Below are 54919 nucleotides of genomic sequence, written 5' to 3' on the forward strand. Positions count from 1 at the left end.
CGGAGCCGGTGTCGTAGGCGTCGAGGGCCGCGGAGGTCCGGTGGTACAGCGTCGGCCCGCGCAAGGCGAAGCCCCAGTCCTTGATGTCCTCGTCCACGGGCAGCTGCACGCTCTTCCCGAACGTGGTCGGCGGATCGTACGCCTTCGCCTTGACCGGCGGCTTCGCCGCCCCCGCTGCCCCGGGAGCCGCCGCGTCCGCATCCGCGTCCTTCCCGGACGACCCGCCGGAACAGCCGGCCAGGCCGAGGCCCGCCAGCGCGATCGCGAGAGTCAGATGGACGGCATGCCGGTGCATCACTCGCACAGTGGTCCTCCCCGTGTGGTCAATTCCGGGGAAGCCTAGTGGGGTTGTGGATGCTCGGTCCTGCGCATAAAACCTCATGACGGCCCGTCGGCATCTGCCGATCGCGCGGAACTCACCGGTTCCTGAGCATCCCCCGCAGTCCGTCCACGAGTGCGTGGACGTCCCGTTCGTCCTCCGCGCCGCTCACCGTTTCGGGCGCCTCCGGCTCCCGGCACGGGCGGCACAGGCCGTCGGGCAGGGCGTCGGCGGGACCCGGGACGCGGCAGGAGGTGCACTCCAGCATGGCGTACTCGGTGGTGGTGGCCGTGGCGACATCGGCGGGGGAGGGCTCCGACGGCGGCGCGGGCGGGATCTTCTTCAGCAGCCGGTCCCGCGTGAAACCTCGCGGCGACCCCACCTTCGCGGGCAGCCCGGCCGTCAGCGCCTGGACGAGGTACTCCGTGCTGACACCCCGCGCCAGCCACTGGGCGGCCAACGGAGCCAGATACGCGCAGTCGTCCGCGCTGAGCGGCAGCCGGGCGTCCAGACGGCCGAGCTGGGTGAGCGCCTGGTACGCGGGGGAGACCGGGGGCTCCGCGGGTGCGGGAGGTGCAGGGGGTGTCAGGGGTGTGGAAGGTGCGGGAGGCGGGGGAGGTGTGCGCTGAGTGGGTACGGCGATGGTCTCCGGGGTGCGAACGGGCTCCGGTACGGGGGCGGCGGCAAGGGCCTCCGGCACCGCCACGGATACCGCCTCGGGCGTTGCCGTCGCCTGCCCCGCCCACCACTCGTTGTCACGGGCCTTGCGGGACCAGTACGTACGGAACACCCACCGCACCTCGCCCCCCGTGCTCACCACACACCGCACGCGACGCAGATGTCCGGCGACGGAGAGGGCCTTCAGGGCGGAGGCGATGGCCTGCTGGCCGTAGAGGGGGAGCTGCTTGGCGAGGCTCTTCACGCTCATCGACGCCCCCTCGGGCAGCCGCTCGATGAACCCGGCGATGTACCGCTCGCGCGCGGGGAGGAGGGCGAAATCGGAGGATGTGGAGGGGGGTTGGCCGGGGGCGTCGCGCTTGCCGTAACCGGGATTGGCCATCGGGTACGGGGCCGGTCCTGCGGGCGCGAGCGGGGCGGGGCTAAGGTCGTGTGCAGCCATGAGATCGGCCTTTCTAGGGTCGGTTGATCTCGGGTCAGGCCCCGGTAGGTGTGACTACACCTGTCGGGGCCGTCTTGGTCTGTGTTCTCGCACCGTAGACAGCCGCCACGTTCCGTCGCAAGCCGTCACCATTAGTCATACTTGCTCGCCGTTACGGGTAGGGGAGGCGGGGAGGGTTTCCCTAACCCCCTGTATTTCCAGCCCAGTTAAAAAGCGGCGCTCGAACCTCGCGGCTCGCGCCTCGGAGCCCGTATCCCTAGATCCGAGCCCCGGGCCGACCTGCGGTCACGATGAGGCCGGACACGTACGGGCGTGTCCCGAAGCTCGACACCCGGGACCCGGGTTTTGGGCGCCGAGCCCCGAGCTTCGGGGCGTCCCCCGGGCCTCCACCCGTACAGATTTCTTGTACGGGTCGGGCAGGCGTGAAGTACGGGTCGGCATGGGCAATGGGGACCGTATGCACCCCAGGAACTGGCAGCGCAAGAACGCGTCGGCCATGAAGCTCGTAGGCAAACTCGTCGCCCGCTTCCGCGTCGAGGCCCGACTGACCCAGGCACAACTGGCCGATCTCGTAGGCGTCCAGCCCGAAACCATCGCCTCGATCGAACAGGGCCGCCGCGCCCTCGTCCCCGACCTCGCGATCCGGCTGGATGAGCTGCTCTCCACCAAGGGCGCCCTCGAAACCGCCGTGAAGCACCTGCCCGAGATCGACCTCATCCCGGCCTGGGCCGAGCAGTACATGGACCTGGAACGAACGGCGCTGTCCCTCTCCTGGTTCGACAACCAGGTGCTGCCGGGGCTGCTTCAGACGGAGGCGTATGCGCGGGCGGTGTTCCGGAACCGGGTTCCGGTGTTCAGTGCGGAGCAGATCGCCGAGCAGACCGCCTCCCGTTTAGAGCGACAGGAGATCTTGCACCGGGCCTCGCCGCCGACCATCAGTTTCGTGATCTGGGAGCCGGTGCTGATGCTCCAGCTCCTTGATGACGAGGGGCACCGGGATCAGCTGCGATTCCTGCGGGCGTGCGCCGAGCTTCCCGGGGTCAGCATTCAGGTGCTGCCCTTGAACTCGCGTGTTCACGCGGGCCTGAACGGGCCGTTCATTCTCCTGGAGACGCCCGACTATCAGCAGCTCGCGTACTCCGAAACCCAGCGCGGCAGCATGCTCGTAGCGGACCCCGACGAGATCAGCATCCTCGCCCAGAAATATGCGATGCTGCGAGCTCAGGCCCTCAGTCCTGAGGAGACCCTGAGGCTGTTGGATCGTTTGCTGGGAGACCAATGAGCACTGCACGTGTGTGGTTCAAGTCCAGTTACAGCGGCGACGAGGGTGGGGCGTGCCTCGAAGTCGCCTACGAGTGGCGGAAGTCGAGCTACAGCGGCGACGAGGGCGGCCAGTGCGTGGAGGTCGCCGCCCACCCCTCCGCCGTCCACGTCCGTGACTCCAAGAACCCCGAGGGCCCCGAGCTGGGCATCGCGCCCGCCGCGTGGGCGGCGTTCACCGCGCACGTCGGGAACTGAGAGGGCGGCGGGCCGGACGTGGGGGACTACTTCCAGACCGTCGTGGACCTCGATGCCACGGAGGACGAAGCCGCCGGTCTCGGCGCCCGCGCGCTCGACTGGCTGGTGGCCGAGGGGATCGTCGCCGCCGAGCGTACGGACTGCGTGCTCGGCGGGGGCGGCTTCGGGCATGCACCCGGCCCGCACTACGCCCGTGCCGTGGACGATCCGGAGCCCGTGAACCTGTGGTCCAACGGGCTCCGCATCCAAACCGGGCGCACCGTCTTCGACAGCGGCCAGGGCGAACCGGAAGCCGCCCGCTGTCCGCTCTGCCGGACCGACGTCCGCTTCGTGGACGACAGCTGGAACGAGATCGACGGAGCCTGGGACCCGTTCAAAGGCACCTTCGAGGAGTGGAGCGAGGGCGGCGGCCCCGGCCTCGTCCACTGCCCCGCCTGCGAACGGCCCTCCGGGGTCGACCGCTGGACCTGGGAGGACGACTACTTCGTCTGCGGCCACCTCGGGCTCACCTTCTGGAACTGGGCCGAGCTGACCTTCGACTTCACCCGGGACCTCGGCCGCGCGCTGGGCGGGCACCGGACGGTCGTCCTGCGGGGGAAGCTGTAGGGCGAGCGTCGTGGTGGGGTCAGGCCGGCATCGGCCCGGCCTCGCGGAGGTCGTCCTGGTGCGGTGCCACCGCCGCGAGGGCTGCCGGGAGCGACGTCACCCCGTCGGACGCGAGGAAGTGACCCGCTCCGGGGACGATCCGGGCCGTCGTGCCTAGGAGGGCCGCGAGGCGGTCGGTGTGGCCCGGTGGGACGTAGGGGTCCGCGTCCGAGCGGAGCACGGTGAGGCGGTCGACGTGGCCGGCTATCGCGCTCGGGTCCAGGGGCCCGCCGATGCGGTCGATGTAGTCGATGTAGGAGTCCAGGGCCGGAAGGGCCGGCAGCGTGTCGGTGAACCCCGCGACGAGCACGAGTGCGCCGATACGCCACCGTCCCGTCAGGGACGAGAGATGGCGGAGGGCCGTCACACAGCCCAGGCTGTGCGCGATCAGGACGGTGTCCTCGTCCGGGGTGCCGACGGCGTCCGCCACGGCTGCCCGCCAGCGGTCGGGGTCGGGCGCTGCGGGGTCCGGGAGGGCGGGGACGGTCGTGGGGATGCCACGGGCGTCCAGCCGTGCGGCCAGCCAGCCGAACCAGTGGTCCTCGGGCGTCGCCCCGTAGCCGTGGATGATCGTGGCCCGCTGCCGGGTTGTCTTCGGTGTCATGGCGCTGGACGGTATGCCTTCACGTCAGCGTGAAGGTCAAGTCACGGGAGGAAAGGGTGCGTATCAGTAGGCTCGCCGTGCTGACAGGCGTGTCAGCACGGGCGCTGCGCCACTATGAGGACTGCGGACTGCTGGTCCCCGAACGTGACCGCAACGGATACCGGGCGTACTCCGAGGCCGATGTCCTACGCGTGGCCCGCATCAGGACGATGATCGCCGCAGGGGTCGGGACGGCGGTCATCCGCCGCTATCTCGACTGCGCGACCTCCGGCGAGCACGGGGTGACCCTGGAGATGTGCCCCGGTCTCCGGGCTGAACTGGATGCCCTGGAACAACGCCTCGACGCCGAGGAGACCCGTATCAGGGAAACGAGGCAGCGCCTCTCGGCGCTCGCCTCCGCCCGTCCCGCCCCCGTCAGCTCTCCGGCCAACCCGGTGACCGTCCGAGAAGCGTGAGGATCCGGCCGAGCAGATCGGTCGCGTCCTCCGCGTCCCGTACCGCCACGGATCTCCGGGAGCCAGAACGAACGCTCCAGCACGCCCTCTTCGGCGAACGCGGCCGTCACCTCCACCGCCGCCGCGAAACCGTAATTCTGGCCCGTCATATGCGCCAGCAACTGCCGCAGCGCCCACTGCCCGCAGGGCGTCGGCCGGTCGAGCATGCCGGGGTTCACCTGGTTGACGAAGGATTCGGTGATCTTCAGCGCACTTGCGTCTCATGCGCGTATGTCCGCCATGTCGTTGATCGTAGCGATCACGGGTGTGCGGTCATTCGCCCTTCCGCCCCCAGGGCCTGCCGCGCGGGCCCCGGCCCACAGAGGCGCGGGCGGCCGCGCACAGACTGCCGGCGTACGGCGCCCAGGTGTGCCGGCAGGAGCCGCCACCCGGGCGCCACGCCGTGATGCGGCGCCGTACGGTCAGGCTGCCTCGTACCTGCCGACTTCCAGGAAGTAGCGCAGCGCCTCGGGTGTGTTGTCGTCGAGAGCGGCACTGGCGCCGCCCGCAGGGCCGGGCTGATGGACGGGTCGGCCAGGAACCGCCCGGCCGGAGTTCGCGGCCGGCCGGGAACCAACCAGGCGGTTCCCGCCGCCAACCGCCCCGCTACTGTTCCCCCATGACCAGCAGCAGCGCCGGCACCCCCGCCTCGCCCCACCCCGCCTTCCCCGAGCACATCCGGCTCATGGGCGAAGGGCTCGTCCTGCGCGACTGGACCGAGGCGGACCTCGGTGCGATGCCGGGCCTCTTCGACCACCCCGACATCGCCCACTGGACGCCGATCGTCTCCCCCTTCGACGCCGAGGCCGCCCGCGCCCGCCTTGCGAAGGCACGGGAACTGCGTTCCGCCGGCATCGCCGTCCTGCTCGCCATCACCCTCGACGGCGAAACACCCCTCGGCGAGGTCATGCTCCGGCGCTCCCCGGAAGGCACCGAGATCGGCTACGCCGTCGGCCCGGCCCACCGGGGCCAGGGGCTCGCCGCACGCGCGGTGCGCGTCATGGCGGCGTACGCGTTCGGCGAACTCGGCGCACACCAGGTGATCCTGGAACTGGAAGCCGAGAACGCCTCAAGCGTCGCCGTCGCCACGAAGACCGGCTTCCGGCTGCTCGACATCCCCCTCATCGAGGGCGAGGAGAAGGGCCGCGCGTACCGCCTCCAGACGTGGGGGCTCGACCGGCCCTGAGGCTCCGGGAGCCCGAGCCCGAGCCCGAGACCGAGCCCGAGCCCGAGCGCGTGTCCGAGCCAAAGCCCGAGCCCGGAGCACGCGTCCGAGCGACGAAGCGGGTCAGCACAGGACCGGCCTGTCGTAGCCACCCAGGCCGTCGTGCGTCCACGAGCACCCCGCCCCCCGTGACAGGACCCGCCGCCGCTGCGGGACGGCAGGCCGAAGCCCCGGGCATTCCGCCTGTGACGGGACGACCGGGGCTTCGCACACCGGAACGGAACTCAGCTGGTCCAGAGGACCGGGCTGTCACGGTAGGTGTCGCCCTCCTCGAACGCCGCCGCCCCGATGGGGTCGGTCTTCGTGGCGCTGAGCGAGCAGGTCTCGTACGACGCGCCCTTGGTGGTGAAGTCGCGCGGGGCGGACTCGCTGTCGCACTTGCCCGCGAGGTCACCGATCAGGATGACGCCCGTGGGGCCGCCGTCCGCCAGCTTGCCGCGCAGCTTCAGCGACGAGTAGGACAGGTCGGTGCCGCCGACGTTCTCGACCTTCATGCGGATGTAGTAGGGCGTCATACCCTTCGCCTTCGCACCGAACGGGGCCATGTCGGCCTCGGCGCCCTTCTCGATCGCCGTGACGGTGACGGCGATCGTTCCCTTCTTCTCGGTTCCGTACGAGAACGGAAGGACCGCCCGCTCGCCGACCTTGAGCTTCGTGCCCGGGGCGGCGACATCGCCGCCGGCCGGAGCGGGGGCGTCCTCGCTCGGAGCCGCGGACGGGCTCTCGCTAGCCGCCTCGGACGGCGCCGGGGCGGAGGCCGACGGCGATTCCGGTGCCGTTGCCGCGTCGTCGCCGTCATTGCACGCCGAGAGCCCGAGTCCCATGGCGGTGACCGCTGCGGCGGCGATGAAGATGCGTCCCTTGTGCGTCATGTTGACCTAACTGGCTGTGGGGCTGTCCTGTGCGACAGCCGGAGCGTTCAACGGCGGGGCCAGGCCCCCTCCCCGGCCGTGCGATCGGGCACGACGAGCGGCACGACGGCGGCACCGTGTCAAAGAGGCGCGCCGCAGTACGCCATTCATGCTCATGCGGGAATGACACAGAGCAGCCACAGGCCCGGCACAGGTGCGCGACGGAAGCGGACCGAATTATTCGCTTTGTTCGCTCGGTCCGATGGGTTCGCCCGCGTTCGACCTGATCACCACGATCGTCGTGATCGCTTCGCCCCGTCTGCTTTCCATCCTTTCGATACTTTCGATCATCGCAAGCACTTCGATCATTCGATCACCGAGACTTTCGGAGCGATCAAACGATCAGCGCGAGCACGGTGAACGCAATGCCCGACGAACGGAAACGCGGCAGCGCGAGCAGCCCGGAGGTCAGACGCTCAGTTGGCCAGATCCGCCAGCTGATCGAAACCGGGGATCTCGCGCGGACTGCGCGTCCCCGGACCCACGTAACGCGCCGACGGCCGCACCAGGCGGCCCGTCCGCTTCTGCTCCAGGATGTGCGCGGACCAGCCCGCCGTACGGGCACAGGTGAACATCGAGGTGAACATGTGCGCCGGGACCTCGGCGAAGTCCAGGACGATCGCGGCCCAGAACTCCACGTTCGTCGCCAGCACCCGGTCGGGCCGGCGGGCGTGCAGCTCCTCCAGGGCGGCCTTCTCCAGGGCGCGTGCCACCTCGAAGCGCGGGGCGGCCAGTTCCTCGGCGGTGCGGCGCAGCACGCGGGCGCGGGGGTCCTCGGCGCGGTAGACACGGTGGCCGAAGCCCATCAGCCGCTCACCGCGGTCCAGGGCCTGCTTCACGTACGCCGTGGCGTCGCCCGTCCGCTCGATCTCCTCGATCATGCCGAGGACGCGGGAGGGGGCGCCGCCGTGCAGCGGGCCGGACATGGCCCCGACCGCGCCGGAGAGCGCGGCGGCGACGTCGGCCCCGGTGGAGGCGATCACGCGGGCGGTGAAGGTGGAGGCGTTCATGCCGTGCTCGGCGGCGGACGTCCAGTACGCGTCCACGGCCTTCACATGACGGGGATCGGGCTCACCGCGCCAGCGGATCATGAACCGCTCGACGACGGACTCCGCCTTGTCGATCTCGCGCTGGGGGACCATCGGCCGCCCCTGCCCGCGCGCCGACTGCGCGACGTACGACAGGGCCATGACGGCCGCGCGTGCCAGATTGTCGCGGGCGCTCCGCGCGTCGATGTCCAGCAGCGGCTTGAGGCCCCAGACCGGGGCGAGCATCGCCAGTGCGGACTGGACGTCGACCCGGACGTCCCCGGAATGCACGGGGATCGGGAACGGTTCGGCGGGCGGCAGCCCCGGGCTGAACGCCCCGTCCACCAGCAGGCCCCAGACATTGCCGAACGAGACATGGCCGACGAGATCCTCGATGTCGACCCCTCGGTAGCGGAGCGCACCGCCTTCCTTGTCGGGTTCGGCGATCTCCGTTTCGAACGCGACGACTCCTTCGAGTCCGGGTACGAAGTCGGACATCAGGCGGCTCCCTCGGTCGACGGCTGCGGGCGGACCACGGGGGCCCACCCAGATACTGGCGGGTAGGGGCGTGACCGGGAAGCGTGATGTCGGGCACAGCCCCGGTTTCCCGCGGTCGGGTCGGCGGACCTCCTCGCCCGGTGGACGTGTCCGCTGCGGCAGGATGACTCCGTGCCCACCGCAGACTCCTCCTTCGATTCCACCACCGATCCGGCCGCGATGCGCGAGCAGTACCGCTCCGAAGCCTTCACCGAGGACTCCCTCGCGGCCGATCCGATGCGGCAGTTCGCCCACTGGTTCCGCCAGGTCGCCGCCGGCGGGGCGCTCCACGAGCCGAACGCGATGGTGGTGTCCACGGCGACCCCGGAGGGCCGCCCCTCCTCCCGTACGGTCCTGCTGAAGATGTACGACGCGCGCGGCTTCGTCTTCTTCACCAACTACGAGTCCCGCAAGGGCCGCGAACTCGCCGCCAACCCCCACGTCTCGCTGCTCTTCCCCTGGCACCCGCTGGCCCGCCAGGTCATCGTCACCGGCACCGCCTCCCGGGTCGCCCGCGAGGAGACGATCGCCTACTTCCGGACCCGCCCCCACGGCTCCCAGCTCGGTGCCTGGGCCAGTGACCAGTCCTCCGTGATCGCCTCCCGCGAGGAGCTGGTCCGCCGCTACGAGGACCTGGAGACCCGCTACCCCGAGGGCGAGAAGGTCCCCGCACCGCCGCACTGGGGAGGCTTCCGGGTCGTCCCCGACACCATCGAGTTCTGGCAGGGCCACGAGAACCGGCTCCACGACCGCCTGCGCTACGTCCGCGACCTCGCCACGGGCCCCGAAGCCCCCTGGCGCGTCGAACGCCTCTGTCCGTAGGCCCGGCGGGGCTCGCGGGGCTCGCGGAACCGCCCCCCGGACATGCAGAAACCCGCAGGCTCTGGTCCCTCCCTGAGGAGGAGCCGGCCGGACTTACCGGCGAGCCTGCGGGTCGGTGACTGCGTGGTTTTCGGCAGACAGCCTGCCGAGGTGCACTGTGTGCGACGGCGGGCTGTCAGCCCGCAGCCACCTCACGAATCCGATAAGACTGCACTTTTCGGATCACCTCCTTTCACCGTGTACCCCCACCCTAGGAACGCGCCCCGGCCCGCACAACCGAATTAATCGCGCGACTGATCGCGCGCCTCCGCGCACCCACGGAACCCGTGATTCCGGGCATGATTCCGGGAATGATTTGAGGGAAGTCGCCCTGTGCCGCGCCGCGTTCGAGTTCAATGGGCCGAGTACGTCCGGCACGCGTCTGACGTGCGGCGACGGCGGACACGTTGGTGCAGGGGGTCCGGGATGGATGCTTCCACGAGCAGCGGGACGACCGACGCGATCGGGCCCGATCCGATCCCCGGGGCGGAGCTGCTGGCGGCGTTGCTGGACGGCATGGACGCCGCGCTCTGCGCGTTCGACGCCGACGGGACGGTCACGCACTGGAACCGGGAGGCCGAGCGCATCCTCGGCTGGTCCGCGGAGGAGGCCGTGGGGCGGCCCGGGTTCGCCGGGTGGGCGGTGCGGCGGGCGGACGCGGGGGAGGTGCAGACGCGCCTGATGGCCGCCATGGGGGCGCCGGGGCGGCAGGTGCACGAGTTCGCGCTGCTGCGCAAGGACGGCGGGCGGGTGCTCGTGCGGACCCAGTCGGCGGGGGTGCGGGGCGCGGACGGGCGGCCGGCGGGGGTGTACTGCGCGTTCAGCGAGGTACACGCGCAGATCGATCTGGAACGGGCCATCGCGCTCAGCGAGGCGCTGTTCGAGGACGCCTCCTGGGGCGTCGTCCTCGTCGACGTGGACCTGCGCCCCACCGTCGTCAACGCGCACGCCGCCCGCGCCCTCGGCGGTGGCCGGACGACCCTGCTGGGGCGGCCCCTCGGCGACATCGTCGTCCAAGGGGTGGAGGATCTGGAGGGCGCCCTCCAGCACGTGCTGGCCGAGGGCGCCCCGCCCGCGCCCGCCGATCTCTGGGTGACCCTGCGCACCGGCGACGGCGACCGGCGGCGCTGCTGGCGCAGCGGCTTCCTGCGGCTGGCCTCGCCGCTCGCCCAGGAGCCCGTGCCGCTCGGCGTGGGCTGGCTGTTCCAGGACGTGACGGCGGCGCGGCTGGCCGTCCAGGAGGCGGACCGGGTCCGCTTCCGCTCCGGGCAGCTGCACCGCGCCTCGCGGTCCGCCGCCGAGTGCGAGGACCCCATGGAGGCGGCCACCTCGTCCCTCGACTACGCGCTCGCCGGCTTCGCCGACCACGCCCTGGTCGACCTGGTGGCCGGTGAGCGGCTGGTCCGGGCCGCCGCGACCCCGTCCGACGCCCCCGGGCCGTGCCTGCCCGTCACCGCGGGCGGCATCCCCCTCCGGTACGCGCCGGGGCACCCCGCCCTCCAGGCGGTCGACCGCACCGGTTCGGTCCGCGCCTCGGCCGGGACGGCGCCCGCCGGGGAATGGGCCGCCGAGCGTCGGTGGCCCGCCGATGCCGTGCACGCCCTGTGCGTCGTGCTGCGCAGCCGCGGACGGACCCTCGGCGTGGTGACCTTCCTGCGCTCTGCCCACCGGGCCGCCTTCGAGCGCCCGGACGCGGTGTACGCGGAGAGCGTGGCGGACCGGGTGGCGGCGTCGGTGGACCTGTACCAGGCGCTGGGCGGGTGAGGCGCCCCGCCCGGCCCCCGCGTCAGTGCCGGTAGAAGATGCGGTCCGCGTACTCGGTCATCACGCGCCCGTTCCACTCGTGGCCGCCGTCCACGTTGCCCGAGCGCAGCAGCGGCGGTTCCACGCCGTGCTCCAGCAGCCGTTCGGCAGCCGCGGCCATCATCGACTGCATGATCGCGCTGGTGACGACCGTGGAGGCGGGAGCGAACGGCGCCTCGATGCCGTCGACCTCCAGCTCGGCGTCTCCGATGGCGATCTTGCTGTCGAGGACGATGTCGCAGTGGTCCCGCAGGAAGCCGCCGGAGGTGTGCCGGGAGCGGGTGCCTTCCGCGTACGCGACCGAGGTGATGCCGACGACCTTCATGCCGAGGGCCCGCGCGTTCATCGCCATCTCCACGGGCAGCGCGTTGCGGCCGGAGAGCGAGATGATCACCAGGAGGTCGCCCGCCGTCGCCGGGCTGGAGTCGAGGACCGCGCCCGCGAGGCCGTCGACGCGCTCCAGGGCGGAGCCGAGCGTGGCCGGCATGACGTCGACGCCGAGGGCGCCGGGGACGGACAGCAGGTTCATCAGGGCGAGCCCGCCCGCGCGGTAGACGACGTCCTGCGCGGCCAGCGAGGAGTGCCCGGCGCCGAAGGCGAAGAGCCGGCCGCCCGCCACGACGGTGTCCGCGATCGCGGCACCCGCCTCGGCGATGGTCGCGGACTCCTCGTCGCGTACGCGCTCCAGCAGGCCGATCGCTGCGTCGAAGAACTGTCCGGCCAGCTTGCTTTCGCTCATCGAGGAGCACCTTTCCGGCGGGAGGGGGCGCCCGGGGGCGTCGATACCGTCGCTCACGGTGCGGTCTGGACCAGTGACATGTCAATACCGTGCCGCCCCTTCCGGCCGACGTTCGGGCCGCTGTACCGGCCGCAGTTCCGGCCGCCGGTCAGGGGCGGGTTCCATCGGTGAGGCACGGTTGTCGGTGCCATGCGTCAGAATTGGGGCAGGGCCAGCGCACGACTGCATCGAGGGGCACGAATGTCCGGACTGATCGACACCACGGAGATGTATCTCCGCACCATCCTCGAACTCGAAGAGGAAGGTGTGGTCCCCATGCGCGCCCGGATCGCGGAACGGCTCGATCAGAGCGGTCCGACGGTCAGCCAGACGGTGGCGCGGATGGAGCGCGACGGCCTGGTGCAGGTCGCGGGCGACCGGCACCTGGAGCTCACGGAGGAGGGCCGCCGGCTGGCGACCCGGGTCATGCGCAAGCACCGGCTCGCCGAATGCCTGCTCGTGGACGTGATCGGCCTGGAGTGGGAGCAGGTCCACGCCGAGGCGTGCCGGTGGGAGCACGTGATGAGCGAGGCCGTGGAGCGGCGGGTGCTGGAGCTGCTGCGCCACCCGACGGAGTCTCCGTACGGCAACCCCATCCCGGGCCTGGAGGAGCTGGGCGAGAAGGCCGAGGCCGACCCGTTCATCGACGAGGGCATGGTCAGCCTGTCGGAGCTGGACCCGGGGGCCGACGGCAAGACGGTGGTCGTCCGGCGGATCGGTGAGCCGATCCAGACGGACGCCCAGCTGATGTACACGCTGCGGCGCGCGGGCGTCCAGCCCGGTTCCGTGGTCAGCGTCAACCAGTCGCCCGGTGGCGTGCTGGTCGGCAGCAGCGGTGAGGCGGCCGAGCTGGACGACGAGGTCGCGTCGCACGTCTTCGTGGCCAAGCGGTAGGCAGCGGCCACCGGAAGGCACGGCAGTACGGACGCCGGACGTACGAGCACGGCAGCACGGACGCGGACGTACGAGCACGGCAGCACGGACGCGGACGTACGAGCACAGCAGTACGGACGCGGACGGACGGGCACGGCAGGACGGACGCGGGAGAGACGGACCGGGCGCGGGGCGCCCGGCCGGTCCCCGCGTCCGTTTTCCGTTTTTCCGTCCCCATTTCCCTACGGAACCGCAGTGCTCCGGCGGATCGCGTGCCAGGCTGTGGCGGAGGCATACCTGGGAGTGCGGGCCGAGGGGGCCGCACGGTCGGGGAGGGAGCAGGGAATGCGCCCGTCGTACCAGCGCGTCCGGTCCGCGCACCGGGGTGGGACCGCCGCGTCCCCCGTACGCACACACGTCCCGGAACAGCGGATGGCCCCGGCGCCGCAAGGCGCCGGGGCCTGTCTCCCCCTGTCCCGACCTGGAGCCCCGAGCTCTCAAGGTCGGTTCCCGCGGACCCTCATCCCCGAGTGGCCCGCCTCCCGCAGAAGATCTCCCCTGCGAGGCCGTCGTCAATCCTGGGATGCGGTCACTCGAACGAGCGGTGTTGAGTCCCGGAACCCGATTTTCGAATAAAGGTTCGATAGCCTGGCTGTCGCGATCGGGGACCAGAAGGGGGTGCCAGAACAGATGGTGCGGCGCATCGAAGTGACCGGAGCCGACGGCGTACGCCTCGCGGCCTGGGAGTACGCCGACCCGCCCAAGGAGCGCGCGGAGACCGCGAGCCCCGGAGGCGTCTTACTGCTCCACGGGCTGATGGGCCGGGCGTCCCACTGGGCGGCCACCACCCGCTGGCTCGCCGAGCGGCACCGTGCGGTCGGCCTCGACCAGCGCGGACACGGCCGCAGCGAGAAGCCGGCCGAGGGCCCGTACACCCGCGAGGCGTACGTGGCCGACGCCGAGGCCGCGGTCGAACAGCTCGGGCTCGCCCCCGTCACCCTCGTCGGGCACGCGATGGGCGCGCTCACCGCCTGGCAGCTCGCCGCCAAACGCCCCGACCTCGTCCGCGCCCTGGTCATCTGCGACATGCGGGCGTCCGCCCTCGGCGCCGCCTCGCAGCGCGAATGGGAGGACTGGTTCGCCTCCTGGCCGGTGCCCTTCGCGACGCTCGCCGACGTACGGAAGTGGTTCGGCGAGGACGATCCCTGGGTGGAGCGGCCCAATCCGGCCCGCGGCGCGTTCTACGCCGAGGTCATGGCCGAGCGCGCCGACGGATGGCGGCCGGTCTTCTCCCGGGCCCAGATGCTCCGCTCCCGCGCCACCTGGGTCTTCGACGCGCACTGGGAGGAGCTGGCGCAGGTCCGCTGCCCCACGCTGGTGCTGCGCGGACTCGACGGCGAGCTGGGGCGGGCGGAGGCCCAGGAAATGGTCCGGGTGCTGCCCCGCGGACAGTACGCGGAGGTTCCCGACGCCGGGCACCTCATCCACTACGACCAGCCCGAGGGCTGGCGCGCCGCCGTCGAGCCCTTCCTGGACCAGCTCACCGAGGACGCCGGCGACGACCGGGAGCCGGTCGCCCCGTAAACCCCCCGAAACCCGTAACCCCGTAAGCCCCCCGAAACCCGTAACCCCGAACTCCGAGCCGGGGCGTGGGGCGTCTCACCCCTTGCTGACCGCCGTCAGGATCTCCGGCAGCCGCTCCGCCGTGCGCGGCGCGGCGATCCGCAGCCCCGCCCAGGCGACCAGCGTTCCGTACACCGCCCCCACCGGCACCACGACCCACAGCAGCTCCTCCGCGCCGGTGACGTGCAGCCAGACCGTCAGGGCGATCACCGGAGCGGAGAGCAGGGCCGCGGAGACCATGCCGCCGAAGACCGAGATCCAGGCGAGGCCGGCCTGGCCGGGGGCCACGTTCTTGAACCCGGCGTCCTGCGGCACCGAGTACGGGAAGTTCGCCGAGGCCACCGCCCCGGTCGCCAGCATCGCCCCCAGCAGGGCGAGCGACAGGCCCATCACGCCCGGCAGCGCCTCCCAGTCCCCGAGCACCGCCGCCGTCACCACCGCGACCAGCACCGTGTACGGGAGGGTGATCAGCAGCAGCGCCAGCGCCCGCGCCCGCAGTTCGAGATAGGCGTCGCGGGTCGACGAGATCGTCAGCGCCACCATCCAGAACGCGGAGGTGTCCTGGCCGAACTGGTTGTACATCTGGATGCCGAGCATCCCCGCGCCGAAGCACGCGAAGTAGACGGACCCGGTGCCCTGCACGGCGTTCAGCACCGGCACGATCAGCCCGATCGCGAGCGCCGTCACCCACGCGGCCTTCGTCTTCGGGTCCCGGGCGACGTAGCGCAGACTGCGTCGCATCACCGTGCCCGTGCGCCCCTCGGGAAACAGGGACCAGAAGCCCGAGCCCTCCGGGGCCGACGCGGCGCGGCCCGGATCGGCGGCGGCCAGCGTGGACCCGTCCGGTGCCGTCATCAGCCGCTCCAGGCTGCGCCGCCACACCACCATCAGCAGGACCAGCGCGGCGACGGACAGGAGCATCTGCACGGCGGCCCGCCCGTACGCGCCCTGCGAGGCGGAGTCCACCGAGCCGATCGCCGAGGCGGGCGGCAGCCAGCGCACCACGTCGGCCACGGGATCGAGCGCGGAGAGTCCGCCGGAGCGGCCGAGCCGCTGGGCGCCGAAGTTGACGACCTGGATGCCGACCGCGATGACCAGTCCGGACAGCACGGCCAGATCGCGCCCCTTGCGGGAGGTCAGCAGGCGGGTGTTGGCCGTGGCGACGGCCCGCGCCAGCGCCACGCAGACCAGCAGCGTCAGCGGGGCCGCCACCACGGCGAACGCCGCCCCGGCCGCGCCCCGGGCCGTCGCGGCCACCGAACCGGCCGCCAGGCACAGCGTGAACAGCGGGCCGATGCCGACGAGCGAGGAGACCAGGAGCGCCGTCACCAGCGGGCGCGGGCGCAGCGGGAGCATCACGAGCCGTCCCGGGTCCAGGGTCTCGTCCCCGGCGGCGAAGAACAGCGGCATCACGGCCCAGCCGACCGCCAGTACCCCGGCCGCCAGCACGGTGACGGAGACGATGTGGTCCTGGCCGCGCATCGCGATCAGTCCGGCGACCTGGCCGAGGGCCAGCAACACGGCGCCCGCGAAGGAGACGAGGTAGACGGCCCGGCGGCCCGCCGACTGGCGCAGCCCGTTGCGCAGCAGGGACAGCTTGAGGCGGACGAGGACCGGGATCAGGTCCGGGGCGGCCTGAGCGCGGTCCGTGCGCGGGCCGGAGCCGGCCGGGGCGTCGAGGACGCTCATCGGGCACCGCCCAGCCAGTCCAGGGCGGCGCCGTTGTCGCGGTCGCCCGCGCCGACGAGTTCCAGGAACGCGTGCTGCAGGGAGGCGGCGTCGCCGCGCACCTGCTCCAGGGTGCCCTGGGCGCGGATGGTGCCCGCGGCCATCACGGCCACCCAGTCGCAGAGCGATTCGACCAGCTCCATCACATGGCTGGAGAAGACGACGGTCGCCCCCGAGCCGGTGTAGCGCTCCAGCACCCCGCGGATGGTCTGCGCCGAGACCGGGTCGACGCCCTCGAACGGCTCGTCGAGGAAGAGCACTTCGGGGTTGTGGAGCAGTGCGGCGGCCAGCCCGATCTTCTTGCGCATGCCCGTCGAGTAGTCGATGACCAGCTTGTGCTGGGCGCCCGCCAGGTCCAGCACGTCGAGCAGTTGGGTGGCCCGGCTGTCGACCTCGGCGCCGGGCAGTCCGCGCAGACGGCCGGTGTAGCCCAGGAGTTCGCGGCCGGAGAGGCGTTCGAAGAGCCGCAGTCCTTCGGGCAGCACCCCGATCCGGGACTTGACCTCGACGGGGTCGCGCCAGACGTCGTGCCCGCCGATCCGGATCCGTCCGAGATCGGGCCGGAGCAGACCGGTGACCATGGAGAGCGTGGTGGTCTTCCCGGCGCCGTTGGGACCGACGAGGCCGATGAACTTGCCCGCGGGCAGTTCCAGATCGATGCCGGCGACGGCGGTGTGCTCACCGAAGCGCTTCCAGAGCCCCTCCACCCGCACCGCGGGTACGGCGGCCCCGTCCGACGCGCCCGTGTCCGTCCTGTCCGTCATGCCGCTCGCCCTCCGAAGCCCCGCGTTCCGGGCCTGTCGTCGGGCCGTCGTCCGCCGGGCGGCGACAGGCCCCCGGGGGACACCCTACGAAACGCGCCCCCGGGCATCGGCGGCTTCGCGCCCGCAGGCGTACGCGAGCGGACTGATCAGCTCCGCCACCTCGGGCAGCCAGCGGTTGGCGGTGGACGGTCCGCGGGCCCACTGCACCGTGCCCGCCCCGCCCACCCGGGTCGGCGGCGCCGGGACGTAACTCCCGTCGCCCCGCGCGCGCAGACCGATGCCCGCCGCGTCCCAGCCGAGCCTGCGGACCAGGGTGTCGACCTTGGCGGCGGCGCCCGGCAGGACGAAGAACTGCATCCGGCGGTCCGGGGTGCGGGTGACGGGGCCGAGGGGCAGGCTCATCCGCTCCATCCGGGCCAGCGCCAGGAAACCGGCCGCCTCCGGCACGTCGACGGCGTCGAAGGAGCGTCCGGTCGGCAGAAGGATGGAGGAGCGGGGCTGCCGGGTCCACATCCGGCGGGCCGCGGCCCCGCTGCCGGTGGAGCGGTCCGCCCAGTCGGTCCGGGTCGGATGGGCCCCCGGGGCCGCGCAGCCCGACTCCCCGCACGAGCACCGCTCCGTGGGCCCGGCCGGCTCCAGCCATGCCCCGGGGCACACGTCCCAGTGCCTCTCCTCCGCGTACCGCACCGCGGCTTCCCGCAGATGCTCGGTCCGCTGCTGGGGGACCGGCGCCGCTTCCCTGACTCCGATGGCTTCTTCCACGCACCGTACAACTGTGGCCAGCGCTCGGGGTTACGGGCGTACCGGAGCGGTTCGGGGGTCCGTGTCCGCACACAGGGCGCACCGATGCACGGGCGGGGGCGCGCGGGAGGGGCGGTGGCGGCGGGCGGGTAGCACCTACCGGAGATCCGGCACAGTGGGCTCAGCATCTTAGGGTGCGTGCCGGGAGAAAGCGCAAGAGATGCGATGAAAGTGACCAACACGATGAATCGGCGCATTTCTCGGACACATGTCGGGCAGTGATCCGCTCACCGATCACTGCGGCCTCAGGGGGAGATACATGGCAGCCAGGCCTCTCGTCGCACGCCAGCCGAACGAACGGCTCCAGGCGCTCATTCAGGAAGCCGGATGCTCCAACGCGGGCCTCGCCCGCCGCGTCAACATGGTCGGGGCCGAACGCGGACTCGACCTGCGCTACGACAAGACCTCCGTGGCCCGCTGGCTGCGCGGACAGCAGCCGCGCGGCCGGGCCCCGGGCATCATCGCCGAGGCGCTCGGCCGCAAGCTCGGCCGTACGGTCACGATCGACGAGATCGGGATGGCCAACGGCAAGAACCTCGCCTCCGGCGTCGGCCTCCAGTTCGCCCCGACGGTGATCGGGGCGATCGAGCAGGTCTGCGAGCTGTGGCGCAGCGACGTCGGCCGCCGCGACTTCCTGTCCGGCTCCGCCGTCGCCTCCTCGGCGCTCGTCGAGCCCAGCCGCGACTGGCTGATCACCGGCGCCGACCCCCAGGTCGCGCGGGCGGCAGGCTCCCGGGTCGGGATGTCGGACGTGGAGGCCGTGCGGGCCACCACGGCCGCCCTGGTCGACCTGGACCACCGCTTCGGCAGCGGCCACGTCCGGCCGGTCCTCGTGCACTACCTGAACAGCGTGGTCTCCGGGCTGCTCTCGGGGGCCTACCGCGAATCGACCGGGCGGGCGCTGTTCGCCGCGGTCGCCCGGCTCACCGAACTCGCCGGGTACATGGCGATCGACACGGGCCAGCCCGGTCTGGCCCAGCGCTACTACATCCAGGCCCTGCGCCTGGCGCAGGCCGCGGACGACCGCGCCTACGGCGGCTATGTGCTGGCCGCCTCGATGAGCCACCTCGCCGCCCAGCTCGGCAACCCCCGGGAGATCTCCCAGCTCGCCAGGGCGGCGCAGGAGGGGGCGCGCGGCCGGGTCACGCCCCGGGCCGAGGCGATGTTCTACGCGGCGGAGGCGCGCGGGCACGCCCTGCTCGGGGACGCCCGCACCACCCAGCTGGTCGCGGGCCGGGCGTTGACGGCGCTGGAGCAGGCGGACCCGGAGAGCGGCGACGATCCCGACTGGATCGGCCACTTCGACCACGCCTACCTGGCGGACGAGCTGGCGCACTGCCACCGCGACCTCGGCCAGGCCGAGGCGGCCGCGCGCCGGGCGAAGGAGGCCCTGGGCGGGCTCCCGGAGTCCCGGACCCGCCGCCGGGGCATCGGACTGGCGCTGCTCGCCGCGGCCCAGGTGCAGTTGCGCGAGGTGGAGCAGGCATGCCACACCGGGACCCGGGCGATGGAGCTGCTGGCCACGGTGCGCTCCAGCCGGGGCGCGGAGTATCTGGACGACCTCCAGCAGCGGCTGGTGCCGTACGGGGACGAGCCCGCGGTACGGGAGTTCGGGGCCCGGCTGGAACTCCTGGCGGCCTGACCGGACGGGGCTCCTCGCGCCGCCGGATCCGTCGGCCCTCCCACCCGCGTCCCGGGGCCGCCGTGCGTGACAGCGCCTGTGAAGGGATGGTGACCCCTCACCCGCGCTTGGCGAACGGCGGCGACCACCCGATAGCGTGAGCCGACGATTCCATAGGTTGACCACGTAGGAGTCCCCGGTGACACAGAGCGGACAGGGTGACGAGCAGCAGCTCCCTGCTGTACGATCCGCGCACGAGGGCGTCGTGCTGCCCGCGGGCGGCGGCGAGCCCTGGGCGCCAGGGGGAGCGGCGGACGGGGCGGCCCCGGCGGGCGGCCAGCCGTGGGGGCAGCCCTGGGGGCCGCGGACACCGCCCCAGGGCGGTCCGGCACAGGGCGCGCCGCAGGGCGCGTACGGACAGCCGCAGCCCCCGCAGTACGGGCAGCAGCCGCCGCAGCACGGCACCTACGGGCAGGGGCAGCCGTCACCGTACGGCCAGACGCCCCCCGCCCCGCAGCACCACCAGCAGCCCGGGTCACCGCAGCATCAGCAGCCCGCGCCGCACCAGCAGCCGCAGAGCTATGCCCAGCCGCTGCCGCCCGAGGCCGGGGCCGGCGGTGACGCCGAGGCGACGCAGTACATCGCGCCGATCCCGGCCGGGCCCGGACCGGGCGGGCTGCCGCCGGAGAGCCCGTCGGAGTCGACCACGATGCTCGGCCGCGTCAGGCCGCAGGACCGGCGGCCCGCCGCGCACCAGGCGCCGCCCGGCGGCCAGGACGCCGACGCGACGCAGTACATACCCCCGGTGCCCGGCGGCGCCCCGTACGGCATCCGGCCGGGCGAGCCCGGTGACCGGCAGCCGCCCGCCGAGTTCGACAACCTCTTCCGCGACGACGAACCGGCCGGCGCCACCCAGCAGATCCCCCGCTTCGACCCGGCGCAGCAGCCGCCGTACCACGGCGGTCCGCCGCAGCAGGGCTACCACCAGGAACCGCCCTACTCCGGCCCCGACTACGGCCAGGGCCGGGACGGCATGGACGACGCCCCGCGCAAGCGCTCCGCGCACGTCCCGTTGATCGCCGCGGTCGTGGTCGGCTGCGCCGTGATCGGGCTCGGCGCCGGCGCGCTGATGAGCGGCGGCGGGGGCGACGAGGACAAGGACGCCAAGCAGCCGGTGGCGGCGGCGAGTTCGCCCGCCGCGAAGACCTCGTCGGAACCGGCGGCCGATCCGGCGAAGCCGCAGGCCGAGGCGCTGGACAAGCTGCTCGCCGACAGCAACAACAGCCGGGCCGCCGTCATCGGCGCCGTGGAGAAGGCCAAGAACTGCACGGACCTCGACAAGGCCGTGGCGGATCTCAAGGGCGCCGCCCAGCAGCGCCGCGATCTGGTCACCCGGCTCCAGGCCCTGACGATCGACAAACTGCCCCAGCACGCCCAGCTGAACGCCGCCCTCACCAAGGCGTGGCAGGCGTCCGCCTCGGCGGACGACCACTACGCGGGCTGGGCGGCGCAGGCCAAGAGCAAGAAGGTCTGCAAGCACGGCAAGGCCCGGCCGACCTCGCACTACCGGCAGGCGAACGCGCAGAGCGGTGAGGCGACCAAGGCCAAGCAGCAGGCGGCCGCCCTGTGGAACGCGATCGCGACCACGTACGGACTGACGAAGCGCGCCGCGACCGCGCTGTGAGCGGGCGCGGCCCGGCTGGGACCCGCCGCGGGTCTCAGCCGGTCGCGCTGGCGTCGGACAGGGTCTCCGCCACGTCCACGAAGCCCTTCTTGTCCGCGACGAGCCGCCCGTCGCGCACCACTTGGAACGTCACCTTGCTGTTGACGATCCTCGGGTACGAGTCCGAGCCGATCATGTCCTCGTAGCGCCAGCGCAGTTCGGGCGTGAGGCCGCCGGTGTCGACGGGGGTGCCCTCGTTGAGCGCCTTGGTGACCTTGCCGGCGGTGATCTCCGAGGTGTGCAGCGACTCGACCAGCGACTTCAGCACGGTGTACGCGATCCAGGTCGTCTGCACCCCGGTGTCGTCCGGGTCGATGCTGTTGTCGCCGAAGGCGTGCTCACCGATCACCGTGCGCATGGTGTTCCAGCGGGCGTCGCCCGGCGCCGGGTACCAGCCGGTGACGTATGCCCCCTCGAACGGGCTGTTCCGGCCACCGGTGCGGTCGATGAGCGGCTGGCCGATGCTGCCGAGGACCGAGGAGACCCGGACCGAACCGTCCGACGGCTCCAGCCGCCGGAACGCGTCGAAGAAGGTCTCCGTGCGCTCCCCGAGCACGGCCGTCACACAGCCGCCGCGCGTGCCCGCCCCGCTCAGCGCCCGGCTGGCCGGCGCGTCGTAGGACGTCGTGTCCTCGGCCGTCCGGACGTCGACGGGGGCGTGCTCGCGGGTCTCGGACAGCCCGGTGTGCAGCAGCCAGGCCAGACCGTCGCCGCCCAGTGTGTCGGGGCGGACCAGGGAGACCCGCTCGCAGGTGCGGGCCAACTGCTTGGCGTTGCCCGCCATGAGCGCCGACTGCCCGCCCGTCACCGGGTAGGACGTATAGCTGCGGAACTCCTCATCGGACGCCCCGTACCCGCCTATGTAGGGGATTCCGGCGACTTCGAGCGGGGCCATGAAGGCGCGGCCGTGGCGGCTGTAGGAGCCGACGACCGCGACGGCCTTCTCCTTGACGGCCCGGCGCGCGCAGGTGCCCGCGCCGACCGAGGTGTCCCGTTCGTCACAGGTGACCACGCGCAGTGTGTGGCCGTCGATGCCGCCCTCGCCGTTGATCCAGCGGGCGTACGTCTGCGCCATCGCCGTCATGCCCGCCATGGTGTCGGCCTCCGGGCCGGAGGCGTCACCGGGCGCCCACGTCATGACGGTGACGGGCTCCCTGGAGCCCCCCGATGCCCCAGGGAGCACACCGCAACCGGTCACCAGCAAGGCCCCCGCCGCCACCGCGCCGGTGAGCAGTCCGAGGGGGCGGGGAAGAAGGGAGCGTCGCCGTCCGGTCATGGACACAGACACTTCCGGCCGCCGGGTAACGCCGGAGTGTGCCGCGTTCAACGCACGGTGACGCCGGGGTGAATTACAGGGGGCCCTCCGGCGGGTGATGAGGGGAACGTACGATCGACAACCGTGCAGCAAGGTTCCGAGAACTCTTCCCGTCGCGGCCGTCGCTCCTCCACCATGGGCGGCATGCCGCTCAACGACCTTCCGTGGTGGCGCTGGCGCAGCAACGTGCGCTCGGCGCTGCACATGCTCTCCGACCCCGTCTTCCACCACGAGTGCTGGCTGGCCGGCCGGGAGGGATACGGCGACGTCACCGACGCCGTGTACCGCCTGGTCGAGGACACCTGGCTCGACAACTGGTCCGCCGAGAAGTACGTCGGAACGATCTTCCGCGACACCGCCGAGGCCGCCCTCGTCGACACCGCCGTGCTCCGGGTGCTGCGCATCATGCACCAGGTCGGCGCGGACGCCCCCGTCTCCGCCTACATGGAGCACCACGGCTGGCCGGAGGCCGTCCGGGCCGCCCGCGACGCCCATGTCCTCCTCGCCACCAACGACGGCGAGGACGCGGACACGCCCCCGCGTTCGCTGGACGTCCTCCGCATCCTGACCAGATCCGCCTGATCCCCGGAGGGTGTGGCACGCTACGGGGATGACCGAGCCGAAGCCCGCCGACACCGTCCCCGAGCAGTACGTCCTCACTCTCTCCTGCCCGGACAAACAGGGCATCGTGCACGCCGTGTCGAGCTACCTCTTCATGACCGGCTGCAACATCGAGGACAGCCAGCAGTTCGGGGACCACGACACGGGTCTCTTCTTCATGCGCGTCCACTTCTCGGCGGTCAGCCCGGTGACGGTGGACAAGCTGCGGGCGAGCTTCGCCGCGATCGGCGACTCCTTCGCCATGGACTGGCAGATCCACCACTCCGCGGAGCGCATGCGGATCGTGCTCATGGTCAGCAAGTTCGGCCACTGCCTCAACGACCTGCTCTTCCGGTCCCGGATCGGCGCCCTGCCGGTCGAGATCGCCGCCGTCGTCTCCAACCACACGGACTTCGCCGAACTCGTCGCCTCGTACGACGTACCGTTCCGGCACATCCCGGTCACCAGGGAGAACAAGCCGCAGGCCGAGGCCGAGCTGCTGGAACTGGTCCGCGAGGAGAACGTGGAACTGGTCGTCCTCGCCCGCTACATGCAGGTCCTCTCCGACGACCTCTGCAAGCAGCTCAGCGGCCGGATCATCAACATCCACCACTCGTTCCTGCCGAGCTTCAAGGGCGCCAAGCCCTACCACCAGGCCCACGCCCGCGGCGTGAAGCTCATCGGCGCGACCGCGCACTACGTCACCGCCGACCTCGACGAGGGCCCGATCATCGAGCAGGAGGTCGAGCGCGTCGGCCACGGCGTCACCCCCGACCAGCTGGTCGCCATCGGCCGCGACGTCGAGTGCCAGGCCCTGGCCCGCGCGGTCAAATGGCACGCCGAGCGCCGCATCCTGCTCAACGGCCGCCGTACGGTGGTCTTCGCGTGAGCGGACTCACAGCCGGCTGAGCGACGCCGCCGCGAAGAGCACGTCCCGGACCGCCTCGCGGTCCCCGCTCTGACCGGCGGCCGCCTCCACGGGCGGTACGTGCCCCGCCACCAGCTGGCAGAACTCCACCCCGTCCAGGGCGACCTGCGCCACGGTGTGCTCGGCGGAGCCGAGGGCGGCGGGGGAGTCCAGCGGGATGTACCAGTTCCCGCCGCCCGACCCCTCCACCTCCAGATGCAGTGAACGCCCCGGCGACCCGGCCGTCACCAGCCGCCGGGCCGGAGCGGCGAGCCCTGCCTGACGGCGCACGGCCAGCGCGGCCGGAAGCAGCCGCGCCGCCAGGTCGATCATCCGGTGGAGATGCGCGGCGGCCGGCGCCTCGTACGGATAGTCCACCGCCTCCGCGATGTCCCCCGCGTGCAGCCAGCACTCGAAGGCCCGGTCCAGCATCGCGTCCTGGAGCGGCAGCGCGAACCCGCCGTACGAGACCGACAGGTCCGAGACGCCGCGCCCCGCGAAGGACACCGTGCGGATCAGCGTGTGACTCTGCACCCGCCACGGCTCGCGCACCGCCCGGGTGAGCGGGCGGCCGGCCGACGACCAGTACGCCTCGGTGCGCCCGGCCGGTGACAGCGGCGGCCCGCCGTCCGGGCCCGGCTCCTCCCCGAGGCCCGCGCCCAGCGGATCGTCCAGGTCCAGCGCCGTGCTGACCAGCCCGTCGACCGCGGTCAGATGGCCGATCACCCCGGCCACCGTCGTCTTGCGGCTGACCCGGCTCTCGCCCTCGAACCACTTCAGCCGCACCGGCGCGTGCCACTCGGAGCCGCCGATGTCGCGCAGCAGCGCGTCGAGCCGGGCCGTCTCCGCGTCGTACGGGGCGGCCCACTCCGGCAGCGGGATCTTGGCGGGCCTGCGGCTCAGGCAGTTCTCCAGCACCCGGGCCCGCAGCGTCGGATCGAGGTCCAGGGAGCGGTCGGTGTGCAGCAGGCCGACCGCGTCGCGCAGCCGCAGCGCCTCGTCCGCGCAGGGCGCGCACTCCGTGAGGTGCGCCTCCACGGCCCCGGTCTCCTCGGCCGAGCAGGCGGCCAGCGCCCAGGCGCCGAGGAGGGCCTTCAGCACGCGGTGCGGCAGGCGAGGCGGGGGCGGCGGTGACCCGTCGCCCCTCGGAGCCCGCTCCGACACATCCACGCCCGTTCCTTCTTCCCCTACCTCCGCGTCCGATTCCTCTTCTTCGTCCTCGTCCCCGTCCTCGTCGTCCCCGCCACCGGCCCCGCCGCCGTCCGGAGGAGGCCCGGCCGGAAGCACCGGCCGCGCGAGCCGGCCCGCGTCGAGATCGTCGGCCGCGGTCCGGGGGCCCGGTATGCGCGGGGCGCCCCGCACCTCGTCGTCGCGCCCCGCCCCCTCCCGGCCGCCGGTGCCGTGCCCGCTGGTCTCGTCGCTCACAGCGCCCTTCCGTATCCCGGGGGCGAGGAGCCCTCCAGCGGCCGGGAACGGGCGGTGGACAGCAACTGGAGCCCCAGCCGGAGCCGGCGGCGCGCCTCGTCCTCGGTGACGCCCAGGTCCGCCGACGTCTGCCGGTAGTCCCGGCGCTGGATGTACGCCAGCTCCAGAGCGGCCCGGAGCGAGGCCGGCATGGACGCGACGATGTAGTCGGCGCGGGCCGCGGCGGTGGCCCGGCGCACCCGCTCCTCCACGTCGACCGCCCCGGCGGAGCCGTAGGGGCCGTCGTCCCCGTCGTCCTCGGGGCCGGCCGCGGCGTCGCGCAGCCGCCGCACGGACTGGCGGTGCGTGAGCCGGGCGACCCAGGCGCGCATCGAGCCCTGCTTGGGGTCGTAGGCGTCGGGGTTCTCCCACACGTACCCGAACACCTCGCGGGTGACGAGGTCCGCGGCGTCCTCGTCGTCCAGCATCCGGCTGGCCTGGCTGTGGACGAGGGCGGCGAACCGGTCGTACAGCTCGCCGAGGGCCGCCGCCTCGCCGCGGGCCAGACGCTGCTGCATCGTGCGGTCCCAGCGGGGTGGTGCGTTTTTGGCCATGCGACCCCCAGCCCTGTTGCCGTCGGGCGCGCCGGCCCGGTACCCCTCGTCCCGTCGAATGTAGTCCGCAACGCTGACCGAGCACGTCCCTTTACGGCAAGTACGTCCCCGCGGGCGCCCCGGATGGTAGGGAATGGGGCCCACCTGGCAACGGAATCAGACGGGAAGTGATCATTTATGCCCGAAACGGTTCTGGGCCCTCGGACAGGGCGCGGTGTTTCATGGAGGGTGAGCCGGGGCAGCCGCGAGGGGGAACGGAAACTTCCGGATCAATGGGATTCCCCGGAACGAGAGGCCCGTCACGTGACACTGAAAGTGGCCGCGACCGAGCAGGGCGGGTGGACCGTGCTGCGCATGCGCGGCGAACTCGACCTGGTGACCTCACCCACGGTCCGGCAGTCCGTGCACGACGCGGTCGCCGTCGGCCGCCACGACGTCGTGCTCGACCTCTCCGAGGTCTTCTTCTGCGACTCCAGCGGCGTCGGCGTCCTCATCGCCTCCCGCCGCCTGATGCGCTCCTGCGGCGGCCGGCTCCGGCTCATCCTGCCCGCCCGGGGCGCCGAGGACGGCTCGCACGTCAACCGGGTGCTCGCGGCGCTCGGCGTCCGCCGCCTGTTCGACGTCTACCCCGACTGCGACGCCGCCGTCGACGGCGGCTCCCAGCCCCTTTCGGCCTGATCGCGCCCCTCGCGGCCCGTACCGGTACCGGGTTGTCACCGCGGTGACGCGCGTAAGTGACACGTGACGCCTGCGGGCGTCGTACGCTCCCCGCATGGACAGCGCAGAGTACGAGCGCAAGATCGCCTTCCGCTTCGCCGCCTTCGACCAGGACGGCAACGGATACATCGATCGCGCGGACTTCAACGCCGCCGCGGCGCGGCTGCTCACCGAATTCGGCACCACGGCCCGCTGCGACAAGGGCCAGGCCCTCTACAGCGGGGCCGAGGCGTTCTGGCAGGGGCTCGCGGGCATCGCCGACGTGGACGGGGACCAGCGGGTCACCCGCGAGGAGTTCGTGGGCGGTGCGGTCAAACGCCTCCGCGACAACCCCGAGCGCTTCGCGGAGATCGCCCGCCCCTTCCTCCGCGCCGCGCTCGCGGTCGCCGACCACGACAACAGCGGCACCGCCTCCGTCGCCTCCGTCGAACGCGCCCTCCGCGTCCTCGGCGCCCCCGTCGACACCGCCGCCGTCGCCGCCGGGGCCCTCGACCCCGACACCGACGGCCGCGTCACCGAGGCCGACGTGGTGACGGCGTTCGCCGCGTACTTCACGGTGATCGCACCGGAGTAGGCGGGCGCCCTCCGGCCCGGGGCGGGTGCCCCTCTGTCCGGTGGGTGGGGGTGGTGCCCCTCCGGGGAGACTCCTCAGAAATGGCGTGTGCACCCGGGTACGCAAGGGACCCGGGTCGTACGCCATTTCCTGCGGGGACTCCCCTGCGCGCCCCCACCCGGCCGTCGGGCGTCTTACCCCCCGGTGGAACCCGAGGCCCACGAACGCGCCCCGCCGGTTACCGCCCCCCGCCGGCGAATCCCGGGCCGCAGACGCAGAACCGGCCGGGTCCGGGGGCGTGCAGGGGAGTCCCCGCAGAACGACGAACACAGACCGGGGTACGTATACGTGGTGCCCGCACGTTCGTCGTTTGAGGAGACGCCCCGGAGGGACCCCGGACCCCCACCCACCGGGCAGGGGCGCACTCCCACGGGAAACCCGCACCCACCCAGCCCGTCCGGCGCTTGAGGACGGAACCCCGCACGCGGGGGCCCCGCGCCCCACGGGCACCCCGTCACCCCCCGAACCGCTCCCGCAACCGATACTTCAGCACCTTGCGGAGCGTCTCGTTGCGCGGCAGGGCGTCCACGACCTCCAACTGCTCGGGGAGCTTGTGGACGGAGAGCCCCTCGCCCCGGAGGTAGGCGGTGAGGCCGGGAAGGGTGAGCGGGGCCGCCCCCGCCGGCTGCTCCACGACCGCGCAGACGCGTTCGCCGCGCGTCTCGTCGGGGAGGCCGATCACCGCCGCGTCGCCGACGGCGGGATGGCGGGCGAGCAGGTCCTCGATCTCCTTCGCGGAGATGTTCTCGCCCTTGCGGATGATGATGTCCTTGAGGCGTCCGGTCAGGACGACGTGCCCGCTGGGGAGCACGTGTCCGACGTCGCCGGTGACGAGGAAGCCGTCCTCGTCGAAGGGGGAGGGCGCCCCCAGATACCCCTGGCAGACCGCCTCGCCCCGCAGCCGGACCTCGCCGTCCGTGCCGTACGGCACCTGCTTGCCGTCCTCGTCCGTGATCCGGACCTCCATGCCGGACGGCGGGCGGCCCTCGGTCTCGGCCAGGTGCTCGGGGGTGTCGTCGGGGGCGCCCATCGTGATCATGGGGACCTCGGTCATTCCGTAGCCGTGGGTGAGCTGGACGCCCATCTCACGGACCACCGCGTGGTAGATCTCCGGCGGCTTCGGCGCCCCGCCGCCGGCCAGCAGCCGGAGGGTGGGGATCAGCGGGGTGCCGGGGTCCTTGCGCTGCTCGGTGAGGAACATGGAGTAGAAGGCCGTGGAGCCGCCGGCGACCGTCACGCCGTGGCGCCGGTACTCCGGCACCGCGTCGGCCATCGTGAAGTGCTCGAACAGGACGGCGGGGAAGCCGTACAGGAGCAGCATCACGGAGTAGTCGGGCCCGGCGACATGGGCGAAGGGGAAGGCCATGGAGCCGACGTCGTCCGGGGACAGGTGCAGCGCGTGGGCCAGGCAGGCGCCTCCGGCGATGAGGCTGCGGTCGGTGTGCAGGACGCCCTTGGGGTCGGACGTGGTGCCGGAGGTCCAGTAGATCCAGCGCACCGCCGTGCCGTCGGAGGGTGCCGGCGGCAGGATCGCGGGGTCGCCGTCCGGAAGGGTGTCGTACGCCTCGAAGACGTGCGGCGGGCGGTCGAGGACCGCGCCGACGCGGGCGGCCATCGCCGTGTGGTCGAAGCCGCGCCAGACCCCCGGCACGGCGAAGAACTCGGCCTTCGACTCGCGGAGCGCGAAGCCGACTTCGCGGTCGCGGTAGAAGGGGATGACGGGCGTCTGCACCGCCCCGATCCGGGCCAGCGCGAAGGAGAGCAGGGCCGTCTCCAGGCGGGTGGGCAACTGCCAGGCGACGACCGTGCCGGGGCGCACGCCCAGGCCGTACAGCCCGGCGGCCACGCGTTCGGCGCGGTCGCGGAGACCGCCGAAGGTGAGCGTGCGGTCGCCCTGGATCAGGAAGGCCCGGTCCGGGCTCAGGGCGGCCCGGCGTTCGATCAGTTCCCAGAAGGTGCCCGATGCACCCAGGGCGTGTGCGGTCTCGTTCACGGCGAACCCCTCACAGCTGACGGGTAGTCAGATCGTGCGCAGAGCGTAGAGCGATGCGCCTTGTCGGTCCAGGGGTGCGGGGCTAGCCTGAGGGCGACGTCAATCTGACGGGTCATCAGAAATGTGCGCCGGAGGGGACACCATGACGGAACTGCCTCGGATCGTCAGCGTCGACGACCATGTGATCGAGCCCCCGCACCTCTTCTCGGCCTGGCTGCCCGCCAAGTACCGCGAGCGCGGCCCGCAGCCCCTGACGGCGGGCATCGGCGAGCTGGAGTACGTGGGCGGCAAGTACGTCATCACGATGGACCCGGACGGGCCTCCGGCCGACTGGTGGATCTACGAGGACCTGAAGTTCCCGTACAAGCGCAACATCGCGGCGGTCGGGTTCGACCGGGACGACATGACGCTGGAGGGGATCACCCGGGCGGAGATGCGGCGGGGCTGCTGGGACCCGGTGGAGCGGCTGAAGGACATGGACCTCAACCACGTCGAGGCGAGCCTCTGCTTCCCCACCTTCCCCCGGTTCTGCGGGCAGACCTTCGCCGAGGCGCACGACAAGGAGGTCGCGCTCGCCTGTGTGCGCGCCTACAACGACTGGATGGTCGAGGAGTGGTGCGGGGACAGCGGCGGCCGGCTGATCCCGCTGTGCATCATCCCGCTCTGGGACATCGACCTGGCCGTCGCGGAGATCCGGCGGAACGCGGCGCGCGGGGTGCGGGCGGTGACGTTCTCGGAGATCCCCACCCACCTGGGCCTGCCGTCGATCCACTCCGGCTACTGGGACCCGTTCTTCGCCGTCTGCCAGGAGACCGGCACGGTCGTGAACATGCACATCGGCTCCAGCTCGCAGATGCCGGCCGCCTCCCCGGACGCCCCGCCCGCCGTCCAGGCATCGCTCTCCTTCAACAACGCGATGGCCTCGATGATGGACTTCCTCTTCAGCGGCGTCCTGGTGAAGTTCCCGCGGCTCACGCTCGCGTACAGCGAGGGCCAGATGGGCTGGATCCCGTACGCCCTGGAGCGCGCGGACGACGTGTGGGAGGAGCACCGGGCCTGGGGCGGGGTGCGCGATCTGATCCCCGAGCCGCCGTCCACGTACTACTACCGGCAGATGTTCTGCTGCTTCTTCCGCGACAAGCACGGCATCGCCTCGCTCGACGTCGTCGGGCGCGACAACGCCACGTTCGAGACGGACTACCCGCACGTGGACTCGACCTTCCCGCACACCAGGGAGGTCGCGCTCGACCACGTCAAGGGGCTGGACGACGAGACCGTCTACAAACTGATGCGCGGGAACGCGATCCGGATGCTCGGCCTGGACCTCGACAAGTAGGCGGTCGTCATGGACCTCGCGTACACCGAGGAGGAGGAAGCGTTCCGGGCGCGGCTGAGGGAGTGGCTGGGCTCGGTGCTCCCCGGACTGCCGCCGCGACCGGACCCCGCCGACTGGCCGGGGCGCCGGGCGTACGACGCCGGCTGGCAGCGGCTGCTGTACGACGCCGGCTACGCGGGCCTGCACTGGCCGAAGGACGCCGGCGGCCGGGGCGCCACCCCCACCCAGCACCTGATCTTCCTGGAGGAGACCGAACGGGCCGGGGCCCCCTACGTCGGCGCGAACTTCGTCGGGCTGCTGCACGCCGGGCCGACCATCGCCGCCGAGGGCACCGCCGAGCAGCGCGCCCGCTGGCTGCCGCCGGTGCTGCGCGGGGACGAGATGTGGTGCCAGGGCTTCAGCGAGCCGGACGCGGGCTCGGACCTGGCCTCGCTGCGGACCCGGGCGGTCCGCGACGGCGACGACTACGTGGTCAGCGGAAGCAAGATCTGGACCTCGCACGCGGAGGTCGCCGACTGGTGCGAACTGCTGGTGCGGACGGACCCCGGCGCCCCCCGGCACCGGGGGATCAGCTGGCTCGCCCTGCGGATGGACAGCCCCGGCATCACCGTGCGGCCGCTGCGCACGCTGGCCGGGACGGCCGAGTTCGCGGAGGTCTTCCTCGACGAGGTGCGGGTGCCGGCCGCGCACCGGGTCGGCGCGGAGAACGACGGCTGGCGGGTCACCATGGTCACGCTCTCCTTCGAACGCGGCACCGCGTTCGTCGGCGAGGTCGTCGCCTGCCGCCGCACCCTGGACGCCCTGGCCGCCGAGGCCCGCCGCACCGGCCGCTGGGACGATCCGGTGCTGCGCCGCAGGCTGGGCAGGCTCAACGCCGAGTTCCGGGCGCTGTGGCGGCTCACGCAGTGGAACGTCAGCGAGGCGCAGGCGAGCGGCGGGGTGCCCGGGACCGGCGGCTCGGTCTTCAAGCTGCGCTACTCGCACGCCCGCCAGGAGCTGTACGAGGCGGCGGCCGAGGTGCTCGGCGCGGGCGACGCCCTCGACCTGGACCGGGAATGGGTGCGGGACCGGCTCTCCTCGCTCTCCTACACGATCGCGGCGGGCACCTCGCAGATCCAGCGGAACATCATCGCCGAGCGGATCCTCGGCCTGCCGAAGGGGCGGTGAGCGGACGGTGGACTTCCAGCTCTCGGAGGACCAGCGGGCCCTGCGGGCGGGGATACGGGACCTGCTCGCCGGGCGGTTCGGCCGCGACCGGATGCGGGAGGCGCACGACGGCGGCGGGGGTGTGGACCGGGCGCTGTGGCGGGAGCTGGGCGAGGCCGGGTTCTTCGCGCTGCGGCTGCCGGAGGCGGCGGGCGGGGTCGGACTCGGCCTCCCAGAATGCGTACTCCTGTTCGAGGAGATCGGGCGGGCGCTGCTGCCGGGACCGCTCGCGGCGACCCTGCTGGCCGCCGGGGCGGTGAAGGGCGCGGCCGAGGGGGAGGCCGTGGTGGCGCTCGCCGAGCCGGGGCGGCCGGTGGCGCATCTGGCGGACGCCGACGCGCTGCTCGTCCTGGACGGGGAGCGGACCCGGCTGGTGACGGGCGCCGGACTGCGGCGGCTGGTGGACGAGGCCCGTCCTGTGCGTTCACTCGATCCGGCGACACCGCTGTGGCGGCTGCCGGAGCTGTCCGGGGTGGCGGGCGAGCCGCTGGAGGGCGGGGAGCGGCTGCGCTACGAGGGGGCGCTGCTGGCGGGGGCCGAACAGGTCGGCAACGCGGAGCGGAGCCTGGAGGAGGCGGTCCGGCACGCCCGGGACCGTGAGCAGTTCGGGGCGCCCATCGGGTCCTTCCAGGCGGTGAAGCACCTCTGCGCCGGGCAGCTCCTGCGCTCCGGTCCGGCTCGCGCGGCGGTCTACGCGGCGGCCGTGACCGGCGATCCGGTGGAGGCGGCCGGGGCCAAGCTGCTGGCCGACGAGGCGGCGGTGGGCAATGCCCGCGACTGCCTCCAGGTGCACGGCGGTATGGGCTTCACCTGGGAGTCCGATGTCCATCTGCGGCTCAAGCGGGCCTGGCTGCGGTCCGGGGAGTGGCTCGACGCGGCCGGGGCGGAGGAACTGCTGGCGGCCGATCTGGCCTGAATCGGTACGGGTGGGTGGCTGGTGAACGTATGTGACGCGATGGACCCATGAGGTTCACTCTGCGCAGTGACTCAGTGCAGTCGGTAAGCGTCGATACCGGCTTGTGTCCTTTGCGTGATTCGTCACGGGCCGCAGTCGCCGTCGGCTCGGGTACGCTCCGATGGATGCGAGTGGTTCTGGAACCTGACGATCCGGTTGTCGCCTGTGCGGTGACTCCGGTTCGCGAGAGGTGCCCTGCTCGTGATCCGCAGGGAGGCGCCGGGCCAGCCGGGGAAGCGATTCCCGGGGCGATGGCGCGCCTTTGTTCGAATCCCCGTGACACGCGTCGCACAGTATGCACTACGCGTACTCCTTCGCGCTGGAATATGCCCGAAGCGCTTGTTGCGGTGACTGTACGTCAACCATGCTGTCTCGTAAGGGAATCACGTTCCGTGATCCTCAGGAGGCGCGAGGCGATGTGTCCGCCGGTTCGGATGGTGTGAGCGGTGCAGGTGCTTCAGGTTCAGTTGGAGGTCGGGCCCGATCCGGCGGAGGTCGGACGGGCTCGCAGATGGGCGCGTTCGAGGCTCGCCGGGTCCGGGATAGGAGCTGACGAGCCACTGGCCGAGACGCTCATCCTGCTGATCTCGGAGCTGGTCACCAACGCGGTCGTGCACACCGGCTGTCCGGCCGTGCTGCGCATGCTGTTCGGTTCGTCGGGGAGCGCGGGCAGCCCCGGGACCGTCCGGGTCGAGGTGGCCGACGCCAGCTGCCGCCCGCCGCTCCAGCGCCATGCCGAGGGCGACGACACCAACGGCCGGGGGCTGGAGCTCGTCGACGGCCTGGCCGACCGCTGGGGCTGGCAGCCGGAGGGGGCGGGCAAGCGCATCTGGTGCGAGGTCGACCGCTCGGCCCCGCTGGTCCAGGTCCAGATGCGGCCCGGCCCGCACGCGGTGGCGACGCAGGGTGCGGGCACCCCCGTGGTGGGCCCGCAGGCCACCGCCGATCAGAGGATCGCGACCGGGGCGACCGGGGTGCCGGTGGCACCGACGAACGGCTCGGGCATGGCGGAGAGCAGGAAGGCGTAGCGCCCCTCCTCCGCGCAGGCGGTGGACAGCGCCTCCAGGTTCCAGTTCTGGCCCTGGAGCATGCCCATCTCCACCAGGTCGAGCGCGTGCACGCCCAGCCACAGGTCGTCGATCTCCGGCGGGAAGATCTCGAAGGTCAGTGTGTCGTTGGCGACCGCCGCCGTGTCCCGTGCCCGGAACCACTCGGGCGTCCGGATCGACAGGCCCGGTGAGGGATAGCCGTACGCGTTCTTGTCCCCCGACAGATAGACCTGCACCTGCCCCGTCCGCACGAGCACGATGTCCCCGGAGCGCACCCGCACCCCGGCCAGTTCCTCGGCGGCCTCCAGGTCCTCGGGGGTGACCGCGTGGTCGCCCGGCAGCCGGTCGGTGCCGTGGGCGCGGGCGACGTCGAGCAGCACGCCGCGCGAGACGATGTGCGATGCCTTGTCGATCCCGCTGAAGCGCGCGCCCTCGTGCGCGGTGATGGTGGCGGCGGGCCGGCCGTTGTAGATCTTCCCCGAGTGCGAGACGTGCGTGAGCGCGTCCCAGTGGGTGGCGGCCTGGAGGCCGAGGACGGCGGTGTCGTCGCTGGTGGCGACCGTGCCGGGGCCGAACAGCTCCTGGTTGATCTGGACCATGGTGTGCAGCGGGTTGACGCGTCCGGGGATCAGGCCGTTCTGTACGCCGTCCTGCTGGAGCGGGAGGGCGAGGGGGACGCGCAGTCCGGAGCGGACGGTGGCGGCGGCCTCGCGGACGACCTCGTCGGTGATGAGGTTCAGCGTGCCGATCTCGTCGTCGGCTCCCCAGCGACCCCAGTTGTTCACGCGCTTGGCGAGGTCGTGGAACTCGGCCGGCAAAGACATGGCGCCTCCTGGGGCTTGTGCCGGTGGACCTGATGACCCATAAAATCTAACGGTCCGTCAGAAACCGCGGGAAGGGGCCGGGCATGGGGAACTTCTTGGCAGGCAAGGTCGTGGCCGTGACCGGGGCCGGGCGCGGCATCGGCCGGGCCGTGGCGCTGGCCGCGGCGGCGGAGGGGGCGAAGGTCGTCGTCAACGACTACGGCGTCTCCGTCGAGGGCGGCGAACCCACCAGCGAGATCGCCGAGTCCGTCGTGAAGGAGATCGAGGCGGCGGGCGGCGAGGCGGTCGCCGTCGCCGACGACATCTCCACGATGGCCGGCGGACAGCGGGTCGTGGACACCGCCCTGACGCACTTCGGCCGGATCGACGGGGTCGTCTGCGTGGCCGGCATCCTGCGCGAGCGGATGCTGTTCAACATGTCCGAGGAGGAGTGGGACCCGGTGGTCGCCACCCACCTCAAGGGCACCTTCACCGTCTTCCGCGCCGCGTCGGCCGTCATGCGCAAACAGGAGGGCGCCGGCACGCTCATCGGTTTCACCAGCGGCAACCACCAGGGCAGCGTCGCCCAGGCGAACTACAGCGCGGCCAAGGGCGGCATCATCTCGCTGGTCCGCAGCGCGGCGCTCGGCCTGCACAAGTACGGCGTCACGGCGAACGCGGTCGCGCCGGTGGCCCGGACCCGGATGTCCGCCAACGTCCCCATGGAGCTCAAGGAGATCGGCGAGCCGGAGGACGTGGCCGCGCTGGTCGTCTACCTCCTCAGCGACCGGGCCCGCGCCGAGAAGATCACCGGCCAGGTGTACACCATCGCCGGGCCGAAGATCGCGGTCTGGGCCCAGCCGAGGGAGCTGCGCGCGGGCTACGCGGAAGGGGAGGCGTGGACCCCCGAGCGCATCGCGGACTTCCTGCCGGGAACGGTGGGCCAGGATCCGATGCCGATGCTGGCGCGGCTGGAGGAGATGGCGGCGGCCGCCAAGGCGGCGGCCCGGCCGAACGCGTAGGCCGTGCTCGTCCGCGTACGTGGAGCGTGCACGTCCGCGTCGGCACGTACACGCGCATGGGCACCTCCGTACGCGTGTCCTGAGGAACACCCCATCGCCGGGCGCGGGCTCGGCCTACCGAGGGAGCCCCCAATGAGAGGCGTCGTCTTCGACGGCAGAAGGACCGAGGTCGTCGACGATCTGGAGATACGGGACCCGGGCCCCGGCGAGGTGCTGGTCGCGATCGCGGCGGCCGGTCTGTGCCACAGCGATCTGTCGGTGATCGACGGAACGATCCCCTTCCCCGTCCCGGCGGTGCTCGGGCACGAGGGCGCGGGCATCGTGGAGGCCGTCGGCGCGGGCGTGCGCCACGTCGCGCCCGGGGACCACGTGTCCCTGTCCACGCTGGCCAGTTGCGGCGCCTGCGCGCAGTGCGACCGGGGGCGGCCGACGATGTGCCGCAAGGCGATCGGGATGCCGGACCGGCCGTTCTCGCGGCGCGGTGCGCCGCTCTACCAGTTCGCGTCCAACTCGGCCTTCGCCGAGCGCACACTGGTCAAGGCCGTCCAGGCCGTGAAGATCCCCGAGGACCTGCCGCTGACCTCGGCCGCGCTGATCGGCTGCGGGGTGCTCACCGGCGTCGGGGCCGTCCTCAACCGGGCCCGGGTGGACCGGGGCGACAGCGTCGTCGTGATCGGCACCGGAGGCATCGGGCTCAATGTGCTCCAGGGCGCCCGGCTGGCCGGAGCCCTGACGATCGTGGCCGTCGACTCCAACCCGGACAAGGAGGCGGTGGCCCGGCAGTTCGGCGCCACGCACTTCCTCACCTCCGCCGACGGGGTCCGCGAGATCCTGCCGCACGGCGCGGACCACGCCTTCGAGTGCGTGGGCCGCACCGAGCTGATCCGTACCGCGATCGACCTGCTCGACCGGCACGGCCAGGCGGTCCTGCTGGGCGTCCCGGCGGCCACGGCCGAGGCGTCCTTCCTCGTCTCCTCGATGTACCTCGACAAGTCGATCCTGGGCTGCCGCTACGGCTCCTCGCGCCCGCAGCGCGACATCGCCCTGTACGCGGACCTCTACCGGGACGGCCGGCTGCTGCTGGACGAACTCGTCACCGAGACCTACCCGGTGGAGGACTTCGCCAAGGCGGCGGATGACGCCCACCACGGCAGGGTGGCCCGGGGCGTCCTCGTCTTCTGAACCGCACGGATCCCGGACGCCCCGTACGCCTCCCCGTGCCCCTATCCCCGTACCGTCGGCCGGTCCGTGGTCCGGAACGTGCGCCGGTAGACGGTCGGGGACACCCCCAGGGCCGCCTGGAGGTGCTGGCGCAGCGAGGTGGCCGTGCCGAAACCGGCGTCCCGGGCGATCCGGTCGATCGACAGGTCGCTGGACTCCAGCAGCCGCCGGGCCAGCTCCACGCGCTGCTGGGTCAGCCACTGGACGGGGCTGACGCCGACCTCCTCGCGGAACCGACGGGTGAACGTGCGGACGCTCATCGACTCCTGCTGCGCCATGTCGCGCAGCAGGATCGGCCGCGCCAGCCGGCCGAGCGCCCAGGCGCGGGCGGTGGTCGTGGTGGCCAGGTCCGGATCGGGGACCGGGCGCTGGATGTACTGCGCCTGGCCGCCGTCGCGGTGCGGCGGGACGACCGTGCGCCGGGCGACGTCGTTGGCGACGGCCGTGCCGTGGTCGCGGCGGACCATGTGCAGGCAGAGGTCGATGCCGGCGGCGACCCCGGCGGAGGTGAGGACGTCCCCGTCGTCGATGAACAGGACGTCCGGGTCGACCCGGACGCGGGGGAAGAGCGACTGGAAGTGGTCGGCGGAGGACCAGTGGGTGGTGGCCGGGCGGCCGTCGAGGTATCCGGCCGCGGCCAGCACGTAGCTGCCGGTGCAGATGGACACCATGCGGGTGCCGGGCCGGATGTGCGCGAAGGCGGCGGCCAGCTCGTCGGTGAGCCGGCCCTCGGTGTAGACCGGGCCGAGTTCGTAGCTGGCCGGGATGACCACCGTGTCGGCGGTGGCCAGGGCCTCGGGCCCGTTCTCGACGGCGATCGAGAAATCGGCGTCGGTACGGACCGGGCCGGGCGGGCGGACGGAACAGGTCACGACTTCATAGAGTTTGCGGCCCCGGTTCAGGGGCTCCGAGCCGAGCGAACGGCCGAAGATCCTTTGAGGAATGCCCAGTTCGAAGGGGAGAAGCCCGTCCAGGGCGAGTACGACGACGCGGTGCGGCACAGCGGACTCCCTTCACCTCTAGCTGGTATAGACCATAAGCTGATACATGTCATCGGTGTGAAGGAAAAGTCAGCAGAGCCCGCGCACATTCCCGCCGCGGACCACGCGAGCGCGGTGCGGGCCACCGCCCCGTCGGCGCCCCCCTCGTCCCCGTCCCCCTCCCTCTCCCCGCCCGGGGGCCTGCCCCCGCTGCCGGTGGAGCCCGACCGCCTCTGGAACCGCAACTTCCGGCTGTTCTTCGTCGCCCGGACGGTGGCGCTCCTCGGGGACGGCATGATCCCGGTGGCGCTCTCCGCCGGGCTGCTGGGCGCGGGCCGTCCGGCCGCGTCCGTGGGCTACGCGTTGGCGGCCTGGATGGGCCCCCTGGCGCTCTTCGTCCTCTTCGGCGGCGTGCTGGCGGATCGTTTCACCCCGCGCCGGATGATGATCATCGCCGATGTGCTGCGGCTCGTCGGCGCCTCGGTGCTCGCGGTCCTCTTCCTCACCGGCAACCCGCCCCTGTGGGCGGTGTACGCGCTGAGCGCGGTGGCCGGTGTGGGTGCGGCCCTCTTCCAGCCGGGCGTCGCGTCCACGACCCCCCGGGTCGCCTCGGACGTGCAGCGCGGCAATGCCGTCCTCCGCGTCTCCGAGGCGCTGATGACCATGGCGGGCCCCGCGCTCGCCGGTCTCCTGGTGGGCCTCGCGAGCGCCGGCGCGGTCTATGTGGCGAACGCCGCGACCTTCCTCGTCTCCGGTGTCTGCCTCTTCCTGCTGCGCCTGGCGCCCGCCCCCTCGGACGAGGCGCCGCGCGGCACGTTCACCGCGGAACTCGTCGACGGCTGGCGCGAGTTCCGGGCCCGCAGCTGGCTGTGGGGGGTGATCGCGATCTGGACGGTGTACGGCTTCACCGTGCTCGGCCCGATGCTCCCGCTGACCGCGGTCGAGGTCACCGAGGCGCACGGCTCCGGGGCGTACGGCGCGCTGATGGCCGTCAACGGCGCGGGCAGCGTCGTCGGCGGCCTCCTCGCGCTCCGACTGCGTCCGCGCCGCCCCCTGACGGCCGGCGCCCTCGCCCTCACCGGTGTCTGCCTCAACCTGGTCGCGCTGGGGCTCGGCCTGCCGGTGGCCGCGCTCGGCGCCGGACAGTTCGTCGCCGGCGCCGCCTTCGCGTTCTGGCTCGTCATGTGGTCCACCACCGTCCAGACCCACGTCCCCCCGGAGGCCCTCAACCGCCTCCACGCCTACGACGTCGCCGGCTCCCTCCTCATGGTCGCCGCCGGCCGCGCCCTGGCCGGCCCCGTCGCCGGCCATCTGGGCACCCCGGAGGTCCTGCTGGCCGGGGCCGTCATCAACATGCTCGCCGTCGGCGTGCTGCTGGCCGCGAGGCCGATCCGGCGGCTGGAACGGATCGGCTGACGGCGGGCGGGTTCACGGGCCGCTGTGGATGAGCGAGGCCCACAGGTCGGGCTCGCCCCGGTAGCGGTCGCGCAGCGCGAGAGCCGTCCGGTGCAGCGCTCCGGGGGCGTCGTCGGCGGTGTCGGACAGTTCGGCGTAGAAGGTGCGCGAGGCCACCGCGCCGAAGGAGTCGACCAACGGCCACAGACTCGCGATGACATGCCGGAAGCCGGCCAGTTGGAACGCGGAGGCGAGGTTCAGCGACTCGTCCACGTGCTCCGGGCTGCGATGGCCGGTCGAGCACGCCGACAGATAGGCGAGCTGGGCGTCGGCCACGGCGAGCCGGCTGATCTCCGGAATGGTGAGCATGCCGTCGTCCAGGCGCAGCCCGCTGCGCGAGGGAGCGGCCTGGTCGGCGAGCGCGTGGCAGGCGAAGTGCACCCAGGTGGAGGTGGACAGCGCGGCGGCGACCCGGCCCGTGGTGGCGTCCTCGTTGAGCAGCGGCGGCTGGTCGGGATGGCGTCGGTGCAGGTCCAGGGCCTCGGCCAGGGCGCCGGGGAGCCCGGGGAGCCCTGACGTGCTCGGCAGGGCGACGGTCAGCTGCCGCCGGGCCGCCGTCGCGGGATGGTCGTGGGCGTGCGCGAGGATCCGCAGCGTCGGGGTGTACGAGGACACGAACGCGTCCAGGGCGCCGGGTTGGCCCGGATGACCGGCGGCGTGCAGCGGGAACACGCCGAGCAGCCCGATCGGCAGCCACCAGACCCGGCGCGGTCCGTCGCCCGGGGGCAGCGCCCGCGCGACCGGCCCGACGACGGTGTCCCACAGCCAGCCGAGCCGGTCCGCCATGGCCCCGTCGCGCCGCCCGGCCTGCGCGGAGCGCGCCAGCGCCTCGGACTGGGCCTCCACGTCCCGGGCGGAGAGATCGGGCAGGGGCACATGGAGCGGATCGCCCCCGGGGCCGACCAGCACGGCGTCGGCCCTGTTCCGCGCGGAGTTGACGACCACCACCGTCCCGCCCTCCGCCGCCCTGCGCAGCTCCTCGACGCGGGGCGTCATCAGGAACCGGGTGAACCGGGGATGCTTGCGGATCTGCGCGACCAGCTGCCCGTACCGGTCCCACAGCACGGCCTCGGCCGCCGACCCCTCGGCCAGCTCCGTGCGCACCCTTCGGAACGGGCGCGCCAGCAAAGGCAGTTCGCGCTCCAGGTCGGCGAGGTCGTCGTGGGCGTCGAGCACGGTCGCCAGTTGGACGCCCCGGCTCAGCTCGGCCTGCTGGACCGCCCGGAGCGGTTCCCCGCGCGCGCAGTGCGCGGCGAACGCCTGGCTCGCCAGCCCCCGGGTCTCCCCGAACCGGCGCTCCTGGTCGGTCCAGTCGGTGCCGCGCAGCGGGACGGCGGGCGTCAGCGCGATGGCGGCGTCGAACACCCGGGCCGCCAGGTCGTACTCGCCCAGGGCGTTGGCGAGCACGCCCAGATTCCGCCCGGCCGCCGCCCGCCTGCTCGGCGTGGCCCCGCGGGCCCGGTCGAGCCGCCCCTCCCACGCCTCCAGCGTCTCCCGGCCGGGCGCCAGGGGCAGCGCGCCGGGGACGAGGTACGCGCGGGCCAGTTCGGCGAGGACGTCGGCCACATACGGCTGGCCGTCGGGCGCGGCGTCCAGTGCCCGGCGCAGATCGTCGAGCGCCCGGGTCAGGGGGCGGTCGGCCCCGCCACCCGCCGGAGTGTCCCGTACGCCCGCCGGATCATCCGCCACATGGAGGTGCAGCCGGGCGCTGCCCCGCGCGGCCAGCCGGATGGGGAAGGCCGGGCTGCTCGCGGGGGTCGCCGCGACCGCCCGCTCGGCCAGCGGCAGGGCCCGTTCCAGATCGGGCAGATGGCGCCGGCGCTCGTAGCGGTGCAGATAGGCCACCGTGAGGTTGGCCGTGCGCCCGGCGTACCGGGGATGGCCGGCCGGGGTGGCACCGACGACGGCGTCCTGGAGCTCGATCGAACGGTCCAGATCGGCCGCGTGGCCGTCCTCCCGGGAGCGCCGCTCGTACAGGAGGGCGGCCCCGGCCATGGCGGCCAGGCGCTCGTCCGGGTCCTCGGTGGGGGCCGCCATCGCCCGCTCCAGGAAGCCGAGGGCCCGCTCCAGGTCGGCGGCGGCCCCGCCGGCCTCGTGGCGGGCCCCGTAGGCGACACCGAGGTTGGCGAGGATACGCATCTGCTCGGGGGCGTCGGCGGCGGCCAGGTCCAGGGCCTGCTCGTGGCAGTCGATCGCGTGGTCGACGTCCGGCATCATCCCGTGCCGGGTGAAGCGCTGGCGGTAGGCGCTGCCGAGTTCGGTGAGACGGTCCGGGCGGTCCTCGGCGGGGGCGGTCGCCGCGGCCAGCTCCAGGTACGCCACGGCGTCGTCGATGTCGCGGGGATCGCCCTCGCGCAGGAACCGCGTGAGGTGGTCGTGGCCGAGGTCGCCCAGGCGCTCGTACGGCAGGGTGAGCCGGGAGCGGGCGTCGTCGGCGCGCAGATGGGGCCACGGCCAGGTGCGCGGGCGCGGTGCGCCGAGGACCCGGGGGGTGCAGGCGCAGCCGTCGGCCCGCACCGCCTCCGGGGCGACCGGGCCGCCGCAGCCCGGGCAGTGCGCCAGGCCCAGCTCCCGGAGCGTCGCGGGCGCCTGCGGCTCGCCGAGACGGGCGGCGTACGCGAGGTGGACGGCACCCTGGTCGGGCTGGCCGAGTTCGCGCAGCGCCAGCCCGAGGGCGAACCGGCCGCCCCGGTGCGCCGGGTCGAGGTACACGCACAGCGCCAGCGGATACAGGGCGCCCGCCGTGTCGCCGCTGTTCCATCTGCTGGCGCCCAGCAGGAACTGGAGGCCCGCCGAGGTCTGCTCCGCGTGGGCCGCCGTACCGAGCAGGCGGGCCGCCTCCTCGAACCGCCCGCGCAGGAAGAGGGCCTTGCCCTGCTCGAACAGCGCCTCCAGGCGGGCCGCTTCGCCGCTCACCGGCCGCCCTGCGCCCGGTGGACCCTGGCCTGGACGCGGCTCGTGCAGATCATGCACGACAGCCAGCCCCCCTGGTCCGGGCGGGGCGGGCTCAGCGGCGGGGACTCCAGGACACCGGCGGCGAGATAGGTCTCCGCCGTTTCGGTCCCGATCCGGCCGAGCAGCTCGCCCCGGTAGATCTTCTTCGCGCAGAAGTCGCAGGTGTCACCGACCGCAGGCTGCTGGACACTGGCCGGCCAGCGGCCCACGACGTGCTCCCACGCGGCGGCGGCGACGGGCGCGAAGCCCTCGGGGCCGACCGCGCCCGAACCCTCCGGGACGGTGCCGCGTTCCGCGTGCGCGCGTGCGGCCGTACGGTCGAAGACGAACGACTCGCTGCAGTCCTCGCAGACCAGCCACGGGGTGTCACTGCTGCCGGACTGGGTGATCAGCTGGTCGAAGATGCCGGTCCGGGTGCGCTCGTCCCGGCCCAACGCCTGCACCATGCCGACCACGGTCCGGAAGGCGCCGCGCCAGTACGCCTCCGAGATCACCACGTGCTTGGTCGGCAGGTGGTAGCCGCGCGAGCGCGGGGTGGCCGCGCCGCAGATGTCGCACACCGGTTGCTCACTCATGGGGTCCTCCGTCGTCGTTGACGTCATGGTCGGAGACGTGGCTGCGCCAGCTGCCAGTTCCGGCGTCCCAGTGCAGTTCGGCCCCGCGCACGCCCTCCGCGCCGAGGTCCAGGTCGATCGCGGCGAGCCGAGCGGCCTCGTCGAAGTCGTCGGGGAGGACCAGCGTCGTCCGCGTACCGGCGGTGAGGACGTCCAGGTCACGGCGTCCACCGCGACGGTCCAGCAGCAGCCGCAGCCGGCCCAGCGCGGTGACCGCCGACTCGCCGAGCTGTTCGCCGAGCTTGCCCGCGAAGCTCTCCGCGAACGTGCCGAGGAACTTCACCGCGACGAATCCGCAGGCGAGTTCGACGAGGGGGAGGCCGGTGAGCCTGACGGCGTCGGCGGAGGGGCCCCCGCCCCTCGCGTACGAGACGTCCGACCGCGCGGCGGCGGGGCTCGCGAAGAAGCCGGTCTCGTCCCCGCCCTCCAGCAGCACGGCGCGCCACCGCTCCCCGAGCGCGTCGAGCTCGGCGAGGCTGTGACCGAGCGCGTTCAGCGCGGCCTCCTCGGCCTGCCGGTCGCCGGCCTCGGCGGCCAGGCCGACGGCGCGGCGGCACAGGTACCGGCCCTCGCCCTCCCGGCCCGCCGCGTTCAGCGCCGTCCCCAGCTCGCACAGCGCCCGTGCCTCCGCCGACCGGTCACCGGCCGCGCGGGCCACGGCCAGGGCGTCGGCGGCGAGTTGGGCGGTGGAGTCGGTCTCGGGTTTCCTACCGGCGTCCGTTTCCGCGTTCGCGTCGGCGTCCAAGTCGGCGTCCGTGGGCGGGAGTGGTGCAGTCATGCGGTCTCTTCTCGCTTCTCTCGCGGGCGGGTCCGCACCCGGCGCGGACGTGCGCCGACGCGGAGTGCGGCAGAGGGGAGCACGGGCTCGTACGGGGTCGCCGCGACGTTCGTGAGAGGTCCGGGCGAGGGGCCCGCGACGGGCGGGCCGCAGACGCCGGCTCAGGCTCCGCGCACGGGAACGGGGAGGCCCAGCGGGCGTCTGCGCCGACGGCAGGTGGACAGGGAAGGGGCGCTGTCCGACCCGTCTGGTTCACCCGGCACGATCCCGCACCCCCAGTGGTACACCGCTGCTTCCTCGGTCGCATTGAACCAAAGAGCAGCCCCGCGCCTCAGGTGAACGGGCGAACCCGCCCCCGTGGCCCGAATCCTGCGAACCGTGTCCCTCGGGCCACTCGTGAGCGAGGTGCGGGGCGCCGGATGCTGTGGGACGTGACCCAGACAATCGAACCCGCCACCCGTGACGAGGGCGCCGAGGCGCCCGGGGCGCGTGCGCCGCGTCCCGCCCGTTTCCGTGTGCACCGCGCCTGGATCGTCGCCGCCGTCGCGTTCGTGACGATCGTCGGCGGCGCGGCGTTCAACGCCCTGCCGGGGCTGCTCATCGACCCGCTCCACGAGGAGTTCGCCTGGTCGCGCGGGCAGATCGGCCTGGCCGTCTCCATCGACATGGCGCTGTACGGGCTCACCGCGCCGTTCGCCGCCGCGCTGATGGACCGTTTCGGCATCCGCCGCGTCGTCGTCGGGGCCCTGGCGGCGGTCGCCACGGGGGCGCTGGCGAGCGTGTGGATGACGGCGGCCTGGCAGCTGATGATCTATTGGGGGCTGCTCGTCGGCCTCGGGACCGGCGCGATGGCCATGTCGTTCTCGGCGACGGTCACCAACCGCTGGTTCGTCGCCCGGCGCGGCCTGGTGACGGGCATCCTCACGGCGGCCGGCGCGTCGGGGCAGTTGGTGTTCCTGCCGCTCTGCGCCTGGATCGTCGACCGGCACGGCTGGCGGCCCGCGTCGGTGACCGTCGCCCTCGCGGCCCTGGTCGTCGTCCCGTTCGTCGGGCTGCTGCTGCGCGACCACCCGGCCGACGTGGGCCTCGCCCCGTACGGCGGCACCTACGCCGAGAAGCCCGCGCCCGGTCGCGGCGCCGCGCGGCGGACCGTACGGGTGCTGTTCGACGCCGCCCGCACCGGACCGTTCTGGCTGCTGGCGGGCTCCTTCGCGATCTGCGGGGCCTCCACCAACGGCCTCATCCGCACCCACTTCGTACCCTCGGCGCACGACCACCACATGCCCATCACCGCCGCCGCCTCGCTCCTCGCGGTGATCGGGATCTTCGACATCATCGGCACGGTCTTCTCCGGCTGGCTCACCGACCGCTTCGACGCCCGGCGGCTGCTGGCGGTCTACTACGCCCTGCGCGGGGTCTCGCTGCTGTTCCTGCCGATGCTGCTCCAGCCCACGGTGGAGCCGCCGATGGTCTTCTTCATCGTCTTCTACGGCCTGGACTGGGTCGCCACCGTGCCCCCGACCCTCGCCCTCTGCCGCGAGCAGTACGGCGAGGACAGCGCCATCGTCTTCGGCTGGGTCCTCGCCTCCCACCAGGTCGGCGCGGCGCTCGTGGCCTTCCTGGGCGGCGTGGCGCGCGACCACTTCGGCTCGTACGACATCGTCTGGTACACCGCCGGCGCGCTGTGCGCGTCGGCCGCGCTCATGGCCCTGCTGATCCGCCGGGGCGGATGCGATGAGCCTGCCCCGGCCGGCGGCGTCCTCACCCGCTGAACCGGCCGAACGCCCCCCGGTGGAACAGCAGCGGCCCCGTCCCGGCCCCCTCGTCCGCCGCCCCCAGCGCCTCCACCCGGCCCACCACGATGAGGTGGTCGCCGCCGGTGTGGACGGCGTGGACGCGGCAGTCGATCCAGGCGGGCACGGAGTCGAGCCGGGGTGATCCCGTCACCGGGGCCGGCGTGTGGGCCACCCCGGCGAACTTGTCGGCCCCGCTCACCGCGAATCCCCGGCAGAGCGCGCCCTGGTCCTCGCCCAGGATGTTCACGCAGAACGCCCCCGCACGGGCGATGCGCGGCCAGGTCGTCGAGGTACGCGCGACCATGAACGCCACCAGCGGCGGATCCAGCGACAGCGACGCGAACGACTGGCAGGCGAACCCGGCGGGCCCCTCCGGGTCGGCCGGATCGTACGCCGTGACGACCGTGACACCGCTGGCGAAATGCCCCAGCACCCGGCGGAATTCGGCCGGATCGAGCGGCAGCCGCTCGTCCTCGCCGACGGCCCGCAGCGACGGACGCGGCATCGCGTCCACCCGCCCGGCCCCGGCGGCTGTCGGAGCGCCGACGGAGCGGAGATAGCGGACGGCGGTCGCGGCCATTCCTGCGTGTCCCATCATCCCGCGTGTCCCCTCGCTCCTGCGTGGCCCGTCGTTCCCCGACGGCCTCCATTCCCCGACGGCCGTCATTTCCGGATGGCCGTCATTTCCGGATGGCCGTCACCCCTCGATTAGAGCTGACGGAGCGTCAGATGGGAAGGGCGGCGGCGCGCTGCTTCCCGACCAGGTGACCTTGTCGTCGAGGTCACCTCGGAGTCCAACGCGGAGACCGACCGGGTCGTGAAGAGAGGCCGCTACGCGGAGTACCGCGCGCCCCTGTATCTCCTGGCCGACCGGATCGAGGGGAGTGTCACCCTCTTCTCGGAGCCGGGCGGCCTCGGCTACACGAAGGTGGACGGACCGCATCCCTTCGGTACGGCCCTGCGGCTGCCCGCGCCCTTCGGCCTCGACCTGGACACCAGTTGGCCGGCGCCCCTCTGACCGCGCGCCGCGACCCCCGGGTACTGCGGCCTACATCCCCCGGTACTTCGGCGTCCGCCGCTCCACGAAGCTCGCAACGCCCTCGGTGGCGTCCTGGGTGGTCATGTTGATCTCCTGGGCCATCGCCTCGGCGGCGAAGGCGGTCGCGCGGTCGGTGTCGAGGGAGGCGTTGACGAGCTGTTTGGTGAGGGCGATCGAGCGGGTCGGGCCCTCGGCGAGGCGCTGGGCCCAGGCGTGGGCGGTGGCGTGCAGGTCCTCGTCGGGGACGGTGCGGTTGACGAGGCCGAGGCGTTCGGCGTCGGCCGCCGGGAGGGCGTCACCGAAGAACATCAGCTCCTTGGCGCGCTGCGGGCCGATCAGGCGGGGCAGCAGATAGGCGCCGCCGCCGTCCGGTACGAGGCCGCGGCGGACGAACACCTCGATGAACCGGGCCGACGCGGCGGCCAGCACCAGATCGCAGGCCAGGGCGAGATGGGCGCCGATGCCGGCCGCGGTGCCGTTCACCGCGGCGATCACCGGCTTCTCGCAGTCCTGGACGGCGGCGATCAGCCGCTGCGCGCCCATCCGGATCGTGCGGGCCACGTCGCCGGGGACCCGGTCGCCCGGGGCGGACCCACCGGCGGCAGAGGTTCCCGTGGCGGATGCGCCGGTGGCGGGGGTGCCGGCGGCGGGGGTTGCGCGCAGGTCCGCCCCGGCGCAGAAACCGCGTCCCGTACCGGTGAGGACGACGGCCCGGACGGCGGGGTCGGCAGACGCCTCGGCCAGCAGCGCGATGATGCGTTCGCGCTGGTCCCAGGTGACGGCGTTCATCGCCTCGGGCCGGTTGAGGGTGATCCAGGAGACCCCGTTGTCAGTGGCGTGGAGTACCAATGATTCAGGCGATCCGGACGGATCGGACCCGTCGGCGCGACCGTTCGCGTCGCGGGGGGTCGTGGTGTCTTCGGGGGAGGACGGCATGAGGCAGCTCCTGGACAGGTGGCGGACGCGTGCGCGCGGTGGAATGCGACGGCGCCGGACGGTGGGGTGGCGCGCGGGCACGGGGGCGGGGGACGGCGCCCCCTCAGCGGCAGACCGCCAGCGCGTCCAGGGCGACCGCGCCCTGCCCGCGCCCGAGCACCATCAGCGGATTGATGTCGAGTTCGCTGAGGTCGTCCCCGAGTTCGAGCGCCATCCGCTGGACGCGCAGGACGACTTCGACGAGCGCGTCCACGTCCACGGGGGCCCCGCCGCGCACCCCTTCCAGCAGGGCCCGGCCGCGCAGTTCGCCGAGCATCGCCCGCGCCTGGTCCTCACCGAAGGGCGGCACCCGCACCGCCGCGTCGTGCAGCACCTCGACGAGCACACCCCCGAGCCCCACCGTCACCGTCGGGCCGAACAGCGGGTCGTGCGTGACCCCGACCATCATCTCGACGCCCCGCTCCACCATCTGGCAGACCAGGATGCCGTCCAGCTCGATGCCCTCGTAGCGGGCGATGTCCGTCAGCTCGCGATAGGCGTCGCGCACCTGGCTGGCCGAGGTGAGCCCGACCTTGACGAGTCCCAGCTCCGTCTTGTGGGCGAGCCGCGCCCCGGACGCCTTCATGACGACCGGGTAGCCGACGAGCCCGGCCGCCCGGACGGCCGCCGCCGCGCTGGTCACCAACTGCTCGCGGGGCACCCGGATTCCGTACGCGCGCAGGAGCTGCTTCGCCGCGTGCTCGCTGAGCTGGTGGCCCGGCCGCATCAGGGCCTGCGCCTTGCGGAAGGAGGGCGACGGGGTGCGCGGGGCCTCGTCGAAGGGCGAGCGGTAGGAGGAGGCGAAGCGGTGGTGGTCCAGATACGCCTTCACGGCGGTGATGCAGTTGCCGAAGGTGCGGAAGGTGGCGACCCGGGAGGAGCCGAGCAGCGTCGTGCGGTACGCCTTCTCGGTGCCCACGGGCGACCCCCACACCACGCACACCAGCTTGTCCGTGGTCTCCGCCGCGTCCACCAGGTCCTGGGCGAGCTTGTCGCTCATGGGAGGGAAGGGACCGGTGATCGGACAGATCAGCACCCCCACCTCCGGGTCGGCGAGGATCGCGTCGATGATCTTCCGGCCGCGCCAGTCCCCGACGGGGTGGCCCCCGTTGTCGACCGGGTTGGCCACGTTCAGGTAGTCGGGGATCCAGGTGTGCAGCTCTGCCTGCTTGGCCTCGGACAGCACCGGCAGCGAGAGTCCGGCGTCCGTCGCCAGGTCCGAGAAGTGCGCGCCGGTGCCGCCCGAGATCGAATAGACGACGACCCCCTCGGCCTGCGGCCTGCGGGCGCGGGCCAGTAGGGCCGCGGTGTCCTGGAGTTCGTCGAGCCCGTCCACCCGGATCACGCCGAACTGCCGCATCGCCGCGTCGACGACCTGGTCGGCCCCGGTCAGCTTGCCCGTGTGTGAGGCGGCCATCCGGGCCCCCGTCTCCGTCCGGCCCACCTTCACCGCCACCACCGGAACCCCCGCCCGCGCCGCCCGGTCCGCCGCGAGCAGGAAGGAGCGCCCGTCCTTGAGCCCCTCCACGTAGCAGGCGATGGCCCCGACCTCGGGCTGCTGCGAGAAGTACGCGATGAAGTCGGCGGTCTCCAGATCGGCCTCGTTGCCCGTGGGCGCCCAGTGCGAGAGCCGCACGCCCAGTTCCTGGAGGGTGTAGACGGGTCGCCCCTGGTGGCCGGACTGGGTGATCAGGGCGATCGCCGGGCCCTCCAGGTCCTCGCGGAACTCCTCGAAGGCGTTCAGATTGGTGTTGGGGCCGAGCAGGCGCAGCCCCGAGCGTTCGACGGCGGCGGCCAGCCGGGCCTGGGCTGCCGCGCCCTCGGCCCCGGTCTCCGCGAAGCCGGAGGCGAAGGCGACGGCGAACCGCACCTTGGCCTGGGCGAGTTCCTCGATGACCGGAAGGGGGTCACCGACCAGCAGGACCGCCAGATCGACCTGTTCCGGCAGGTCCGCGACGGAGGGGGAGCAGGCCCGGCCGAAGACGGTCGTGCGGGTGGGGTGGACGGGGTGGAGGCGGGCGCCGACCCGTTCGGCCCAGGCGATGAGCTGGCGGGTGATGCCGGTGTTGGGCCGCCCCTCGGCGTCCGAGGCGCCGATGACGGCGACCGACCGGGGCCGGAAGAAGCGGTCCAGGTCCGGTACGGGGGCGTGCAGGGGCCGGCCGCTGACGTCGAGGTCGCCTTCCGCGGCGGCGGCCGCCATGCTGTGGACGGCGGCGTGCGGTTCCTCGCCGCAGGCGACCACCCGGGCGCGGAAGTCGGTGGTGAGGGTGCCGTGAGTCGATCCAAGCATCGTTCCGCCCACTCCTGCTCGACAGTGCTTCGGCACACGCGGGTGCCCGGACCATATAACTGACGCTCTGTCAGGTTACTGAACTGACGGCCCGTCAGGAATGGGTGTGCAGGGAAAGACTGAGAGCGGCGGCCCGGAGGGGTCCGGGGCCGCCGCTCTCATGGGGACGGGGGAGAGGGTCGGGGGGAGCGGAGTACGCGGCCGGGCGGGCGGGTGGCGGGGGAGCCGGGCGCGCCGGACGGGTGGTGGTCCTGGCTCGGATCGTCCTGGGTCAGGGCGTGCGGGCCAGGCGGCGGGCTATCTTGCGGGCGTCCAGGGCCATTTCGCGGAACATCCCACTGATGGGGTTGGTGAACCCGGTGAAGTAGAGGCCCGGCGCCTGCTTCGGGGTGCGGGCGCCGTGGACCACCGGGCGGCCCCGGTCGTCCAGGACCCCCAGATGACCGACCAGCGGCTCCAGGGCCCGGAGGTAGCCGGTCGCGGCGATCACCGCGTCCGGGGTGACCCGGGTCCCGTCGGCCAGGACCACCGCGTCCCCGTCGAAGGAGGCGACGGCGGCCACCGGCTGGACCAGGCCGCTCTTCACCGCGTCGATGAGCCCGACGTCCTGGACCGGGATCGCGCCCTCCCTGACCCGGGAGTACAGGCCCGTGTCCGGCCGGGGCAGCCCGTGTCCGGCGAGATCGGGCACCGCGACCCGGGCCATCAGCCCGCCCGCCCGGTCCACGAGCCGAACGGGCAGCCTGCGCACCAGGATGCCCGTCGCCTGGGCGGGCCAGCCCGCCGTCGAGCGGCGCACGATGTGCGGGGCGGTGCGCACCGCGAGCCGTACGCGTCCGGCGCCGCCCTCCACCAGGTCGACCGCGATCTCGGCCCCCGTGTTGCCGACGCCCACCACGAGGACGTCCTTGCCGGCGTACGGGGCGGGGTTGCGGTAGGCCGAGGCGTGGACCAGTTCGCCCGTGAACCCGGAGCGGCCGGGCCAGTCCGGGGCGCGCGGGGTGTGGTTGAAGCCGGTGGCCACGACGACCGCGCGGCCGGTCAGTTCGCGCCCGCCGGACGCGGTCAGCCGCCAGCCGGAGCCGTCGTCCGCCCGGTCCACGCGGGAGACCTCGACCCCGGTCACGACCTCCAGGCCGTGGTGCTCGACGTACTTCTCCAGGTAGCGCACCACGTCGTCCCGGGAGACCCAGCGGCCGAACCTTCGGGGCATCGCCAGCCCCGGCAGGGACGACCAGCGCCGCGTGGTGTGCAGGTGCAGCCGGTCGTAGTGGCCGCGCCAGGAGGCGCCGACGTCCGCCGCCTTCTCCAGGACCACCGCCCGTACGCCCTGCTCGCGCAGCGCGGCAGCGGCGGCCAGGCCGCCGGGCCCGCCCCCGATGACGTAGACGGGGCGGTCCTCGGTGAGGTCGGTGGTGGCCGGGAGCGGGGTGGTGCCTGCGGGGGGTGCGCTGTCGGACATGGTTCGGAGCGTAATGGCGTGATTTGTTGATGGGTCTCGGTCAAGCCCGGAATCGATTGCGAATTGATCACGGGTGCGCGCCTCTTGCGGAGTCCGCCGCCATCCGGTGAACTGACGTACCGTCAGATCCGGTGAACGGAGGACCTCATGCGGACGGTCTGGCTCGACGGGGCCCAGTGGCTCGCCGTGCTCCGAATCGGCCTCGGCCTGTGGTGGCTGGAGAGCTGGCGCCACAAGGACAAGAAGGGCTGGTTCGAGCGGGGCACCGGCATCGCCTGGGCCGCCGATGTCGCGGGCAAGCACCGCTGGGCGGTCGTCCGCACCGGCTTCCGGTCGGTCGTCGCCCCGCGCCCCAAGCTGATGGCGTACGTCGTCGTGTACGCGGAACTCGCCCTCGGCCTCGGTCTGGTGGCCGGCTTCCTCACCCCCGTCGCCCTCGTCGCCGGGCTCCTGCTGAACCTCCTCTACCTGGTGCTGATGATCCACGACTGGGCCGAGCAGGGGCAGAACGCGATGATGGCCCTCATCTCGTTCGTCGCCCTGTTCGCCATGGCCTGGCAGACCTGGTCCCTCGACCACGCGATCGGACTCTTCCGGTGACCGCCGCGAGCCCGTCGCCGGGTCCCCGCTACGACCTCCCCGAACCCGACGCGTTCACCCGGCCCTACTGGGACGCCGCCGCCGAGGGGGTGCTGCTCCTGCGCCGGTGCCGGGGGTGCGGGCGGGCCCACCACTACCCGCGCGAGTTCTGCCCGCACTGCTGGAGCGAGGACGTCGGCTGGGAGCGGGCGAGTGGGCGCGCCACGCTGTACACCTGGTCCGTCGTCCACCGCAACGACTTGCCGCCCTTCGGGGGCCGCGTGCCGTATGTCGCCGCCGTCGTCGATCTGGCGGAGGGGCCGCGGATGATGACGCGGATCGTGGAGTGCGAGGAATCGGCGCTGGCCATCGGGATGGCGTTGCGGGTCACGTTCGAGCGGGAGCCGGGGCGGGAGGCGGTGGCGGTGTTCCGGCCCTGAGGGGGCGGGTGCCCGTGGGGCGGGGTCCCCTGGGGTGCGGGGTTCCCGCGTGCGGGGTTCCGTCCTCAAGCGCCGGACGGGCTGGGTGGGTGCGGGTTCCCCGCAGGGCGCCTGATGTTCGGTGGGTGGGGGTCCGGGGTCCCTCCGGGGCGTCTCCTCGAACGACGAACGTGCGGGCACCACGCGTACGAACCCCGGTCTGTGTTCGTCGTTCTGCGGGGACTCCCCTGCACGCCCCCGGACCCGGCCGTCGTGCGTCTGCGGGCCCGGGATTCGCCGGCGAGGAGGCGTAAGCGCGGGTCGGCGTCCGTGGCCTCGGGTTCCACCGGGGGAGGACGCCCGACCGGCCGGGTGGGGGCGCGCAGGGGAGTCCCCGCAGGAAATGGCGTACGACCCGGGCCCCTTACGTACCCGGGCGCACACGCCATTTCTGAGGAGTCTCCCCGGAGGGGCACCACCCGCCACCCACCGAACAGGCCGCGCACCCCCGCCCGCAGCCCGCAGGGCCGACGCGGTCGTCCCGGTGGACGGGACCGCGCCCCGCGCGGCATGTGCGCGGTGGTTTGGATGGGGGAAGGACGGAGCCCCGTCGTCACCACGGCACAGAAGGAGCGCGCATGGCACTCACCGGACGCGTCGCGATCGTCACCGGCGCCGGGGACGGGATCGGGGCCGCCGTGGCGCGTGCGTACGCCGCCGAGGGGGCGCACGTGCTGGTCGCGGAGCTGAACGAGGAGACCGGCCGGGCGGTGGCCGAGGAGACCGGCGGGCTGTTCGTCCGGACCGACGTCGGGGACAAGGCGCAGGTGCTCACGATGGTGGACGCGGCCGTACGGGAGTGGGGCCGGGTCGACATCCTGGTCAACAACGCCTGGGGCGCGGGCGATGTGGGCCGGGTGGAGAACAAGACGGACGAGATGCTGGAGCGGGGCTTCGGGGTCGGGTTCTACGGGCCGTTCCGGGCGATGAAGGCGGTGTTCCCGTACATGAAGGAGCAGGGCTGGGGCCGCGTCGTGAACATGTGCAGCCTCAACGGTGTCAACGCGCACGTCGGGACTCTGGAGTACAACGCGGCCAAGGAGGCCCTGCGCACCCTGACCCGGACGGCGGCCCGCGAATGGGCGCCGACGGGTGTGGTGGTGAACGCGATCTGCCCGGGGGCGAAGAGCGCCGCGTACGCCCGGATGATGCGGGAGCATCCGGAGCTGGAGGCGCAGGCGAACGCGGCGAACCCGATGGGCCGCATCGGCGACCCGGCCGAGGACATCGCCCCGGTCGCGCTGTTCCTGGCGAGCGAGGGCGCGCGGTACGTCACGGGGAACACGCTCTTCGTCGACGGCGGCGCGCACATCAACGGGGTCGCCTGGGCCCCGGAGCTGCCGTAGCGGTCCGGTGGGCCGCCCGCAGGGCCGGGCGGCGGGCATACGTGCCCCACGCCCCCGGACGGACGGACGGGCCGGCCGGCCCTGCGGGCGCGCGGCGGGCATGCGTGGCCCATACACCGGACCCGCCGACCAGCCGGTGACCGTGCGATGTCACGCTGGTGGCCTTGATCCGTACGGCCGCGAGGGAACGACGCCATGAGCACCGGCAGCTACTACGAGCGCATCGACGACCACCGCTACAAGCCCACCGCCCATGCGAGCGGTGCCTGGAGTACGGACGAGGTGCACTTCAGCCCGTTCGGCGGCCTGGTCACGCACGCGATCGAGCGGCATCTGGCGGACCGGCCGGGGGAGGGGCTGCTGCTGTCGCGGATCAGTTTCGACATCCTCGGCCGGATCGCGCTGGACGAGGTGGAGATCCGGGTCGAGACGGTCCGCCCCGGCCGCACGATCGAGCTGGTCGAGGCCGTCGCGAGCATCGCGGGCCGCCCCGTCGTGCGGGCCCGCGCCTGGTGCCTGGCCGCCGTGGACACCACCGCCGTGGCCGGGGGCGGGGACGACCGCCTCGCCCACCCCGACACCCTCGCACCCTGGCCGATGGCCGACCTCTGGCCCGGCGGCTACATCGCCTCCCTGGACGTCCGCCCGGTCGGCACCCCGCGCCCCGGCCGCGCCACCGCCTGGATCTCCACCCCGCTGGACCTCGTCGCGGGCGAGAAGGCGGGCGCGCTGGCTTCGTACATCGCCCTGGTCGACACCGCCAACGGCATCGCCGTGCGCGAGCAGCCCACGGCCTGGATGTTCCCGAACGTCGACCTGACCGTGCACCTGCACCGCCTGCCGGAGGGCGGCTGGACCGGCCTGGACACCACGGTCGTCTTCGGCCCGGCCGGCCAGGGCCTCACCAGTACGGTGCTCCACGACGTCCACGGCCCCGTCGGCCGGGCGGAACAGATCCTCACCGTGCGGCCGTTGTAGGCAACACCCGGCCATTCCGGCCGCATTGGCCACTTCTGGTCTGCCGGACGGACCGTCCTGTGCCGCTTAATGGTCCTCCGTTGACGAGAGCTGGGGGAGCCGTGACCGACGACACCGGTACCGCTGGTACGCCACCGCCGGACGAGCCGCCGACGGTCGTGTCTCCGCCGCCGCCCCCGCCTCCCTCCCCGCCCCCGGCGCCCGTGCCGCCCCTGACGCTCCCGCCGCCCCTCCCGGCGGCCGAGCGCAAGAGCCGTGTGCTCGACCTGTGGATCGACCGCCGCGCCCTGCGGGTGGGGTCGGCGGCGATACCGCTGGCCGGCATCACGGTGGTCGACGCCTTCCGCTTCGGGCCCGACTGGGGCGAGACGGCCATGCGCGTACTGAAATGGCTGGCCGCCGCGATCATCGTCGTCGCCGTCATCAGCTCCACGCAGGACGGCGACATCGGAGCCGGCG

At 73.0% G+C, this 54919-nt stretch carries 51 protein-coding genes and 2 pseudogenes (2 of these 53 only partly in view); 29 read left to right on the forward strand and 24 right to left on the reverse strand.

Features of this window, described 5'->3' with window-relative positions; genetic code table 11:
* Both ACWCXC_RS00790 and ACWCXC_RS00795 read right to left on the reverse strand, forming a co-directional pair.
* Window positions 1-295 carry the 5' portion of an outer membrane protein assembly factor BamB family protein gene (locus tag ACWCXC_RS00790; RefSeq protein ID WP_450680882.1) on the reverse strand. 986 nt of this gene lie to the left of the window's left edge, so the window shows 295 of its 1281 coding nt (coding positions 1-295); its start codon is at window positions 293-295; its stop codon lies off the left edge, out of view.
* Between the two features lie 121 nt (window positions 296-416).
* Complete coding sequence (locus tag ACWCXC_RS00795) at window positions 417-1439, reverse strand: MarR family transcriptional regulator (protein WP_450680883.1); 1023 nt, start codon at window positions 1437-1439, stop codon at window positions 417-419.
* Between the two features lie 496 nt (window positions 1440-1935).
* On the opposite strand from ACWCXC_RS00795, the gene ACWCXC_RS00800 reads away from it, so the two are divergent.
* Genes ACWCXC_RS00800 through ACWCXC_RS00810 form a run of 3 tightly spaced genes read left to right on the forward strand, consistent with a single transcriptional unit; the run spans window position 1936 to window position 3563 of the window.
* Window positions 1936-2721: a helix-turn-helix domain-containing protein gene (locus tag ACWCXC_RS00800; protein ID WP_450680941.1), complete on the forward strand. Its 786-nt coding sequence runs from the start codon at window positions 1936-1938 to the stop codon at window positions 2719-2721.
* Complete coding sequence (locus tag ACWCXC_RS00805) at window positions 2718-2957, forward strand: DUF397 domain-containing protein (RefSeq protein ID WP_450680884.1); 240 nt, start codon at window positions 2718-2720, stop codon at window positions 2955-2957. The genes ACWCXC_RS00800 and ACWCXC_RS00805 overlap by 4 nt, the downstream gene beginning before the upstream one ends.
* 18 nt (window positions 2958-2975) lie before the next feature.
* Window positions 2976-3563 (forward strand): hypothetical protein, encoded by a 588-nt coding sequence (locus ACWCXC_RS00810; protein WP_450680885.1) that lies wholly within the window; start codon window positions 2976-2978, stop codon window positions 3561-3563.
* 19 nt (window positions 3564-3582) lie between these two features.
* Here the strand turns inward: ACWCXC_RS00810 and ACWCXC_RS00815 are convergent, their stop codons facing one another.
* Window positions 3583-4206: an RBBP9/YdeN family alpha/beta hydrolase gene (locus ACWCXC_RS00815; protein ID WP_450680886.1), complete on the reverse strand. Its 624-nt coding sequence runs from the start codon at window positions 4204-4206 to the stop codon at window positions 3583-3585.
* Between the two features lie 56 nt (window positions 4207-4262).
* On the opposite strand from ACWCXC_RS00815, the gene ACWCXC_RS00820 reads away from it, so the two are divergent.
* The gene (locus ACWCXC_RS00820; RefSeq protein WP_450680887.1) at window positions 4263-4661 is read left to right on the forward strand and encodes a MerR family transcriptional regulator; all 399 of its coding nucleotides are present in this window, start codon (window positions 4263-4265) and stop codon (window positions 4659-4661) included.
* Window positions 4662-4750: 89 nt separating this feature from the next.
* Here ACWCXC_RS00820 and ACWCXC_RS00825 read toward each other — a convergent pair.
* Both ACWCXC_RS00825 and ACWCXC_RS00830 read right to left on the reverse strand, forming a co-directional pair.
* A pseudogene (locus ACWCXC_RS00825) lies at window positions 4751-4909 on the reverse strand (maleylpyruvate isomerase N-terminal domain-containing protein); the annotation flags it as partial.
* Between the two features lie 213 nt (window positions 4910-5122).
* Window positions 5123-5281 carry a hypothetical protein gene (locus ACWCXC_RS00830; protein WP_450886377.1) on the reverse strand — a complete coding sequence of 53 codons (159 nt, stop codon included), beginning with the start codon at window positions 5279-5281 and terminating at the stop codon, window positions 5123-5125.
* 38 nt (window positions 5282-5319) lie between these two features.
* Here ACWCXC_RS00830 and ACWCXC_RS00835 point away from each other — a divergent pair, with 38 nt between their 5' ends.
* A complete protein-coding gene (locus ACWCXC_RS00835; protein ID WP_450680888.1) occupies window positions 5320-5886 on the forward strand; it encodes a GNAT family N-acetyltransferase in 567 nt (188 codons plus the stop codon).
* 263 nt (window positions 5887-6149) lie between these two features.
* Here the strand turns inward: ACWCXC_RS00835 and ACWCXC_RS00840 are convergent, their stop codons facing one another.
* Both ACWCXC_RS00840 and ACWCXC_RS00845 read right to left on the reverse strand, forming a co-directional pair.
* On the reverse strand, window positions 6150-6797 hold the full coding sequence (locus ACWCXC_RS00840) for a hypothetical protein (protein ID WP_450885775.1): 648 nt from the start codon (window positions 6795-6797) through the stop codon (window positions 6150-6152).
* A gap of 455 nt (window positions 6798-7252) precedes the next feature.
* Complete coding sequence (locus ACWCXC_RS00845) at window positions 7253-8362, reverse strand: citrate synthase 2 (protein WP_450680890.1); 1110 nt, start codon at window positions 8360-8362, stop codon at window positions 7253-7255.
* A gap of 219 nt (window positions 8363-8581) precedes the next feature.
* On the opposite strand from ACWCXC_RS00845, the gene pdxH reads away from it, so the two are divergent.
* The gene (gene pdxH, locus ACWCXC_RS00850; RefSeq protein WP_450886379.1) at window positions 8582-9223 is read left to right on the forward strand and encodes a pyridoxamine 5'-phosphate oxidase; all 642 of its coding nucleotides are present in this window, start codon (window positions 8582-8584) and stop codon (window positions 9221-9223) included.
* A 465-nt stretch (window positions 9224-9688) separates the two neighbouring features.
* Entirely contained in the window at window positions 9689-11026 is a 1338-nt protein-coding gene (locus ACWCXC_RS00855) for a PAS domain-containing protein (protein WP_450680891.1), read from the forward strand.
* Between the two features lie 22 nt (window positions 11027-11048).
* Here the strand turns inward: ACWCXC_RS00855 and ACWCXC_RS00860 are convergent, their stop codons facing one another.
* Window positions 11049-11804, reverse strand: coding sequence for an SIS domain-containing protein (locus ACWCXC_RS00860; protein WP_450680892.1), 756 nt, complete (start codon window positions 11802-11804; stop codon window positions 11049-11051).
* A gap of 240 nt (window positions 11805-12044) precedes the next feature.
* Here ACWCXC_RS00860 and ACWCXC_RS00865 point away from each other — a divergent pair, with 240 nt between their 5' ends.
* A complete protein-coding gene (locus ACWCXC_RS00865) occupies window positions 12045-12737 on the forward strand; it encodes a metal-dependent transcriptional regulator (protein ID WP_450680893.1) in 693 nt (230 codons plus the stop codon).
* Window positions 12738-13406: 669 nt separating this feature from the next.
* On the forward strand, window positions 13407-14300 hold the full coding sequence (locus tag ACWCXC_RS00870; protein WP_450680943.1) for an alpha/beta fold hydrolase: 894 nt from the start codon (window positions 13407-13409) through the stop codon (window positions 14298-14300).
* A gap of 75 nt (window positions 14301-14375) precedes the next feature.
* Here ACWCXC_RS00870 and ACWCXC_RS00875 read toward each other — a convergent pair whose 3' ends face one another.
* The 3 genes from ACWCXC_RS00875 to ACWCXC_RS00885 all read right to left on the reverse strand — a co-directional run bounded on the left by ACWCXC_RS00875 (window position 14376) and on the right by ACWCXC_RS00885 (window position 17593).
* A complete protein-coding gene (locus ACWCXC_RS00875; protein WP_450680894.1) occupies window positions 14376-16028 on the reverse strand; it encodes a transporter in 1653 nt (550 codons plus the stop codon).
* Entirely contained in the window at window positions 16025-16831 is an 807-nt protein-coding gene (locus tag ACWCXC_RS00880) for an ABC transporter ATP-binding protein (RefSeq protein WP_450680895.1), read from the reverse strand. Before ACWCXC_RS00880 ends, ACWCXC_RS00875 begins: the two co-directional genes overlap by 4 nt.
* Before the next feature lie 84 nt (window positions 16832-16915).
* Window positions 16916-17593, reverse strand: a complete 678-nt coding sequence (locus tag ACWCXC_RS00885; RefSeq protein WP_450885779.1) for a bifunctional DNA primase/polymerase — start codon at window positions 17591-17593, stop codon at window positions 16916-16918.
* A 298-nt stretch (window positions 17594-17891) separates the two neighbouring features.
* Here ACWCXC_RS00885 and ACWCXC_RS00890 point away from each other — a divergent pair, with 298 nt between their 5' ends.
* Entirely contained in the window at window positions 17892-19274 is a 1383-nt protein-coding gene (locus ACWCXC_RS00890) for a transcriptional regulator (RefSeq protein ID WP_450680897.1), read from the forward strand.
* 178 nt (window positions 19275-19452) lie between these two features.
* The gene (locus ACWCXC_RS00895; RefSeq protein ID WP_450885781.1) at window positions 19453-20937 is read left to right on the forward strand and encodes a hypothetical protein; all 1485 of its coding nucleotides are present in this window, start codon (window positions 19453-19455) and stop codon (window positions 20935-20937) included.
* 34 nt (window positions 20938-20971) lie between these two features.
* Here the strand turns inward: ACWCXC_RS00895 and ACWCXC_RS00900 are convergent, their stop codons facing one another.
* A complete protein-coding gene (locus tag ACWCXC_RS00900; RefSeq protein WP_450885783.1) occupies window positions 20972-22252 on the reverse strand; it encodes an ABC transporter substrate-binding protein in 1281 nt (426 codons plus the stop codon).
* 174 nt (window positions 22253-22426) lie between these two features.
* On the opposite strand from ACWCXC_RS00900, the gene ACWCXC_RS00905 reads away from it, so the two are divergent.
* Both ACWCXC_RS00905 and purU read left to right on the forward strand, forming a co-directional pair.
* Entirely contained in the window at window positions 22427-22873 is a 447-nt protein-coding gene (locus tag ACWCXC_RS00905) for an SCO4402 family protein (protein ID WP_450886382.1), read from the forward strand.
* Between the two features lie 28 nt (window positions 22874-22901).
* On the forward strand, window positions 22902-23780 hold the full coding sequence (purU, locus tag ACWCXC_RS00910; RefSeq protein ID WP_450680900.1) for a formyltetrahydrofolate deformylase: 879 nt from the start codon (window positions 22902-22904) through the stop codon (window positions 23778-23780).
* A gap of 6 nt (window positions 23781-23786) precedes the next feature.
* On the opposite strand, the gene ACWCXC_RS00915 is transcribed toward purU, so the two are convergent.
* Together ACWCXC_RS00915 and ACWCXC_RS00920 are read right to left on the reverse strand one after the other, a co-directional pair.
* Window positions 23787-25223 (reverse strand): zf-HC2 domain-containing protein, encoded by a 1437-nt coding sequence (locus ACWCXC_RS00915; protein ID WP_450885785.1) that lies wholly within the window; start codon window positions 25221-25223, stop codon window positions 23787-23789.
* A complete protein-coding gene (locus ACWCXC_RS00920) occupies window positions 25220-25816 on the reverse strand; it encodes an RNA polymerase sigma factor (RefSeq protein ID WP_450680902.1) in 597 nt (198 codons plus the stop codon). The genes ACWCXC_RS00915 and ACWCXC_RS00920 overlap by 4 nt, the downstream gene beginning before the upstream one ends.
* A gap of 303 nt (window positions 25817-26119) precedes the next feature.
* Between ACWCXC_RS00920 and ACWCXC_RS00925 the strand changes: the two genes are divergently transcribed.
* Window positions 26120-26494: an STAS domain-containing protein gene (locus ACWCXC_RS00925; protein ID WP_450680903.1), complete on the forward strand. Its 375-nt coding sequence runs from the start codon at window positions 26120-26122 to the stop codon at window positions 26492-26494.
* Window positions 26495-26588: 94 nt separating this feature from the next.
* Window positions 26589-27107, forward strand: coding sequence for an EF-hand domain-containing protein (locus ACWCXC_RS00930; protein ID WP_450680904.1), 519 nt, complete (start codon window positions 26589-26591; stop codon window positions 27105-27107).
* Window positions 27108-27600: 493 nt separating this feature from the next.
* On the opposite strand, the gene ACWCXC_RS00935 is transcribed toward ACWCXC_RS00930, so the two are convergent.
* Window positions 27601-29139, reverse strand: a complete 1539-nt coding sequence (locus tag ACWCXC_RS00935) for a class I adenylate-forming enzyme family protein (RefSeq protein ID WP_450885788.1) — start codon at window positions 29137-29139, stop codon at window positions 27601-27603.
* Window positions 29140-29281: 142 nt separating this feature from the next.
* On the opposite strand from ACWCXC_RS00935, the gene ACWCXC_RS00940 reads away from it, so the two are divergent.
* The 4 genes from ACWCXC_RS00940 to ACWCXC_RS00955 all read left to right on the forward strand — a co-directional run bounded on the left by ACWCXC_RS00940 (window position 29282) and on the right by ACWCXC_RS00955 (window position 33664).
* Window positions 29282-30475: an amidohydrolase family protein gene (locus ACWCXC_RS00940; RefSeq protein WP_450680906.1), complete on the forward strand. Its 1194-nt coding sequence runs from the start codon at window positions 29282-29284 to the stop codon at window positions 30473-30475.
* Between the two features lie 9 nt (window positions 30476-30484).
* Window positions 30485-31642, forward strand: coding sequence for an acyl-CoA dehydrogenase (locus tag ACWCXC_RS00945; RefSeq protein ID WP_450680907.1), 1158 nt, complete (start codon window positions 30485-30487; stop codon window positions 31640-31642).
* A 7-nt stretch (window positions 31643-31649) separates the two neighbouring features.
* Complete coding sequence (locus ACWCXC_RS00950) at window positions 31650-32597, forward strand: acyl-CoA dehydrogenase family protein (RefSeq protein ID WP_450885791.1); 948 nt, start codon at window positions 31650-31652, stop codon at window positions 32595-32597.
* A 485-nt stretch (window positions 32598-33082) separates the two neighbouring features.
* The gene (locus ACWCXC_RS00955) at window positions 33083-33664 is read left to right on the forward strand and encodes an ATP-binding protein (protein WP_450680909.1); all 582 of its coding nucleotides are present in this window, start codon (window positions 33083-33085) and stop codon (window positions 33662-33664) included.
* On the opposite strand, the gene ACWCXC_RS00960 is transcribed toward ACWCXC_RS00955, so the two are convergent.
* The gene (locus ACWCXC_RS00960) at window positions 33583-34509 is read right to left on the reverse strand and encodes a cyclase family protein (RefSeq protein ID WP_450885793.1); all 927 of its coding nucleotides are present in this window, start codon (window positions 34507-34509) and stop codon (window positions 33583-33585) included. The genes ACWCXC_RS00955 and ACWCXC_RS00960 overlap by 82 nt on opposite strands.
* Window positions 34510-34592: 83 nt before the next feature.
* Between ACWCXC_RS00960 and ACWCXC_RS00965 the strand changes: the two genes are divergently transcribed.
* The gene (locus ACWCXC_RS00965; RefSeq protein ID WP_383642823.1) at window positions 34593-35510 is read left to right on the forward strand and encodes an SDR family oxidoreductase; all 918 of its coding nucleotides are present in this window, start codon (window positions 34593-34595) and stop codon (window positions 35508-35510) included.
* A 132-nt stretch (window positions 35511-35642) separates the two neighbouring features.
* Window positions 35643-36692 (forward strand): Zn-dependent alcohol dehydrogenase, encoded by a 1050-nt coding sequence (locus tag ACWCXC_RS00970; RefSeq protein WP_450885795.1) that lies wholly within the window; start codon window positions 35643-35645, stop codon window positions 36690-36692.
* 41 nt (window positions 36693-36733) lie between these two features.
* Here ACWCXC_RS00970 and ACWCXC_RS00975 read toward each other — a convergent pair whose 3' ends face one another.
* The gene (locus ACWCXC_RS00975; RefSeq protein WP_450885797.1) at window positions 36734-37732 is read right to left on the reverse strand and encodes a GlxA family transcriptional regulator; all 999 of its coding nucleotides are present in this window, start codon (window positions 37730-37732) and stop codon (window positions 36734-36736) included.
* A 57-nt stretch (window positions 37733-37789) separates the two neighbouring features.
* Between ACWCXC_RS00975 and ACWCXC_RS00980 the strand changes: the two genes are divergently transcribed.
* Window positions 37790-39127, forward strand: coding sequence for an MFS transporter (locus ACWCXC_RS00980; RefSeq protein WP_450885799.1), 1338 nt, complete (start codon window positions 37790-37792; stop codon window positions 39125-39127).
* 12 nt (window positions 39128-39139) lie between these two features.
* Here ACWCXC_RS00980 and ACWCXC_RS00985 read toward each other — a convergent pair whose 3' ends face one another.
* Genes ACWCXC_RS00985 through ACWCXC_RS00995 form a run of 3 tightly spaced genes read right to left on the reverse strand, consistent with a single transcriptional unit; the run spans window position 39140 to window position 43513 of the window.
* Window positions 39140-42082: a CHAT domain-containing protein gene (locus ACWCXC_RS00985; RefSeq protein ID WP_450885801.1), complete on the reverse strand. Its 2943-nt coding sequence runs from the start codon at window positions 42080-42082 to the stop codon at window positions 39140-39142.
* Window positions 42079-42696, reverse strand: a complete 618-nt coding sequence (locus ACWCXC_RS00990) for a hypothetical protein (RefSeq protein ID WP_450885803.1) — start codon at window positions 42694-42696, stop codon at window positions 42079-42081. The genes ACWCXC_RS00985 and ACWCXC_RS00990 overlap by 4 nt, the downstream gene beginning before the upstream one ends.
* Window positions 42689-43513: a hypothetical protein gene (locus ACWCXC_RS00995; RefSeq protein ID WP_450885805.1), complete on the reverse strand. Its 825-nt coding sequence runs from the start codon at window positions 43511-43513 to the stop codon at window positions 42689-42691. Before ACWCXC_RS00995 ends, ACWCXC_RS00990 begins: the two co-directional genes overlap by 8 nt.
* A gap of 419 nt (window positions 43514-43932) precedes the next feature.
* On the opposite strand from ACWCXC_RS00995, the gene ACWCXC_RS01000 reads away from it, so the two are divergent.
* Window positions 43933-45285, forward strand: a complete 1353-nt coding sequence (locus ACWCXC_RS01000) for an MFS transporter (protein WP_450885807.1) — start codon at window positions 43933-43935, stop codon at window positions 45283-45285.
* Here the strand turns inward: ACWCXC_RS01000 and ACWCXC_RS01005 are convergent.
* The gene (locus tag ACWCXC_RS01005; RefSeq protein WP_450680916.1) at window positions 45275-45889 is read right to left on the reverse strand and encodes a flavin reductase family protein; all 615 of its coding nucleotides are present in this window, start codon (window positions 45887-45889) and stop codon (window positions 45275-45277) included. The two genes, ACWCXC_RS01000 and ACWCXC_RS01005, sit on opposite strands and share 11 nt — an antisense overlap.
* 154 nt (window positions 45890-46043) lie before the next feature.
* Here ACWCXC_RS01005 and ACWCXC_RS01010 point away from each other — a divergent pair.
* Window positions 46044-46327 (forward strand): annotated as a pseudogene (locus ACWCXC_RS01010) (Uma2 family endonuclease); the annotation flags it as partial.
* A gap of 30 nt (window positions 46328-46357) precedes the next feature.
* Here the strand turns inward: ACWCXC_RS01010 and ACWCXC_RS01015 are convergent.
* The 3 genes from ACWCXC_RS01015 to ACWCXC_RS01025 all read right to left on the reverse strand — a co-directional run bounded on the left by ACWCXC_RS01015 (window position 46358) and on the right by ACWCXC_RS01025 (window position 51078).
* Window positions 46358-47284 carry an enoyl-CoA hydratase/isomerase family protein gene (locus ACWCXC_RS01015; RefSeq protein WP_450885809.1) on the reverse strand — a complete coding sequence of 309 codons (927 nt, stop codon included), beginning with the start codon at window positions 47282-47284 and terminating at the stop codon, window positions 46358-46360.
* 103 nt (window positions 47285-47387) lie between these two features.
* Entirely contained in the window at window positions 47388-49616 is a 2229-nt protein-coding gene (locus ACWCXC_RS01020; RefSeq protein WP_450885811.1) for an acetate--CoA ligase family protein, read from the reverse strand.
* 271 nt (window positions 49617-49887) lie between these two features.
* Window positions 49888-51078, reverse strand: coding sequence for a flavin-containing monooxygenase (locus ACWCXC_RS01025; protein WP_450885813.1), 1191 nt, complete (start codon window positions 51076-51078; stop codon window positions 49888-49890).
* Window positions 51079-51225: 147 nt separating this feature from the next.
* Here ACWCXC_RS01025 and ACWCXC_RS01030 point away from each other — a divergent pair, with 147 nt between their 5' ends.
* The 5 genes from ACWCXC_RS01030 to ACWCXC_RS01050 form a co-directional block, all read left to right on the forward strand.
* On the forward strand, window positions 51226-51678 hold the full coding sequence (locus ACWCXC_RS01030; protein WP_450680920.1) for a DoxX family protein: 453 nt from the start codon (window positions 51226-51228) through the stop codon (window positions 51676-51678).
* A complete protein-coding gene (locus tag ACWCXC_RS01035) occupies window positions 51675-52097 on the forward strand; it encodes a Zn-ribbon domain-containing OB-fold protein (protein WP_450885815.1) in 423 nt (140 codons plus the stop codon). Before ACWCXC_RS01030 ends, ACWCXC_RS01035 begins: the two co-directional genes overlap by 4 nt.
* Window positions 52098-52714: 617 nt before the next feature.
* On the forward strand, window positions 52715-53482 hold the full coding sequence (locus ACWCXC_RS01040; protein WP_450885817.1) for an SDR family NAD(P)-dependent oxidoreductase: 768 nt from the start codon (window positions 52715-52717) through the stop codon (window positions 53480-53482).
* Window positions 53483-53677: 195 nt separating this feature from the next.
* Window positions 53678-54460, forward strand: coding sequence for a thioesterase family protein (locus tag ACWCXC_RS01045; protein ID WP_450680923.1), 783 nt, complete (start codon window positions 53678-53680; stop codon window positions 54458-54460).
* A 101-nt stretch (window positions 54461-54561) separates the two neighbouring features.
* Window positions 54562-54919 carry the 5' portion of a DUF6232 family protein gene (locus ACWCXC_RS01050; RefSeq protein ID WP_450885820.1) on the forward strand. 290 nt of this gene lie beyond the right edge of the window, so 358 of the gene's 648 nt are visible here — the first part of the coding sequence; its start codon is at window positions 54562-54564; the stop codon falls past the right edge of the window.

Source organism: Streptomyces sp. NPDC001515, from assembly GCF_053597115.1.

Coding starts and splice junctions, on each gene's coding strand:
- ACWCXC_RS00795 (WP_450680883.1), bottom strand. CDS start 1,439: ATGGCTGCACACGACCTTAGCCCCGCCCCGCTCGCGCCCGCAGGACCG.
- ACWCXC_RS00800 (WP_450680941.1), top strand. CDS start 1,936: ATGAAGCTCGTAGGCAAACTCGTCGCCCGCTTCCGCGTCGAGGCCCGA.
- ACWCXC_RS00805 (WP_450680884.1), top strand. CDS start 2,718: ATGAGCACTGCACGTGTGTGGTTCAAGTCCAGTTACAGCGGCGACGAG.
- ACWCXC_RS00815 (WP_450680886.1), bottom strand. CDS start 4,206: ATGACACCGAAGACAACCCGGCAGCGGGCCACGATCATCCACGGCTAC.
- ACWCXC_RS00835 (WP_450680888.1), top strand. CDS start 5,320: ATGACCAGCAGCAGCGCCGGCACCCCCGCCTCGCCCCACCCCGCCTTC.
- ACWCXC_RS00840 (WP_450885775.1), bottom strand. CDS start 6,797: ATGACGCACAAGGGACGCATCTTCATCGCCGCCGCAGCGGTCACCGCC.
- ACWCXC_RS00845 (WP_450680890.1), bottom strand. CDS start 8,362: ATGTCCGACTTCGTACCCGGACTCGAAGGAGTCGTCGCGTTCGAAACG.
- pdxH (WP_450886379.1), top strand. CDS start 8,582: ATGCGCGAGCAGTACCGCTCCGAAGCCTTCACCGAGGACTCCCTCGCG.
- ACWCXC_RS00855 (WP_450680891.1), top strand. CDS start 9,689: ATGGATGCTTCCACGAGCAGCGGGACGACCGACGCGATCGGGCCCGAT.
- ACWCXC_RS00860 (WP_450680892.1), bottom strand. CDS start 11,804: ATGAGCGAAAGCAAGCTGGCCGGACAGTTCTTCGACGCAGCGATCGGC.
- ACWCXC_RS00865 (WP_450680893.1), top strand. CDS start 12,045: ATGTCCGGACTGATCGACACCACGGAGATGTATCTCCGCACCATCCTC.
- ACWCXC_RS00870 (WP_450680943.1), top strand. CDS start 13,407: ATGGTGCGGCGCATCGAAGTGACCGGAGCCGACGGCGTACGCCTCGCG.
- ACWCXC_RS00875 (WP_450680894.1), bottom strand. CDS start 16,028: ATGAGCGTCCTCGACGCCCCGGCCGGCTCCGGCCCGCGCACGGACCGC.
- ACWCXC_RS00880 (WP_450680895.1), bottom strand. CDS start 16,831: ATGACGGACAGGACGGACACGGGCGCGTCGGACGGGGCCGCCGTACCC.
- ACWCXC_RS00890 (WP_450680897.1), top strand. CDS start 17,892: ATGGCAGCCAGGCCTCTCGTCGCACGCCAGCCGAACGAACGGCTCCAG.
- ACWCXC_RS00900 (WP_450885783.1), bottom strand. CDS start 22,252: ATGACCGGACGGCGACGCTCCCTTCTTCCCCGCCCCCTCGGACTGCTC.
- ACWCXC_RS00905 (WP_450886382.1), top strand. CDS start 22,427: ATGGGCGGCATGCCGCTCAACGACCTTCCGTGGTGGCGCTGGCGCAGC.
- purU (WP_450680900.1), top strand. CDS start 22,902: ATGACCGAGCCGAAGCCCGCCGACACCGTCCCCGAGCAGTACGTCCTC.
- ACWCXC_RS00920 (WP_450680902.1), bottom strand. CDS start 25,816: ATGGCCAAAAACGCACCACCCCGCTGGGACCGCACGATGCAGCAGCGT.
- ACWCXC_RS00930 (WP_450680904.1), top strand. CDS start 26,589: ATGGACAGCGCAGAGTACGAGCGCAAGATCGCCTTCCGCTTCGCCGCC.
- ACWCXC_RS00940 (WP_450680906.1), top strand. CDS start 29,282: ATGACGGAACTGCCTCGGATCGTCAGCGTCGACGACCATGTGATCGAG.
- ACWCXC_RS00945 (WP_450680907.1), top strand. CDS start 30,485: ATGGACCTCGCGTACACCGAGGAGGAGGAAGCGTTCCGGGCGCGGCTG.
- ACWCXC_RS00960 (WP_450885793.1), bottom strand. CDS start 34,509: ATGTCTTTGCCGGCCGAGTTCCACGACCTCGCCAAGCGCGTGAACAAC.
- ACWCXC_RS00965 (WP_383642823.1), top strand. CDS start 34,593: ATGGGGAACTTCTTGGCAGGCAAGGTCGTGGCCGTGACCGGGGCCGGG.
- ACWCXC_RS00970 (WP_450885795.1), top strand. CDS start 35,643: ATGAGAGGCGTCGTCTTCGACGGCAGAAGGACCGAGGTCGTCGACGAT.
- ACWCXC_RS00990 (WP_450885803.1), bottom strand. CDS start 42,696: ATGAGTGAGCAACCGGTGTGCGACATCTGCGGCGCGGCCACCCCGCGC.
- ACWCXC_RS00995 (WP_450885805.1), bottom strand. CDS start 43,513: ATGACTGCACCACTCCCGCCCACGGACGCCGACTTGGACGCCGACGCG.
- ACWCXC_RS01000 (WP_450885807.1), top strand. CDS start 43,933: ATGCTGTGGGACGTGACCCAGACAATCGAACCCGCCACCCGTGACGAG.
- ACWCXC_RS01005 (WP_450680916.1), bottom strand. CDS start 45,889: ATGGCCGCGACCGCCGTCCGCTATCTCCGCTCCGTCGGCGCTCCGACA.
- ACWCXC_RS01015 (WP_450885809.1), bottom strand. CDS start 47,284: ATGCCGTCCTCCCCCGAAGACACCACGACCCCCCGCGACGCGAACGGT.
- ACWCXC_RS01020 (WP_450885811.1), bottom strand. CDS start 49,616: ATGCTTGGATCGACTCACGGCACCCTCACCACCGACTTCCGCGCCCGG.
- ACWCXC_RS01025 (WP_450885813.1), bottom strand. CDS start 51,078: ATGTCCGACAGCGCACCCCCCGCAGGCACCACCCCGCTCCCGGCCACC.
- ACWCXC_RS01030 (WP_450680920.1), top strand. CDS start 51,226: ATGCGGACGGTCTGGCTCGACGGGGCCCAGTGGCTCGCCGTGCTCCGA.
- ACWCXC_RS01040 (WP_450885817.1), top strand. CDS start 52,715: ATGGCACTCACCGGACGCGTCGCGATCGTCACCGGCGCCGGGGACGGG.
- ACWCXC_RS01045 (WP_450680923.1), top strand. CDS start 53,678: ATGAGCACCGGCAGCTACTACGAGCGCATCGACGACCACCGCTACAAG.